Source organism: Brevibacterium salitolerans, assembly GCF_039531405.1.
In the GTDB taxonomy this organism is placed as follows: Bacteria; Actinomycetota; Actinomycetes; order Actinomycetales; family Brevibacteriaceae; genus Brevibacterium; species Brevibacterium salitolerans.
Genome location: NZ_BAAAPZ010000002.1, coordinates 740813 through 795270 on the forward strand (window position 1 = coordinate 740813; position 54458 = coordinate 795270).

The following is a 54458-nucleotide window of genomic DNA, read 5'->3' on the forward strand; positions in this document are numbered from 1 at the left end:
CGCCGAGGAGCTGGGGGCGGGACTGCGCGGCCTCGGCGAGAGGAACGGTGGTCACATGTGCGGGAAGGAGACTCATGTCATCCGAGCGTACAAGCGGTTTCGCCCACGCGGGCGAGGGGTCCGTCAGTCGGTACGGGGCTCAGGTCCACCCTCTCCCGTGCCGCCCCGGGGGATGCGCACCTCACAGGAGCGCTGCGACCCTCCTCGCCGTCGCCTTCGCGGAGCCGGGGTTCTGGCCGGTGACGAGGGTGCCGTCCGTCACCGTGTGGGAGACGAACGGCAGGCGCGCCTTCTCGTAGAGGGCCCCGCGCCTCCGCGCCTCCTCCTCGGCATTGTAGGGAACGAGCTCCGCGACCTTCGCCAGCTCCTCCTCCCGCCAGGAGAAGCCCGTCATCCTGCGTCCGGCGAGCAGGTGGGAGCCGTCGGAGAGGCGGGTGTTGAGCAGGCCGCAGTATCCGTGGCACACCGAGGAGACGATGCCGCCGCGCTCGAAGATCTCCCGCGTGATCCGCTGCAGCCCCTCGCTGTCCGGGAAGTCGTACATGACAGCGTGCCCGCCGGTGAAGAAGATCGCGTCGTAGCGTACGGGATCGATCTCCTCGGGGCTCGCCGTGTGCTCGAGCAGTGCCGTCCTCTCGGAGCTGGCCTGCCAGGCGCGAGTGCTCCTGTCGCAGTTGGGGAGCTTCAGCGAGCGCGGCTCCAGCGGGGAGCGGCCGCCCGCCGGACTCACGAGGTCCTGCGAGAACCCGTGGTCCTCGAACACCTGCCAGGCATGCGTGAGCTCGGAGAGCCAGAGCCCGGTCGGATGGGCGGGGTCGTCGTAATGCCCCACGTTGGTGACGACGTGCAGGACTCGAGTGGACATGTGCGTGGTCTCCTTGCTCTGTGGATCGCCTGCCCGTGAAGTCACTCCGCGAGAGCGCGCAGGGTGGCGAACGACCCGCGTACGCGCGCCTCGACCTGCTCCGCGGTGCCCGCCGGGAGCTTGCCGTCGAGGTGGAGGAACGCGAGCCCGTGCGTGAGCGCCCACAGCGTCGTGGCGAGAGCCTCCGCATCCGCGGCGGGAAAGGCTCCGCGCACCGAGTCCGTGAGCAGTCCGCGCAGCTCCCCGGCCGCGCGGACGCGCTCGTCGTCCTGATCGTCGCACTCCTGCCCGAACATCAGCGTGAACAGTGCGGGACGGTCGAGCGCGAACCGCACGTAGGCGACGGCGAACCCGATGAGCTCCTCCGTCGAGTCCGCCGCGGCGCCGTCCGGCGAGAGGCACCGACGCAGCTCATGGAATCCACGCACCGCGAGCGCCGCCTCGAGCGCCTCGCGGTCCGCGAAGTGCCGGTACGGTGCCGTCTGCGAGACGCCGGCCCGGCGTGCGACGGCCCGCAGGGAGAAGGCCTCCCCGGCCTCGAGCATCGCCGAGGCCGCATCGAGCAGTGCGGACCGGAGGGCACCGTGGTGGTACGTCTCCCGCTTCGTTCCCGTTCCCGACACCTCGTCACCGGCCTTCCCGGCCTCGCTGGGCCCTCTTCGATGTGTTCAGTGTAAACACGGATGCGGCGCAGCGCCACACACGCCTCGCGGCGAGGAGGGTGTCCCTGAGCTGGTATAGTCGTCAGTCGGCCCGCGCGCGATCACACGATCAGGACCTCCATGTCCGCGTGGGCTGAGTGGGAATTCGGGCACTGGCGGGCGGAACGCGTCTCCGCACCAGGCGCCTGAGGAGAATTCACAGCAAAGGACAGAACATGAAGAAGGACATCCACCCGGAGTACGGCCCGGTCGTCTTCAACGACCTGGCGTCCGGCACCAAGTTCCTCACGCGGTCCACCCGCACGAGCGAGAAGACGATCGAGTGGGAGGACGGCAACACGTACCCCGTCATCGACGTCGAGATCTCCTCCGCCTCGCACCCGTTCTACACGGGCAAGCAGCGCATCATGGACTCCGCCGGCCGTGTGGAGCGCTTCAAGGATCGCTACAAGGGCTTCGGCAAGCGCTGATCGTCCTTCCGGACAGCCTTCGCTGAGGGCCCGGCGCTCTGGACTCACCTCCGGAGCACCGGGCCCTCAGTGCATTCAGGCGGGGTGCGCACCCGCTTCTCTCCTAGACACCCGTTTGTTCGCGTGAATACGCGGGTGTATAGGAGAGAAGCGGGTGTCTTCGCGCGGCTGAGCGCCGAGGCCCTCAGCGCACCTCGACGCTGACGGCCACGTCCGGGTGCGGCCGCACGCGGGCGGCGGGGTGGAAGAGCGAGTCCACGCCTATCGCATTGGGCAGCGAGGCCGCGATCGCGTGGGCGACCTTCTCCTTGGCGGTGCGCACGGCCTCGGCCACGGTGAGCCCCGTCGCCAGGCCCGCAGCGATGGAGGAGGCGAAGGAGCACCCGGCCCCGTTGACCAGCTTGTTGTGGGTCTTGCGGGAGGTGAGGACGCTGATCCGCTCGCTGTCGCCCTCCAGCAGCACGTCCACGGCGTCCTCACCGGCCAGGCGCGCGCCGCCCTTGATGACCACGTTCTCCGCGCCCATCGCGTGCAGCCGGCGTGCGGCCTTGATCATGTCCTCGACGGAGGTCAGCGGCTCCATCCCCGTGAGCGTCGCCGCCTCCTCGAGGTTGGGCGTGATGACGGTGGCGAGGGGGACGAGGTTCTCCACGAAGAGGTCCGTGAGGTCCACCATGGTCCCGCTGCCCTTGCACACCAGCACGGGATCGAACACGTAGGGGAGCGGCTCTGCGAGCTCCCGTTGCACGCGCAGGCGCCTGGCGAGCTCCAGCGCGGAGTCCACGGAGCCGAGCATCCCGGACTTGAGCGCGGAGAACTCGTGGATCCGCATCGTCGACTCGAGCTGACGGACGATCTCCTCCGTCTCCAGGAAGCTGACGACGTGGACGAAGTCCGCCTCCGGGTCGAAGGTGACGATGCACGTGACGACGGCCGCGCCGAAGGCCCCGTACTCGTCGAACATCTTGAGGTCCGCCTCCAGGCCGGCGCCGCCGGAGACGTCGGAGCCGGCGATCGTGAGCACGCGCGGGACGGAAGCTGTGGTCATGGGTGTGGGTCCTTTCCTCGGACGGACTGGGAGCGGCGCAGCTCAGCTCCCGCCGGGGTAGCCGTTCTGCCGCCAGGCCTCGTAGACGGCGATGGAGGCGGAGTTGGCGAGGTTGAGCGAGCGCCGCGAGGGGAGCATGGGGATGCGCACCCGCAGGTCCACGTGCGCATCGTCGACGACCTCCGCGGGCAGTCCGGTCGACTCCCGGCCAAACAGCAGCACGTCCCCGGGCCGGTAGGCGACGTCCGCGAAGCTGTCCTCCGTGTGCGTGGTGAAGGCGATGATCCGCCGCTCGCCCAGCTGCGCCCACAGGTGGTCGAGGTCCGGGTGGATCGTCACGTGTGCGAGATCGTGGTAGTCGAGGCCGGCCCGGCGCAGCTTCGCGTCGGACAGGTCGAAGCCCAGCGGCTCGACGAGGTGCAGGTGGGCCCCCGTCACCGCGGCCAGCCGGATGGCGTTGCCGGTGTTGCCGGGGATCTCAGGTGTGTGGAAGACGATGTCGAGGCCGTTCATAGCTGTCCCAGCCTAGCTGTAGCGTGGACGCGGCAGCGACGGGGTCGCAGCGACGACACCGCAGCGGCAGAGCGGCGGCGGAGAGAACGAGAGAGGGAGTGCACATGAGTGGGAGAACGGAGGCCGCCGAGGCCGTCGTCGTGGGCAGCGGGGTGATGGGCGCCTCGATCGCTTTGGCCCTGTCCCGCAGGGGCATGCGCGTGACAGTGGTGGACAAGGCCTCGGGCCCGGCGCAGGGCTCCACGGCGGCGACCAGCGCGATCATCCGCTTCACCTACTCCCTCCGGGACTCCATCGCCCTGGCCTGGGAATCCGCCCACATGTGGACCTCCCTGCGCTCCCACGTGCGCGCACCGGCCGAGGAGCCGGTGGCGGGATTCGTGCGCACCGGCATGGCGGTCCTCGAGGTCCCCGGCCTGCTGCCCCCGGACATCCGCATGGACTTCGACGCTCTCAGCATCCCGTACGAGGACTGGACGACAGCGGACCTGGAGTGGGAGATCCCGGGCATCGTCGCCCGCCGGTTCTTCCCGCCCGTGCGCACGGACGATCCGGCCTTCTTCGCGGACGAGCCGCAGCCGGTGACCGCTCTGCACACCCCGGACGGCGGCTACATCTCCGACCCCGTGCTCGCCACGGAGAACTTCGTCCGGGCCGCACGGCGGGAAGGTGCCCGGTTCCGCTACGGGGCCGAGGTCGTGGGCATCCGCGAGGCCGGCACGCCCCGCTGGGAGCTCGAGCTGGCCGAGGCGGCCGGCGGCGTCTCCGGCGGCACCGGCACCCGGACCACCCTGCGCGCGGACGTGGTGGTGAACGCCGCCGGCCCCTGGTCCTCCCGCATCAACGCCATGGCCGGCGTGGGCGGCGACCACGGCGTGAGCCTCACTCCGCTGCGGCAGGAGGTGCACACGGTGCCTGCGGAGTCCACCGTGCGCCGTCCGGACGGCAGCCCCATCCCCGCCCTCCTGGACGCCGGGATCGGCACCTACATGCGGCCCGAGGCCGGCGGCCAGCTGCTCATCGGCAGCGCGGAGCCGGAGTGCGACCCCCTCGAGTGGCTGGGCTCCCCGGAGGAGGCGGAGATGCGCGTGCGCGGCGCGCAGTTCGAGGCTCAGGTCCTGCGCGCGGCGAAGCGCCTGAGCGGGGTCGCGGTGCCCAACGCCCCGCGCGGCGTGGTGGGCGTCTATGACGTCGCCTCGGACTGGACGCCCGTCTACGACCGCAGCAGCGCGGACGGCTTCTACCAGGCGGTGGGCACCAGCGGCAACCAGTTCAAGAACGCGCCCATGGTGGGCGAGCTCATGGCCTGCCTCATCGAGGCCGTGGAGTCCGGGCACGACCACGACGCGGACCCCGTCCGGGTCCCGCTGCCGCTCACCGGCGGCACGCTCGGCCTGGGCATCTTCTCCCGCCTGCGGACGCCCGCGGCGACGAGCGGCACCGTCATGGGCTGACCTGCGCGCTTGCCGATTTCGAACACGCGTTCGATACTTGAGGCATGTCCGTCGCGCCCGTGCTCCCGCTCCGTCCGGGGGAGAACCCTGCGGCCGGAGAGGCCTCCCCGGCCGGAGCCGGTGCTGCGCTGCGGGACGCGCACGCGCTCACGGCCCGGCTCAGCCGTCAGCTCGGGATCCCCACCGCCACGACGCTGCTGGAGAAGGAGCGGCCCCGGCCCGTGCTCCCCGCGCTCGCCGGCCTCTTCTCCCGGGGCGGCCTGCCCCGCGGTGAGACCGTCGCCCTCACCGGGCACTCCACCCTCTCCCTCGCCCTGGCCGCGTGCGCAGCGGTGACGGCCGAGGGCGGCTGGTGCGCCGGGGTGGGATTGGGGGAGCCGGCCGTGTCCGCGCTCGCGGACCTGGGCGTGGACCTGTCCCGCTTCGTCTGCGCGGACGTCCCGGCGCAGGACTGGCTGCGCGTGGTCTCCGTCCTGGTGGGGTCCTTCGCCGTGCTCATCGCGGCGCCGGGCTTCTCCCCGTCCGCCGCGGAGCGCTCCCGGCTCGAGGCCAGGCTCCGGGAGAGCGGGACGACACTCCTCCTGCTGGAGGAGGAGGGGGCCGGCCGCGGCCGAGGCGAGCGCATCGAGGTGCTCGAGGAGACCTGGGAGGGCCTCGAGCACGGCTTCGGCCACCTCCTGCGGCGGACCCTGCGCCTGCGCAGCGCCCGGACGGGTGAGCACCGCATCGTGCTCCCGGGGGAGCGCGGTCAGGCGGCGGCCGCCGAGCCCGCGACATCCGCGCCGGAGGCAGCCGCACCGGAGGCCGGACTGCGGCTGCTCGCGGGGGACGGCACCGCGTCCTCACCCGCTCCGCGGTCCCGCCCCCTCTCGGTGGGAGGGCGCAGGTGAGCCGCACCCTCGCCCTCGTCGTGCCGGACTGGCTCGCCGTCGCCGCCGCGATCGAGGCCGATCTCCCGCCCACCGCACCCGTCGCCGTGCTGCGCGCCGGGCGCCTCGTCTCCGCGACCGCGCAGGCACGGGCGCTGGGGGTGGAGCGTGGGATGCGCGCCCGGGCGGCCCGCCGCCTCTGTCCGGACCTCTCCCTCTTCCCCGCGGACCCGGAGCGGGAGGCCCGGCACTTCGCCTCCGTGACGGAGGTGCTCACCGGCGCCGTCGCCCGCTTCACCGTGCTGGGGGCGGGTGCGGTGGGAGTGCCCGCGGAGTCGCTGCGGTACGCCCATGCGGACGAGGCCGCGGCGGTGGAGGTGCTGCTGGAGAGCCTCACGCAGGACTCCGGCTGGGAGTTCCTGCCCGGGATCGCGGACACGGTGCCGGCCGCGCTCCTGGCCGCCCAGCGCAGTCACCGGGTGGAGCCGGGCGGCACCCCGGCGTTCCTCGCGGAGCTGCCCGTCAGCGCGCTGGAGGTTCTGCGCGTCCTCGACGAGACCGTCGAGGAGGAAGAGCTCCTCGCACTCATCAGCGTGTTCGTCCGTCTGGGTCTCCGGACGCTGGGGGACCTGGCCGCACTCACGGGAGAGGACGTGAGCACGCGCTTCGGGGAGCTGGGGCTCCGCTGCCGCCGGCTGGCGTGCGGGGAGGAGACGCCCGCTCCGCCCGAACACCTCCGCACCGTCGAGCTGTGCGCCGCGGCCGCACTGGACCCGCCCACCCCGCGCACGGACGTCCTCGCGTTCCGGGCGCGCACGGCCGCGGCGGAGCTCTTCGCCGCGGTCCGCTCCCGCGGCCTCGTCTGCACGCAGGTGACGGTCCGGCTGCAGACGCCGGCGGGGGAGGAGAACACGCGCACCTGGCGGCTCGAGGAGATGGAGGAGGCGCGGATCGCGGACCGCGTGCGCTGGCAGGCGGAGGGATGGCGGGCGAACGTGCGCAGACCGGGGTCGCGGACGCAGGGGCCCGGGGGCAGAGCCGAGGGGGACGGCGTGGACGGGGATGCCGCCGCCGTGGACGAGGGCATCGCGCTCCTCACCCTCATCGCCGCGGAGCTCGCCGCACCGCTGGCCGCGCCGCGGCCGCTGTTCGGCGAGGGATCCGGTGATGACGCGGTGACGCACAGCCTCGAGCGGCTCCAGGGGCTCTTCGGCCCGGACGCGGTGCGCGTGCCCGTGCTGCAGGGCGGACGCGATCCCGAGGAGACGGACCTCTGGACGCCCTGGCAGCAGCGCCCGCAGCCCCTGCGCGATCCGGCCGCGGCCTGGCCGGGAGCCGTCCCCCGTCCGCATCCCACCCGTGTGCTCCGCACGCCCGTGGAGCTGCTCGACGCCCGCGGCCGTGACGTCGTCGCCCGCCCGTCCGGACTGGACAGTGCCCCGGAGCTGCTGCGCATCCCCGGGGTGGGCGCACGGCGGGTGGTGGGCCACTCCGAGGTCTGGGCGGCGGAGATCGCCTGGCCGGAGCCTGTGGAGCGCCGCTACCTCAGCAGGCTGCAGGTGCTCTGCGAGGACGGCAGCGCCTACCTCCTCGCGCGGGAGCACGGCCGGTGGCGGCTGCGGGGGGAATACGCATGAACGGGGGAGAGCACGCATGAACGCACGCACACCCTGGTCCGAGCTCTCGCACGCGCTGGCCTCCTGGGGTGAGGCGGACCGGAGCGAAGCGAACGGCTCGGACGCACCGGCGTTCTCCCGGCCGGACCGCTACGCGGGCAGGGAGCCCGAGGCCGCCGGGGAGTCCGCTCCCGAGGCCTCACCCCCTGCGCGCGGCGGCCTCCTGGGGCTGGGCTCGGTCCCCGGCCTCGCCCGGCTGCGCGCGGCACGAGACGCGGAGGCGGCCGGTGCGGAGCCGGGCGGCGAGGAGACCCGCTCCGCGCGCCCGTCCGCGCCGCGCTCCCATCCCGCACCGTTGCCCGCCCGCGCGCCCTATGCGGAGCTCCACGTCCACTCGGACTTCAGCTTCCTCGACGGCGCCTCGGACCCGGAGGAGCTGGTGGAGACCGCGGCCGCGGCAGGGCTCACCGGCATCGCGCTCACGGACCACAACGGCCTCTACGGGGCACCGCGGTTCGCCGCGGCGGCCGCGGCACACGGCATCGCCACCGTGTTCGGCGCGGAGCTCTCCCTCGGCCTCACCGCGCGCATCCCCGGGCAGGTCGACCCCGCCGCGGAGCACCTGCTCGTCCTCGCCCGCGGGGTGGACGGCTATCGCAGCCTGTCCGCCGCACTCACACGGGCCCACCTCGCGGGGGAGAAGAACCGGCCGGTGTTCGACCGGGAGGCGCTGCTGGCCCATACGCGCGAGTCCGGGCAGTGGCAGCTGCTCACGGGCTGCCGCAAGGGCGCACTGGGCCGGGCGCTGACGGACCCGCACGACCCGGACGGCGGCCTCAGCGTCCTCCGCCGCCTCCGCGACGCGGCGGGCCCGGACAACCTCGTCGTGGAGCTCACCCACGCGGGGCTGCCCGGCGACGACAGGCGCATCCGCCACCTCGAGGAGCTCGCCGCACGTGCGCAGCTGCCGACCGTCGCCACCAACGCGGTGCACTACGCCACCCGCGCGCGGTTCCGGGACGCCGCCGTCCGCGCGGCCGTGCGCGCCCGCCGGCCGCTGGCGGAGATGACCGGCTGGCTCCCGCCCACGGCGGCCGCACGCATCCGCTCCGGCGAGGAGATGCTCGCCCGCTTCCCCCGCATCAGCGTGCAGAACGCCGCCGCGCTCGCCGCCGAGACCGCCTTCAGCCTCCGGCTCGCCGCGCCCGGCCTGCCCCATGCGCCCATCCCCGAGGAGAAGGCGGCCGCGGGCGTGACGGAGGCCCAGCACCTGCGCGACCTCGTGGAGGAGGGCACGCTCCGCCGCTACGGCACGCGCAGTGAGCGCCCGGACGCCTGGGCGCAGATCGAGGAGGAGCTGGACCTCATCGAGCGGATGGGGTTCTGCGGCTACTTCCTCATCGTCCACCACATCACGGAGTTCTGCCGCAGGGAGGACATCTACTGCCAGGGGCGGGGCTCCGCGGCGAACTCCGCCGTGTGCTTCGTCCTGGGGATCACCGCGGTGGACGCGGTGGAGTACACCCTGGTCTTCGAACGCTTCCTCACCCCGGAGCGCGAGGGCTACCCGGACATCGACATCGACATCGAGTCCGGCCGCAGGGAGGAGGTCATCCAGCACGTCTACGAGTTCTACGGCCGCGACCGCGCCGCACAGGTGGCCAATGTCATCACCTACCGCGCCAGGTCCGCCGTGCGGGACGCCGCGGCCGCCCTGGGCTACGAGCCGGGCCAGCAGGACGCCTTCTCCAAGGGGATGGACCGCTGGCGGAGCCTGCCGGAGCCGGAGGAGACGGAGATCCCGCCCACCGTCCTCGAATACGCCCGCGATCTGCTGAACACGCCCCGGCACATGGGCATCCACTCCGGCGGGATGATCCTCGCGGACCGGCCCATCGGGGAGGTGGTGCCCATCGAACCGGCGACCATGCCGGACCGCACCGTCGTCCAGTGGGACAAGGACGACTGCGCGGAGATGGGCCTGGTGAAGTTCGACCTGCTGGGGCTGGGCATGCTCACGGCCCTCCACGAGATGCTCGACCTCGTGGCCGCGCACACGGGCGAGCGCATCGACCGCGCGGAGATCCCGCCGGACGATCCCGCCACCTACGCCATGCTGCGCCGCGGCGACGCCGTGGGCGTCTTCCAGGTGGAGTCCCGCGCGCAGATCGCCACGCTGCCCAGGCTGGGGCCGGAGGAGTTCTACGATCTCGTCGTCCAGGTGGCCCTCATCCGCCCCGGGCCCATCCAGGGCGGCTCCGTCCACCCCTACATCCGCCGCAGGCGGGGTGACGAGACGCCCGTCTACCTCCACCCGCTGCTGGAGAACAGCCTCGAACGGACCCTGGGCGTGCCGCTGTTCCAGGAGCAGCTCATGCAGATGTCGATGGACGTGGGCGGCTTCACCGGCCGGGACGCGGACGAGCTGCGCCGCGCGATGGGCGCCAAGCGCTCCGAGGCGGCGATGGCCCGGCTGGGCGACCGGTTCCTCGCCGGCGCGGCCCAGCGGGGTGTGCCGGCGGACGTCGCGGAGGAGATCTTCCGCAAGATCGCCGCCTTCGCGGACTACGGCTTCCCGGAGTCCCACGCCATGAGCTTCGCCAACCTCGTCTACCACTCCGCCTGGCTCAAGCGGCACCACCACGCCGCCTTCACCGCGGGCCTGCTGCGCGCCCAGCCCATGGGCTTCTACTCGCCGCAGTCCCTGCTGGCCGACGCCCGCCGCCACGGGGTGAGGGTCCTGCCGGTGTGCGTCAACCGGTCCGGGGCGCGGGCGGACCTGGAGCGGGATCCGGATTCCGAGGGCGGTTTCGCGATCCGGCTGGGCCTGGACTCCGTGCGCGGGCTGGGGAAGGAGGCCGCCGAGGCCGTGGTGGAGGTCCGCGGGGAGGATGAGTTCTCCTCCGCCGGGGATCTCGCCCAGCGCACGGGTCTGGGGAAGGCCGCCCTGGAGGGACTCGCGACGGCGGGCGCGCTGAGCTGCTTCGGCCTCGACCGCAGACGGGCGCTGTGGGTGGCGGGCGGGCAGGCCGGGGCCTCACCCGCGACCCTGCCCGGCACCTCGGGCCCGGTCTCCGCACCCGTCCTGCCCGACATGGACGCCTTCGAGGACACCCTCGCCCAGCTCTGGGCCACCGGGGTGACGGTGGACGGCTATCCCACCGAGGTGCTGCGGGAGCAGCTCACCGCCCGCGGCTACGGCTCCACGGCGGACGCGCTCGCCGCCGAGCCCCGCACCCGGGTGACGATCGCCGGGATCGTCACCCACCGCCAGCGCCCGGCCACGGCGGAGGGCCTGACCTTCTTCAACCTCGAGGATGAGGCGGGGATGCTCAACGTGGTGTGCACGGCCGGTCTGCTGCGCCGCTACCGGCGGATCGCACTGACGAAGAACGTCCTCGCCGTCACCGGGATCATTCAGCGTGCGGAGACGGCGGAGAGCACGGACGCCGTCGTGGTGAGCCTCTACGCGGACCGGCTCACGCCCATCCGGACGCAGCTGAACGTCCGCTCCCGTGACTTCCGGTAGCCGCGACGTCCAGCAGCGCACATGACGACAGATGACACCCCGAGCCCGTCCGGTCACGCGGAGGACCACCATGGTGCCATGACAGCCTTCGAGACGCTTCAGATCCACGCGGGCCAGGAGCCGGACGCGCAGACCGGGGCCCGGGCCCTGCCCATCTACCAGACCACCTCCTTCGTCTTCGACAGCCAGAAGACCGCCGCGGACCGCTTCGCGCTCGCAGAGCTGGGTCCCATCTACACGCGTCTCGGCAACCCCACGCATGAGACGGTGGAAGCGCGCCTCGCGGCGCTGGAGGGCGGCGTGGGCGCCGTGCTGCTGGCCTCCGGGCAGTCCGCGGAGTTCCTCGCGATCGCCAACATCGCCGGTGCAGGCGACCACATCGTCGCGAGCGCCAGCCTCTACGGCGGCACCTACAACCTGCTGGACGTGACCCTGCGCAAGCTGGGCATCGAGACGACGTTCGTCACGGACGCCGCGAACCCGCAGGCGTGGAAGGACGCGATCCGGGACAACACGAAGGCGCTGTTCGGCGAGACCATCGCCAACCCGCGCTCGGAGGTCCTCGACATCGCCGCCGTCGCCGCCGTGGCGCACGAGGCCGGTGTCCCGCTCATCGTGGACAACACCATCGCCACCCCCTACCTGCTGCGGCCCATCGAGCACGGCGCGGACGTCGTCATCCACTCGGCCACGAAGTTCCTGGGCGGGCACGGCACCTCCATCGCCGGCGTCGTCGTGGACGCCGGCAGCTTCGACTACGGCCGGTACCCGGAGCGCTTCCCCGGCTTCAACCAGCCGGACGCCTCCTACAACGGCCTCGTCTACGCGCGTGATCTGGGCGCGGACTCGCCGTTCGGCGCCAACGTCTCCTATCACCTCAAGCTGCGCGTGCAGCTGCTGCGCGACCTGGGTCCGGCGGCCTCGCCGTTCAACGCCTTCCTCATCGCCCAGGGCGTCGAGACGCTGAGCCTGCGCATGGAGCGCCACGTGGAGAACACGCAGAAGGTGCTCGCGTTCCTCGACGGGCACCCGCAGGTCGAGTCGATCCAGTACGCCGGGCACCCCTCCAGCCCGTCGTACGCACTCGCGCAGAAGTACACGCCCAAGGGGCCGGGCTCCGTGCTCGGCTTCACGCTCGCCGGCGGCTACGAGGCGGCGGTGAGGTTCGTCGACGCGCTCCGGCTGCACTCCTACGTGGCGAACATCGGCGACGTCCGCTCGCTGGCCATCCACCCGGCCTCGACCACGCACTCCCAGCTCTCCGAGGAGGCACAGCTCGCCGCGGGCGCCGGGCCCGCCTTCGTGCGCCTGGCGGTGGGCCTCGAGGGCATCGACGACATCCTCGCGGACCTGGAGCTCGGCTTCGCCGCGGCGAAGACTGCATGACGGCGATCATGCCTCCCACGGCGGTGGTGGCCGGCCACGCGCAGCACAGCGCAGCGCTGGGCGCGCTGCGGCTGGAGAGCGGCGAGGTCCTGGACGAGGTCACGCTCGCCTACGACACCTACGGCACGCTCGCACCCGGCGGGGACAACGCCGTGCTCGTCGAGCACGCCCTCACGGGGGACTCCCACGCGCACGAGTGGTGGCCGGGGCTCATCGGTCCGGGGCTCCCGCTGGACACCGATCGGTTCTTCGTCGTGTGCGCCAATGTGCTGGGAGGCTGCAGCGGGTCGACCGGCCCCACCAGCCTCGCACCGGACGGCTCGCCCTTCGGCGACCGCTTCCCGCACATCACGATCCGCGACACCGTGGCCGCGGAGCTGCGCCTGGCGGACCGGCTGGGCATCGACCGCTGGTATGCGGTCCTCGGGGGTTCGATGGGCGGGGCCCGGGCGCTCGAGACCGCGCTCATGGCACCGGAGCGGGTGGCGCGCACCGGGGTCGTCGCGGCCCCGGCCCACTCCGAGGCCGACCAGATCGCCTGGGGCCACATCCAGCTCCAGGCGATCCGGGCGGACCCGGTGGCCGGCCTCGGCATCGCGCGCCAGATCGCCCACCTCACGTACCGCGCGGATGCGGAGCTCAACCACAGGTTCGGTGCCCGGCAACAGGCGACCTCGGCGCCGGCGGAGCACGTGGGGGAGCGGTACTACTCCATCCAGAGCTACCTGGACCACCAGGCGGCCAAGCTGCAGCGCCGGTTCGACGCCGGCTCCTACGCGGTGCTCACGCAGGCCCTCATGGACCACGACGTCCGCCGGGGCCGTAGCCAGGATCTGCGCACCGCACTCGCCGGCGCCGGCGGGGAGTTCCTCGTCGCGGCGGTGAGTTCGGACCGTCTCTACACCCCGGAGCACGTGCGGCAGCTGGCCGAGGCCCTGCCCGGGGACGTGCCGTGCCGCATGATCACCAGCTGGGCCGGCCACGACGGCTTCCTCACGGAGGTGGAGCAGATCGGCGCGCTCTTCCGGGAGTTCCTGGCCGAGTAGTTGCGGAGCATGGACCTCGGCTCTTTGCACCGCCCACACCCCGAATCCTTGCAGCCGCCCACGCATAAGTGGGCGGCTGCAGGCATTCGGGGTGTGACGAAGTGGCTCAGCCGCGCTTCTCGGCGCGGCGGCGCAGCTCCTTCTCGTCGACCGGCCAGTCCGCCTGGGCGCGCGCCCGCCGGTAGTACTCCCGGGCCTCGGCCTGCCGGATGCTCTCCGCGTCCTCGGCGATGGGAGCCCGGCGCTGCTGAGGACCGTAGCCGAACGCGGCGACGAGCTCCTGGGCGTCCGCGGCGAGCTTGGCGCACAGCCGGTTGACGGTCTCGTCGATGAGCCGGGCGCGGGCCATCGGCATGCGCCCGTACATGAGGTGCCAGGACAGGTGCCGCTGGATGAGCGTGAGGCCGTAGAGGTCGCGGATGCGGCGCAGGGCCTTCGCCTCCGCCGGAGCGCGCCCTGCGTCCTCGAGCCGGTGCATCTCCGCATTGAGGCTGCGCCACTTCAGCAGCTCCACGTAGGCGATCGCCGCCTCCACGAGTTCGTTCTGGTGGCGGTTGAACAGGGCCGCACCGTCAGCCGTGCTCATCTTCGCCGCCGGACGCAGCGCCTGGGCGAGGCCCGCGACCATCGTCTCCACGCGGTCGGCCAGCAGCGCCTCCTGCACCTTGCCGGAGCGGATCCTCTTCTCCTTCACCGGCGCGGTGACGAGGTCGCCGATGGCCCGGCCCACGTTCGCCAGACCCGTGCGGTAGAGCGTGTGCTCCGCGGCCTGGGCGCCCAGGAAGCGGGCGGCTCCACCGAAGTCGATGTCCTTGAACTCCGCGGCGTAGTCCTGCAGGAGGCGCTTGCCCACCAGCTGCAGGAGGACGGTGTTGTCGCCCTCGAACGTGGCGTAGACGTCGAGGTCCGCGTGCAGCCCCACGAGCCGGTTCTCCGCCATGAAGCCCGCGCCGCCGCAGGCCTCGCGGCACTCCTGGATCGTGTCCAGCGCGGCGCGGGTGCTCAGCGCCTTGAAGCCGGCGGCCTGGGTCTCGAGCACCTGCCGGGCCTCATCGGAGTCGTCCTCGCCGGAGAACACCGCCTCGAAGGAGTGCAGCAGGGTCTCGTGGGCGAGGCCGTGGGCGTACGCCTCCGCCAGCAGAGGCATGAGCCGCCGCTGGTGGCGCTGGTAGTCCAGCAGCCGGGTCTCCTCCACGGGCGAGGCCGAGGCGAACTGGCGGCGCTGGCCGGCATAGCGCACCGCGATGTCGAGGGCGAGCTTCTGTGCCACGACCGCCGCGCCGTCGAGGGAGACGCGCCCTTGGACCAGCGTGCCCAGCATGGTGAAGAAGCGGCGGCCGGGGGACTCGATGGGGGAGGAGTACTCGCCGTCGGCCGCGACCGCGCCGTAGCGGGTGAGCAGGTTCTCGCGCGGCACGCGCACGGCGTCGAAGGCGAGGCGGCCGTTGTCCACGCCCAGCAGTCCGCCCTTCTTGCCGTCGTCCTCGACCGTGACGCCGGGCAGCGGGGTGCCGTCCTCATCGCGGATCGGCACGACGAGGGCATGCACGCCGTGGTTCACGCCGCGGGTGACGAGCTGGGCGAAGACCACGGCGGCGCGGCCGTCACGGGCGGCATTGCCGATGTACTCCTTCGTCGCCGCGCGGAAGGGGGTGTGGAGTGAGAACTCACCGGTCTCCGGCTCGTACGTCGCAGTGGTGCCCAGCTCCGCGACGTCCGAGCCGTGACCGATCTCCGTCATCGCGAAGCAGCCCAGCAGACGGCCGGAGACGGCGTCGTCGAGCCACTTCGCGTGCTGCTCCTCGTTGCCCAGGTGCTGGATGGCGCCGGCGAAGAGCCCGAACTGCACGCCGGCCTTGATCTGCAGGCTGGGCGAGGCGGTGACGAACTCCTCGAACCCGGCGACGTACTCGGCGTGCGTGTTCCGCCCGCCCATCGACTCCGGCAGCGGCAGCCGGGTGAGGCCGGAATCGCTCACCAGGCTCACGGCGGCGGTCGTGGCCGCCCGCAGCTCCTCCAGGGTGCCCTCCGCGGGCAGATGGGCGCGCGGGTCGGCTGCGGTCTCACGGCCTCGGCGGCGGGCGGCGGCCCAGGTGCCGTCGAGCACCGCGCCCAGCACGGCGGGGTCCAGTGCGTTCGTCTCCACTCTGCGTCCTTCCATCGGGGTGTCCTCTCGGGTGTCTGTGGTCAGTCGGGTGTGCGCGGACGTGAGGCCCAGAGCCAGTCGGCGAGCTGCGCCGTGAAGTCCTCCGGGTCCGTGGGGGCGTCCAGCCAGGCGGCCGTGCAGCTGCGGACGAAGCCCACGGCGCCCTGGGCCCACATCCGCCCCTCTGCGTCCGTCAGGCCCATGCGCGCGCAGAGCAGCGACGCCACGTCGGTGTGGAGCGCGCCGCTGCCGGTGTCCGGGGTGAGCGCGGAGTCGCAGAAGCGGTAGACGCCGGGGGAGCGCAGGCCCAGGCCCACGAGCGCGGCGATCATCGATCGCAGGCTGCGATAGGGGTCCGCCTCCGCCTGGCCGGCCTCGTCGATGGAGGTGCGGATGACACCGGTCGCCCAGTCCGCCATCGCACGCGTGAGCCCGTTCCTGTCGCCGAAGTACCGGTAGAACACCGTCTTCGAGGTGCCCGTCGTCTCCGCGAGGGCGTCCATCGAGAGGGACTCGCCGTGCGCGTCGATGGCCTTCCGCACGGAGCGCAGCAGCTCCCGTCTGCGGGTGCGCCGGTGGGCGTCCCACCGGGAGCTGCGCCCGTCGAGGGTGTCCTGTTTCATGTGACTGACGGTATCAGGTACTCTCGGTACCGGTGAAACCGCTCACAGAGTCCACACTCCAGGCCTCCAAGGGAGAGAACATGACGACGACCCAGCCCCAGCACATCCGCCGCGCGGCGATCCTGGGCGGCAACCGCATCCCGTTCGCCCGCGCCCACAAGGAGTACGCGCGGGCCTCGAACCAGGACATGCTCACCAGCGCCCTCGACGGGCTCGTCGCCCGGTTCGGCCTCGCCGGCGAGAGACTGGGCGAGGTCGCCGGCGGTGCGGTGCTCAAGCACTCCAAGGACCTCAACCTCACGCGCGAGGCGGTGCTCGGCTCGGCGCTCGCCCCCACCACGCCGGCCTTCGACCTCGGCCAGGCCTGCGCCACCGGCCTGGAGTCCGTCGTGACGATCGCGCAGAAGATCCGCCTGGGCCAGATCGAGTCCGGGATCGGAGCGGGGGCGGACTCGGCCTCGGACGCCCCCATCGCGGTGAGCGAGGAGCTCCGCCAGGTCCTCCTCGAGATCAACCGGACGAAGACCATCTCCCAGCGCCTCAAGGCGATCGCGCGCCTGCGCCCCTTCGATCTGGCCCCGCAGGCCCCGTCCAACGGCGAGGCGCGCACCGGCAAGTCGATGGGCGAGCACCAGGCGCTCACCACCGCGGAGTGGGGCATCACCCGCGAGGACCAGGACGCGCTCGCGCTCGCCTCCCACCGCAACTTCGCCGCCGCCTGGGACCGCGGCTTCTTCGACGACCTCGTCACCCCGTACCTGGGCGTCACCCGCGACACCAACCTGCGCCCGGACTCCACACCGGAGTCCCTGGCGAAGCTCTCACCGGTGTTCGGACGTGAGCTGCGTGCGGAGCCCACGATGACGGCCGGCAACTCGACCCCGCTCACGGACGGGGCCTCGGCGGTCCTGCTCGCCAGTGAGGACTGGGCGGCAGAGCACGGCCTCACGCCGCTGGCCTACCTCACGGATGCGGAGGCGGCCGCCGTGGACTTCGTGGACGGCGAGGAGGGCCTGCTCATGGCGCCGGCCTACGCGGTGCCGCGGCTGCTGGAGCGCAACGGCCTCACCTTCGCGGACATCGACGTGTTCGAGATCCACGAGGCCTTCGCCTCCACCGTGCTCTGCCACCTCGCGGCCTGGGAGAGCGAGGAGTTCTGCAGGGAGAAGCTGGGCCTGCCGGGCGCACTGGGCCGCATCGACCGTGCGAAGCTCAACCCGAACGGCTCCTCGCTGGCCGCCGGACACCCGTTCGCGGCCACGGGAGGCCGCATCGTCGCCTCCGTCGCCAAGCACCTCCACGAGACGGGCCAGCAGCGCGCCCTCGTCTCCATCTGCGCCGCCGGCGGCCAGGGTCTCACCGCGATCATCGAAGCCTGAGCACGCACACATCCACGTCTGGCACTCATGAAGTCTGGAAGGGAACCCCTCATGGCCGACTCTCACCCCCACGACCGGTACACGGAGCTCGCGAACGGGCCGCTCAAGCTCCTCGTGAAGAAGCTGGGCCTGCCCGCTCCCGTGCCGCTGCGGCGCATGGCCGACGGCGCCTATCTCTCAGAGCCCGTCCTCGTGCTCGGGCCCTCTGCGGCGGCGGACGCCTACGCGCAGCTGCTCCTCGACAACGGCTTCGACGTCCGGCGCACCCCCACCTCGGAGAAGCTGCAGGCGGTGCTCGCCTTCCTCGACGAGGCGGCGGTACCCGGCGACCTCTCCGGCACCGCGCTCGAGGTGGGCGGAGCGCTGCGCAGCCTCACGAGGTGCTCCCGCGTCATCACCTTCTCCCGCATGCCCGGCACCACGGCACACCCCTCGACGGAGATCGACCCCGCACTCGCGGCCGCTCGCAACGGCGTCACGGGCCTCACCCGCTCACTGGCCCACGAGATGCGCGCAGGCGGGACCGCCAACGGCATCGTCGTGGCCGATGGCGTGCCGATGGACGCCCCCAGCGCACGCGCCGCGCTGTGGTTCCTGCTCTCGTCCAAGTCCGCCTACGTCTCCGGTCAGTTCCTCGAGGTGGGCACCGAGGCCGGTGCAGACGTGACCGCGCAGGAGTTCGCGGGCCGCACCCTCGCCGGGCGCACCGCCGTGGTCACCGGGGCCGCGCGGGGGATCGGCGCGGCGATCGCCGCCACCCTGGCCCGCGAGGGCGCGCACGTGCACGGCGTGGACGTCCCGCAGGCCGGTGACGCCCTCGCGAAGACGATGAACGCGGTGGGCGGCCGGGCGCTCCAGCTCGACATCACGGACCCGGAGGCCGGCAGCGCCATCGCCGCCCACGTGGGCGGGCCCGTCGATCTCCTCGTCAACAACGCCGGCATCACCCGCGACAGGATGCTCGCGAACATGGACGCCGGCCGCTGGGACTCCGTGCTCGGCGTCAACATCGAGGCGCAGCTGCGGCTGGGCGCCGGGCTCACCGAGGCGGGCGCCTGGGGGATGACCCCGCACGTCGTCTCGCTGGCCTCGATCTCCGGGATCGCCGGCAACCGCGGGCAGACCAACTACTCCGCATCCAAGGCGGGCGTCATCGGGATGACCGCGGCCTCGGCGGCGCAGTTCGCCCGGCTGGGCGGCTCCGTCAACGCGGTGGCTCCGGGGTTCATCGAGACGGAGATGACGAAGAAGGTCCCCGTGCTCACCCGCGAGCTGGGGCGCCGCATCTCGAGCCTGCAGCAGGGCGGTCTGCCCCAGGACGTCGCGGAGGCCATCGCGTTCCTCGGCTCCGACGCGGCGACCGGCATCAACGGCTCCACGCTGCGCGTGTGCGGCCAGAACATGATGGGGGCCTGATGCTGAAGACCTATGCGAAGGGTGCCGCGCAGAGTGCACGCCTCCGCCTCCGGCCCGCGGCCGGCGGCGATCTCAGCCGTGTGGCCGGTGACGCCTCACCGCGCCGGGTCCGGGAGTTCACCGCGGAGGCGCAGAAGGTGGCGGAGTTCTGCCGTGTGGTGCACGAGCCGGTGGCCGATGCCGTCCCCGTCACCTATCTGCACGCAGAGGCGTTCGAGGAGTCGATGGAGCTCATGAGCGCACGGGAGTTCCCGCTGCCGCTCGTCGGCATGGTCCATCTGGCGAACACCGTCACGCAGCACGAGCCCGTGCGAGTGGGGGAGGCGGTCCGTGCGACCGTCTGGATCGAGGAGATCCGCGCCCACGCCAAGGGGACCGAGGTGGTCGTCGCAACCCGCTTCGAGGTGGCCGGCAGGCTGCGGGTGGAGGAGACCTCGACGATGCTCGCCAAGGGCGTGCACGTGCGCGGGGCCGCCGAGGCCGTGGTGCGCGAGCGCCGGGAGTTCACGCCCGGCACCCCCGTCCTGCAGTGGCGCTTCACCGGCGGCGATGCGTCCGCCTACGCGCGGGTGTCCGGCGACAGGAACCCCATCCACCTCAGCGGGGCGGCCGCCAAGGCTTTCGGCTTCCCCACGCGGATCGCCCACGGCATGTACACCGCCGCCCGTGCGCTCGCCGCGGCGCAGGTCCGCACCCGGCCGTTCACCTGGGAGGTGGAGTTCGCCTCGCCGGTGCTGCTGCCCGCGCGTGTGGACGTGGGAGTGCGCAGGGTGCGGGGCGAGGGCGAGCACGGCGCTGAGGTGCTCGAGACGGAGGTGCTCGAGACCGAGGTGTGGAGCCCGAAGAAGGGGAAGCTGCACATGCGCTCACGCCTGGAGCTGTCCTGAGGGCCCTCCGCGCAGATGCGGGTGAGAGGTCGCTCACAGAGCGGCCGCACCGGCTTTGACCTGCGAGGAAGCGCGTGTAGAGTTCTTTCCGTTGCCTGCGCGGGTGGCGGAATAGGTAGACGCGCTAGCTTGAGGTGCTAGTGTCCAATTTATCGGACGTGGGGGTTCAAGTCCCCCTCCGCGCACAGCTCGCAGAAGCGCCGCAGGGTCGCATGGATCCGGCGGCGCTTCTGCGATTCACGCTCCGCCGTTCCGGGGTGCACGGCAGGCACGCAAGCGGGGGCTCGGCGATTTGCGCTCTGCAGGAGCCGCTGTGTAAGGTTGCGATGTTGCCTGCGCGGGTGGCGGAATAGGTAGACGCGCTAGCTTGAGGTGCTAGTGTCCACATTATCGGACGTGGGGGTTCAAGTCCCCCTTCGCGCACAGACTGCGACATCGCACAGAGACGGTGCCGCACACAGAGAGGCCTTCGGCTCGGGAGACATTCCGGTCCGGAGGCCTTCCTTCATCCCGGCGGCCTCTCTGGGGCATGCCGCTCGTCACCGCAGGAGAGGAAGCCGTGCACTCCGTCCTCGTGGGTTCCGACTCCTCCGGTTCCGTCGTCCTCGTCGACCTCGACGGGGACGGAGTGCCCGGCCGCCGCGATCGGGTCTCCACGGCGGACCTTCCAGAGGCGATCGCCGCACGCGAGCGCACGGTGCGACCCCGCTGGGTGTGGAGCGACACCTCGGTGTGGTACCCACAGCTGCTCGCCGCGGGCGTGCGCGTGGACCGGTGCCACGACCTCCGCCTCTGCCACACGATCCTCTCCCGCACTGCGGCCGTGCGCCACCATGCGCCCCTGCGCGAGGATCCGCGCTGGGAGGCGCCCCCGGCCTCGGCCTCGGCGGCGGAGCCCGGCGACGGGGAGGCCCTCTTCGACTACACCGGCCCCGGCGGCACGGCGCGGGAGGTGCCCCACGATCTCGATTCCGCCCTCGCGGAGCATGCCCGGCACCTCACGGCACTCCGGGAGGCGGAGGCGGACGACCCCGCACGCGCACGTTCGCTGCGTCTCCTCCTCGCCGCGGAGTCCGCCGGCGGGCTCATCGCCGAGGAGCTGCGCGGCGCGGGCGTCCCGTGGGACGTGGATGAGCACGACCGGATCCTCACCGAGGCGCTGGGGCCGCGCCCACAGTTCGATGCGAAGCCCGCGCGCATGCAGGCGGTGGCCGAGGAGGTCCTCCGCGCCCTGGGCGATCCCCGCGCGGAGCTCGACTCGCCGGTGAAGCTCGTGAAGACGCTCCGGCGCGCCGGCATCGCGGTCTCCTCGACCTCGCAGTGGGAGCTCCAGCAACATGAGCACCCCGCCATCGGTCCGCTGCTGCACTACAAGAAGCTGGCGCGCCTCCTCACCGCCAACGGCTGGTCCTGGCTGGCCGCCTGGGTGCACGACGGCCGCTACCGCCCGGTCTACGTGCCCGGCGGCGCGGTGACGGGGAGATGGGCCTCGACCGGCGGGGGAGCGCTGCAGATCCCCCGGCAGCTGCGCCCGGCCCTGCGTGCCGACCCCGGCTGGAAGCTGGTCTCTGCGGACGTCGCGCAGCTGGAGCCGCGCGTCCTCGCGGCGATGGCCGGGGACCGGGCGATGGCCCAGGCCGCCGCGGGCGCGGATCTCTACTCCGGGATCGTGGCGACCGGTGCCGTGTCCTCGCGGGACGAGGCGAAGACCGCGGTTCTGGGCGCCATGTACGGCGGCACCACCGGCGCGAGCGGGGTGCTGGTCCCGCGTCTGCGTGGCGCGTTCCCCGCCGCGATGGGGCTCGTGGACCGCGCCGCGGCGCTGGGGGAGCGCGGTGACGTCGTGAGCACCTGGCTGGGCCGCACCTCGCCGGAGCTGCCGGAACCGGATGCGGAGGCGGACCCGGAGCGCGCCCGGCGCGTCTCCCGCGAGCACGGCCGGTTCACCCGCAACTTCGTCGTACAGGGCACGGCGGCCGAGTGGGCGCTCGCGTGGCTGGCGTTCCTGCGCACGCGACTGGCCGCCCTGCCGGAGGACGTCGAGGCACCGCCGGCCACGGCCTCGGGCCCGGTGTTCGCCCGGCGCGCACACCCCGTGTTCTTCCTCCACGACGAGGTCATCGTCCATGCTCCGGCCTCCCAGGCGGAGGCCGCCGCCGAGGCCGTGCGCGCAAGTGCGGTGGAGGCCGGCCGCCTCCTCTTCGGGAACGCGCCGGTGGACTTCCCCCTCGACCTGCGCATCTCCGAACGCGCGGACAAGGGCGCGGAGAAGGAGAGCCCTCGGGAGGGAGAGGTGTCCGTGTGATCGAGGGCATACTCTCCGAGGTTGTCGCTGCCGCGCCCGGCTGTGTACGCTCATCCGTGTTGCCCGCGCGGGTGGCGGAATAGGTAGACGCGCTAGCTTGAGGTGCTAGTGTCCAATTTATCGGACGTGGGGGTTCAAGTCCCCCTCCGCGCACAAGTCGCAGAAGCGCCGCCGGATCGCATGGATCCTGCGGCGCTTCTGCGATTCACGCTCAGCCGTTCAGGGGTGCACGGCAGGTACGGAAGCGGGGGCCGGCGATTTGCACTCTGCGGGAGCCGCTGTGTACTGTTCTGTCTGTTGCCCGCGCGGGTGGCGGAATAGGTAGACGCGCTAGCTTGAGGTGCTAGTGTCCAATTTATCGGACGTGGGGGTTCAAGTCCCCCTCCGCGCACAAGTCGCAGAAGCGCCGCAGGATCGCACAGATCCGGCGGCGCTTCCGCCATTCACGATTGCCGATGCCGCGGGATACCCGCGCCCGGGGACATGTCAGATCCGCGTTGCTGCCGCAGCCCCCTATTCCGCCCGCGGCATCGGCCTGCCCCACAGGCGCATGTGCCAGCTGGGCGGGCGGCGGTCCGCCCAGTGCCGCTCCACCGCCTCCTCGTAGGCGCCCACGAGCGCCTCGGTGGAGGTCCGCCAGGAGCTGGCCTCGGCCTCCGCGCGTCCTCCTGCGGACAGGCGTGCGGCCAGCTGCGGGTCGTCGAGGACGCGCATCGCCTTCCGCGCCAGGTCGTCCGCGTCGTGCGGCTCGAACAGGAGACCGCCCACGCCGTCGCGCACCGCGAACGGGATCCCGCCCGCCCGAGCGCCCACCACCGGCACGCCCGAGGCCATCGACTCCAGCGCCACGAGCCCCAGGGTCTCCGTGGTGGAGGGGAAGACGAAGAGGTCCGCGCTCGCATACGCCGCCGCGAGCTCCGTTCCGGACATGTAGCCGGTGAAGACCGTCCGCGTGCCGGCGAACTCCTCCTCCAGCTGTGTGCGGAACGGGCCCGAGCCCACGAAGGCCAGCCGCACGTCCTCCGGCATCCGCGCCAGCGCCGCCCGCAGGAGCAGCAGGTCCTTCTCCTTGGACAGGCGGCCCACGTAGACGAGCAGCCGGTCCTGCGGGTGGCCGTCCGTGAGCCGCTCCCGCATCCGGACGCTGGACCGGGCGGGGGAGTAGGCCCGGGTGTCCACCGCCTTGGGCCACAGCTGCACGTTGCGGATGCCGGCCCCCTGCGCCCGCTGCACCATCTGCCGCGAGGTGCACAGATTCACCTGCGCCTCGTTGTGCAGCCGGGTGATCCACCGGGAGGTGGTGTCCGTGATCCACTCGAGCCCCAGCCGGCGGGTGTACGAGGGCACGTCCGTGTGGAAGCTCGCCACCAGCGGGATGTTCCGCCGCCGGGCCGAGAGCGCGCCGTAGGCGGCCAGCCACACGGGGTTGACCGCGTGGACCACGTGCGGGTGGAAGCGCTCCATCACCGCGGCGATCGACGGCGTCGGCAGTCCCACCTCGAGCTCCGGGTACCAGGGACGGAACGGCACGGACCGCACCGGCACCACCTCGAAGCCGGCGAAGGACTCCGGCGGATGCCCGGGAGCGAACACCACGACCTCGTGCCCCAGCTCCGCCAACTGCTCGAGTGACCGCGTGATGCGGGTGACGACCCCGTCGATCTTGGGGAGGAAGACCTCGGTGAAGAGCGCGATCCTCACGGAGACACGGACTTCGGCACGCCCGGACGGGTCCGGTCGTTCCACAGGCTGGTGGCGGGGATCTTCTCCAGGTCCGCCCGGTGGGCCCACCGCCGGGCGGTCTCCTCCACCTCCGTGAGCAGACCCGCGGACAGCGTGGTCGGCTCCAGGCCCAGGTCCAGGAAGGTCTCGTTCGCCGCGAACAGGTCGTTCTCTGCCGACTCCTGGCGGGGGTTGGGGACGGTCTCCACCCGGGCGCCGGAGATCTCCGCGACGAGTGCCGCGAGATCGCGCACCCGGTGCGTCTCCGTGAGCTGGTTGAAGATCTTCACCCGGTCCCCGGCCGCGGGCGGGTTGTCGATCGCGATCCGGATGCAGCGGACCATGTCCCGGATGTGGATGAACGCCCGCGTCTGCCCGCCCGTGCCGTGGACCGTGAGCGGGTAGCCCACCGCCGCCTGCATGAGGAAGCGGTTGAGGACCGTGCCGTAGTCGCCGTCGTAGTCGAAGCGGTTGACGAGGCGCTCGTCCAGCTCCGTCTCCTGCGTGTGCGTGCCCCAGATGATGCCCTGGTGCAGATCCGTGATCCGCAGCCGGTCGTTCTTCGCGTAGAAGGCGAAGAGGTGCTGGTCGAGCACCTTGGTCATGTGGTAGACGCTGCCGGGGTTGGAGGGGTACAGGATCGTCTGGTCGATGAGCTCACCGGTGCGGGTGCCGTCCGCGTCCTCCGCGTGGGCCTTCACGTCCAGGTAGCCCTCCGGGATCCGCATCCCGGCCGTGCCGTAGCCGTAGACGCCCATCGTGCCCAGGTGCACCACGTGGACGTCGAGGCCGGACTCCACGATCGCCGCGAGCACGTTGTGCGTGGCGTTCACGTTGTTGTCCACGGTGTAGCGTTTGTGGGCGGGGGACTTCATCGAGTACGGCGCGGCCCGCTGCTCCGCGAAGTGGACGAGGGCGTCCGGACGCAGCTCCCGCAGCAGGGCGAGGAAGCCCTCGTAGTCCTGGGCGAGATCGAGGTCCCGGAACCCGAGAGCGCGCCCCGTGACCTCCTGCCAGGCGGCGATCCTCTCCTGAGGAGTGCGGATGGGCGTAAGCGATTCCGTGCCCAGCTCCTCGTCGATGCGGCGCCGCGAGAGGTTGTCGACGATGACCACCTCGTGGCCCGCCTGTGAGAGATGCAGGGCGGCGGGCCAGCCGCAGAAGCCGTCTCCGCCGAGGACGAGGATCCGCACGTGGGTCTCCTTGCTGTTGTCGTGGTGCAGGGGTCGCGATCGAGCTCTCCCCAGCCTACTCGGCGCGTAGACTCGCGGGTGACGCGCGGGTGAACAGGAACGCGCGTGACCGCTCCCGCGAAAGGAACCCATGTCCGATCACACCCCCGGCGACCGCTTCGACGGCGCCGTCGCAGAGACCCTCGGGATCGCCCAGTCGCTCATCCGCTTCGACACCCAGAACTGGGGCGAGGGGAAGGCGAACCCCGAGCGCGAGGCCACGGAGTGGATCGCGGAGCAGCTGCGCGAGGTGGGCCTCGACTCGGTCATCCACGACTCCGAGCCGGGCCGCGCCAACCTCGTCGCCCGGATTCCCGGCACGGACCCGGAGGCCGGCGCGCTCGTCGTCCACGGTCACACGGACGTCGTGCCCGCGGACGCCTCGGAGTGGTCCGTGGACCCGTTCGAGGGCGTCGTGCGCGACGGTCTGCTCTGGGGCCGCGGTGCGGTGGACATGAAGGACATGGACGCGATGATCATCGCGAGCGTGCGCGACATGCTGCGCCGCGGTCTCCGTCCCCGCCGCGACCTCATCGTCGCCTTCTTCGCGGACGAGGAGGCCGGCAGCGTCTACGGCTCCCACTACATGGTCGACAACCACCCGGAGCTGTTCGCCGGTGCCACGGAGGCGATCAGCGAGGTGGGCGGCTACTCGACGGACATCCGCGGGCAGCGGGTCTACCTCGTGCAGACGGCGGAGAAGGGCATCGCCTGGCTGCGCCTCGTGGCCCACGGCACCGCCGGCCACGGCTCCATGGAGAACCGCGACAACCCCATCACCCGGCTGTCCGCCGCACTCGCGCGGATCGGGACGCACGAATGGCCGGAGGCGATGCCCGCGGCGACCCGCGAGCTCCTGGAGGGCGTCGCCGAGCTCACCGGCGTGGAGTTCACCGCGGAGACCACGGGTGAACTCATCGCGGAGCTGGGGTCCATCGCGAAGTTCGTGGGGCCCACACTGCGCAACACCTCCAACCCGACCGTGATCCAGGGCGGGTACAAGCACAACGTCATTCCCTCGACCGCACAGGCGCTCGTGGACTGCCGCGTGCTCCCCGGCCAGTTCGAGGACGTCATGCTCACGATCAAGGAGCTCGCCGGCGAGGGGATCGACGTCGAGACCGTCACGACGGGCGACGCGCTCGAGGCCGAGTTCTCCGGCCGCCTCGTCGACACCATGCAGGCATGCCTGCTGGGCGAGGACCCGGACGCGCTCATCCTCCCGCACGCCATGAGCGGCGGCACGGACAACAAGGCGCTGAGCAAGCTGGACATCACCGGCTACGGCTTCGCACCGCTGCGGCTCACCGGCGACCTCGACTTCGCCGCGATGTTCCACGGCAAGGACGAGCGGGTGCCGGTCTCCGCGCTCGAGTTCGGCACCCGCGTGCTCAGCCGCTTCCTGCTCGAGGCCTGAGGCCGCTCCCGGCCGGGCTACTCCGCACCCTTCGGCCAGGACGCCAGCGTCACCCCCGCCAGCACGATCGCCATGCCCACGAGCGTGCCGGGGGTGACGGGCGGACTGCCGGGGAACACGAGGTCGAGGACGAGCGAACCGAGGAGGTTGCCGAACAGCGAGGTGAGCGAGAGCAGGAGCACGCCCAGGCGCTGCACCGTCGTGGTGGTGATGCCGATGAAGAGCACGCCCACCAGACCGCCCACCAGCATCCAGGACTCGCCCGGCAGTGCGGGGAACTCGGCAGGCGGCGCACCTGCGGCCCAGGCGAGTGCCGAGCAGGCGAGGAGGAACGTCCCTCCCACCGCGAAGTTCACGGTGGTGGCGGTCACGGCCGAGGCCGTCGTGCGCTTGACCCGGCCGTTGAGCGCCTGCTGGACGGTGGTGAGCGCGCCGGAGGCGAAGGGCACGAGCGGCGCCCAGAGCGGGAAGGCGCCCGCGGTCCCGCCCCAGCTCGCCACCACCACCCCGGTCATGACGACGAGGGTGCCGAGCAGCCGCGCGGGAGTGGCGGGTGTCCTGCCTCCGGGTGGGAGCTCGGTCGAGTCCACGACCAGCGCACCGGCGAGCTGTCCGGCCACGAACGCCATCGTGAAGACGGAGACGCCGATGAGCGGGACGGTGAATGCCTGTGCGACGACGACGCTCACGCCGCCCAGGCCGCCGGTGAGCATCCACCAGCGCAGCTCGCCGGAGCGCAGCGCCGCTGCCAGGGCCCGGAAGCCCCTGCGGCCGGCGGGGACGAGCGCGAGGGCGATCACCATGACGACCATGCCGCCGGCGAAGGACAGGGTCGCCGCGTGGATGCCGGTGCCCACGACCTCGGCGAGCGTGCCGTTGGCCCGGGACTGGAAGGCCATGAAGAGCCCCGCGAGCGCAGTGGCCGCGAGGGCGAGTCCGGTGGAGAGGTCTGTGCGCACCCGGGCAGGCTACCAGCAGGCGGGCTGTACCCCTCCGCCGCCCGCTACAGTGGGGTGATGGAGATCATCCTCGTCCGCCACGGCGAGTCCACCGCCAACGTCGCCGGTGTCCTCGCAGGCCGCAGCAACGATGTCGCCCTCACGGAGCGGGGGAGGGAGCAGGTCGCCGGTGCCCGCGTGCTCGTCCCCGAGCTGGGCGTCCCCGAGGTCCCCGTCCTCACCTCTCCCATCGCCCGCTGCGTCGCCACGGCGCGCATCCTCCTCGAGGCCGAGGGCCGCGAGGCACGGGAGCCGGACGTCCTCGACGCGCTCGCGGAGGTCGACTACGGGGAGTGGACGGGACGCGGCATCGCGGAGCTGCTGCGCGAGGAGCTGTGGCAGACGGTGCGCACCTCGCCCAGCCGGGCCCGGTTCCCGGGCGGGGAGTCCCTGCCCGAGGTCGCGGAGAGGACCCGCGCCGCCCTCGCCGCCGCCGTGCGCCGCGGGGAGGAGGCGCAGGCGGAGACCGTCGTGCTGGTCTCGCACGGGGACGTCATCAAGCTCGCGCTGGCCCACGCGCTCGGTGTGGAGCTCGACCGCTTCCAGCGGATCGCGGTGGCACCGGCTTCGGTCTCGCGCATCCGCGTGGACGCCGGTGACGGGCACGGACCGCCCATGACCGTCACCATGCTCGGTGCCACCGCCGCCGGCCGCCGCGCCGAGGCCGCGGTGCCCGGCGGCGGCAGATGATCAGCTCGCGCTCAGCACGCCGGTGAGCAGCAGCGCGTAGATCACGAGGCCGAGGACCACGCGGTACCAGACGAAGATCGCGAACGACCGGGTCTGGACGTACTTGAGGAAGCCGACGATCACGACGTAGCCGAGGACGAACGACACGGCGGTGGCCAGGAGGGTGGGGCCCCAGCCGAGCACCATCTCCTCGCCGGCGGCGACCTCGGTGAGCGACTTGTAGACGCCGTACGCGCCGGAAGCCATGACCGCGGGGATCGCGAGCAGGAACGAGTAGCGGGCGGCCTCGGGGCGGGTGAAGCCCATGAACCGGCCGGCCATGATCGTGCCGCCGGAGCGGGAGACGCCCGGGATGAGCGCGAGCGCCTGGGCGCAGCCGAACGCGAGGCCCTGCTTCCAGTTCATGGACTCGAGGGTGAGCTCCCGGCGCCCCACCCGGTCGGCCACCCCAATCACCAGGCCGAACACGATGAGCATGGTGGCCGTGATCCACAGGCTGCGCAGTACGGAGTCGATCTGCGACTCGAAGAGGAGGCCGAGCACGCCTATCGGGATCGAGCCGAGGATGATGAGCCAGCCCAGGCGGACGTGCGGATTGCTCCGGTCCTCGCGGCCCACCAGCGAACGGCACCATGCGCCGATCACCGTGACGATGTCCCGCCAGAAGTAGACGAGCACGGCCGCCTCCGTGCCGATCTGGATGATCGCCGTGAAGAAGGCCCCCGGATCCTGGCCCGGGAGCATGAGCTCACCGGCGATGCGGACGTGCGCGGACGAGGAGATGGGCAGGAACTCGGTGAGCGCCTGGACGATGCCGAGCACGGCGGCGATGAGCCAGTCCATGGAGACGCGGGGTCCTTTCGGTGGGCGGCGGGGGAGCGGGTCAAGGGTACTACCTGCGTCCGGTAGCCTTCTGAAGCATGCGCCAGAATCAGATGGGTCGGACCGGTCTCCACGTGTCAGAACTCGCACTCGGCACCTTCGAGTGGGGACGGAGGGTCGACGCCGCGACGGCGCAGGAGCTGCTCGACGCCTACGCCTCCGCGGGCGGCACCCTGGTGGAGCTGCCCGCGTTCGACGCTCCCGCTGTGCATCTGCTGGGAGAGCTGCGCCGGCCCAGCCGGGTGGCGCTGGCCGCACGTGTGGGTGTGAGCAGCCCCGGCGGCACCGGCCGCCGCTATCGCACCGGCCGGGTCGATCTGCTCGCCGATGTCCGCACGCTGCTGAGCGGTCTGGGCCGGGAACACCTCGAGGTGCTCGTGCTCGACGCCTTTGACCCCTCCGTGCCGCTCGAGGAGACCGCCTCCGCGCTCACGGTGCTCGCCCAGCGCGGGGACGTGGGCTACGTGGTCGCCTCACACCACACCGCCTGGCAGCTGGCCCTGCTGAGCGGGTTCTCCGGCGTGCCGCTGGCCGGCGCCGTCGCGGAGTACTCCCTGCTCCGGCGGGACGCCGAGGCGGACCTCCAGCCGGCGCTGGACCACATGGGCCTGGGACTCATCGCGGGCGCCGGGCTGGGGCGCGGGGTGCTCACGGGGCAGTACCTCAAGCGGATGCCGCGGGGCAGCCGCGCCGGTGGCGACTTCTCCGCCTACGTGGGGGAGCTGCTCGACGAGGACTCGACCGGGATCGTGCAGGGCGCAGTCAAGGCCGCGACCGCACTCGGCGTCTCGCCGGTGGACATCGCGCTGGCCTGGAACCGGCAGTCGGCCGCAGCCAGCACCCTCGTCTCCCCGCGCACCCGGGCCCACCTCGACGAGCTGCTGGCCTCCCACCTCACCCTCGCGCCGGAGATCCGCGACGTGCTCGAGCAGATCTCCGATCCCCTGCGGTGAATGGGGCTCCGCCGCCGTGAGCCGCGCCTGAATGCGCAGGAGCCCGGCACGTGCCGGGCTCCTGCGGTCCGCGTCACCGCGGTGGGGAGGGGTGCTCAGCGCGAGGAGTCGTCCTCGGAGTCGTCGAGGTAGTCGTCGTCCTCGTCGTAGTCGTCGGCATCCTCGTCATCGGTGTCCTCGTCGTCCTCCTCGGAGTCGTCCGCGTCGTCGTCGCGCTCGTCCTCGACGTCGTCGAAGAGCTCGAACGGGGTCACCTCCCCGTACTCCTTGTAGAGGGCGTCCTCATAGAGCTCGAAGGCGTCGGCGAGCGCCATGTAAGCGGCCTCCACGCGGGCGTCGGTGTCCGAGGTGCGGTGGGCGGAAGCCGCGAAGTGCTCGCGGACGGCGGCAAGGAAATCCTCGAGGGCTGCGCTCGGATCAGTGCTCATGGTCACAAGGGTACCCCGTTCGTATAGCCTGTGTGCATGCCCGCTCATGTCTACGACCACCAGTCCCCGGAGCGCTTCGTCGTGGGCACCGTGGGGCTGCCCGGCGAACGCACGTTCTTCCTCCAGGCCACCTCGGCCGGGCGGGTGGACAGCTTCGTCCTGGAGAAGGAGCAGGTCGAGGTCCTCGCCGAGCGGATCGACGAGCTGCTCGACCTCGTGCGGGCCCGGTCCACCGGTGAGCACGGCGTGCCGCCGCAGCCGCTGCCGGAGCTCGAGGACAACGGCGGGCTCGTCACGCCCGTGGACCCGGAGTTCCGCATCGGCACGATGAGCATGGGCTGGGACACGGAGAACCACCGCCTCCTCCTGGAGTGCTTCGAGCTCACGCGCGCGGACGCGGAGTCCGGCTCCAGCTCGGAACCCGGCGACGACGGCCAGGAGCGTTCGGTGCTGCGGGCGATGCTCCCCGGTCCGCAGGCCCGCGAGTTCGCCCGCCGCGCCCTGCAGGTCGTCTCCGCCGGGCGCGGCGAGTGCCCGCTGTGCCACCAGCCCCTCGACGCCGCCGGGCACGTCTGCCCGCGTCTCAACGGGGTGCCCCGCTGACCGCCTCGACGCAGGAGGTGCTGGGGCTGCTGTCCGCCGGCACCGTGTACGTCCTGGGCCGCATGCCCGGGGCAAGCAACGAGACCCACCTGTGCGCGGTGGCCGGGAGCCCGGCGCAGGGGGCGGCGGGACCGGTCGTCCGCGCCGTGCTCAAGACCCGGGCGGGGGAGCGCGCGCTGCCGGACTTCCCCGCGGGGACGCTCTCGCACCGCGAGGTCGCGGCCTTCGAGGTCTCCCACGCCCTGGGCCTCGACGTGGTCCCTCCCACCGTCTGGCGGTCCGACCTCGGCGGTTCGCTCCAGATCTTCGTGGAGACGGACCCGGCGGCCGATCCCGCCGTGGTCCTCGCACCCCCGGGCGGGCTTCCCCGCGACCTCGCTCCCGTGCTCCGCGCGGAGCTCGCCGGCGGCGGCGAGGTGGTCCTCGCCCATGCGCTCACCCCGGCCGTGCGCCGGATCGCCTTCTTCGACGTCCTCATCGACAACGCGGACCGCAAGGGCGGCCATCTGCTCACGGGAGCCTGGCTCGCCGGCGACGGGCCCCACGAGGTCCGCGTCCACGGGATCGACAACGGCCTCGCGTTCAACACCGTGCCCACGCTGCGCACCGTGCTCTGGGGATACGCCGGCGAGCCGCTCACGGACGAGGAGCGGCACTGGGCCTCGCGGACGGCGCACGGGGAGCTCGACGCCGTGCTCGCCCCGCACCTCGGCGCGGAGGAGCGGCGCGTGCTCGCGCTCCGCGCCGCGGGGCTGCTGCAGCGCGGTCGCATGCCCGAACCTCCGCGGAACCGCCGCGCGGTCCCCTGGCCGCCGCTGTGAGCGAGCCCGCCGCTGTGACGGGGCGAACGGGCGGGGAAGTTCGCGTACTGCCTGAGAAAGTGCCATGCTGGTCCGGTGAAATCGTGGTCAGCACCTGAGATCCCCAGCCTGCCGAACCGTGGGAAGCGTCCCACCGTGTTCTGCTCCTCGCATCGCGGGCCGGCCGGGACATGCCGCAAGAAGAAGGAAGCGCGCCTGTACGTCTGCGGGATCACCCCCTACGACGCCACCCACCTGGGGCACGCCGCCACCTACGTCGCCTTCGACGTCCTCCAGCGCCTCTGGCTCGACGCGGGGATCGAGGTCACCTACGTCCAGAACACCACGGACGTGGACGATCCGCTGCTCGAGCGCGCAGCCGCCACCGGGGTGGACTGGCGCGAGCTCGCCACCAGTCAGATCGACCTGTTCCGCTCGGACATGGAGCACCTGCGCGTGCTCCCGCCCGCCCACTACATCGGCGCGGTCGAGTCGATCCCGGAGGTCGTCGAGGCCGTCACCGCGCTCGTGGACTCCGGCTGCGCGTACACCCTGGACAACGGGGACGTCTACTACCGGGTGAGCTCCGAGGTGGAGCCGCCCTTCGGCTCCGTCTCCCACCTCACCCGCGCGGAGATGCTGCCCGTCTTCGCCGAACGCGGCGGAGACCCGGAGACCCCCGGCAAGGAGGACCCGCTCGACCCCCTGCTGTGGCGCGCGGCCCGGCCGGGTGAGCCGGAGTGGGACGGCGGCCGCCTCGGGCCGGGCCGGCCCGGCTGGCACATCGAGTGCGCCGTCATCGCCCAGCGCTACGCGGGCCTGCCGCTCACGGTGCAGGGCGGCGGCTCCGACCTCGCCTTCCCGCACCACGAGATGGGCGCCGCCCACGCGGAGTCGCTGACGGGCAGGCCGTTCGCCGAGGCCTACATGCACGTGGGCATGGTGGGCTACGAGGGCGAGAAGATGTCCAAGTCCAAGGGCAACCTCGTGATCGTCTCCCGGCTGGTGGAGCAGGGCGCCGATCCCATGGCGATCCGCGCCGTCCTCCTCTCGCACCACTACCGCAGCGACTGGATGTACGTCGACGGGCTGCTCGAGGACGCCACCGCCCGGCTCGAGGCGTGGCGGGCCGCGGCCCACGCGGGCACGGACAAGGAGGAGGCCGAGGAGCTCGTCGCCGAGCTGCGAGCCGTCCTCGCCGACGACCTCGACACCCCCGCCGCCCTCGACCTCCTGGACAACTGGGCGGACGAGTCCGACGACGGGGACTCCGACCCGGAGGGCACGCGCCTCGTCATCGACGCCGTCGACGCACTGCTGGGCATCGACCTGCGCTGAGCCGCGCAGGCCGGGCACCGCCTCTCAGCCCTCGTCGCGGCGCAGGTAGCGCTCGAACTCGCGGGCGATCGCATCGCCGCTGGCCTCGGGGAGGTCCGCGGCGTCCGTCATGGACTCGAGTCGCCGGACGAAGTCAGCGAGGTCCTCGTCGGCCTCCACGGCGGCCTCGGCGTGGACCTCCCACTCGCGTGAGCGCTCCACGAGGTCCCCCTGGTCCAGCACGAGGCCGGTGAGGTCCTCGAACGCGGTCATGAGCGAGAGCTGCGCCTTGGGGGAGTGGCCCCCGCCGGCGTAGCCGGGCACGGCGGCCCACAGCGAGACGCCCGCGTGCCCCTGTGCGGCGAGCTCGCACTCGATCACCCCGATCATCCCCGTGGGCCCCTCGTACTCGCTGCGCATCGCATCCGCGGCGGGCACGTCCTCCGGGCGCTCGCTCGTCACGGTCACGGGGATGGGCCGCGTGTGGACCGTGTCCGCCAGCAGGGCGCCCACCAGCACCACGGCGTCGCCGGGCTCCACGCGCTCGGCCACGAGTGCGGCGAACCGGCGCCACAGGAAGGCCGGCTCCTGGCCCACGATCACCTCGACGGGGATCGCGGTGCCGGGCACCGTGCCGGTGTGGATCTCCGCGCACGGCCATTCGATGCGGGCCTCGCCGCCGGCTCCGCGGCGCAGCGAGGGGCGGTGGGTCTGGTAGTCGTAGAACTCCTCGCCGCCGAGGAGGCCGGACGCGGTCAGCTCCATCTGCGCGATGAGCTCGCGGGCGAAGGAGGACGCGGCCTCCGCCGCGTCGTTCCATCCCTCGAAGGCGATCACGATGAGCTTCGATCCGGACTGAGGCAGGTACTCCATGCTCCACAGACTACGCTGGCACCCATGAGCTCCACCGCACCCGTCACGTCCTCGCCACCGCCTGCCACGCCCCCGCTGCCCTTCACGGCCGCCCTCTGGGACATGGACGGCACCCTCGTGGACACGGAGCCGTACTGGATGCGGGCGGAGACGGAGCTCATGGCCGCGCACGGCCTCCACTGGGACGAGGAGCTGGGCGAGCTCATGGTGGGCAACCCCCTGCTCACGAGCGCAGAGATCCTCCGCGCCCACGGCCTGCCGCTGCCGGCGGAGGTCGTCGTCGAGAAGCTGCTGGAGCGGGTCGTCGCGCAGGTCCGCGCACACGTCCCGTTCCGTCCCGGCGCGGCCGAGCTGCTGGCGGACCTGCGCGCGCACGGCATCCCCTGCGCGCTCGTGACGATGTCCTACCGGAGCCTCGCCGAGGCGGTGGTGGACGCCTGCCCCGCCGGCACCTTCGCCTCCCTCGTGACGGGCGACGAGGTCACGCACGGCAAGCCGCATCCGGAGCCGTACCTCACGGGAGCCGCCGCGCTGGGCGCGGCACCGCAGGAATGCGTCGCGTTCGAGGACTCGCCGCCCGGCCTCCGCTCGGCCGTCGCCGCCGGCACGCAGGCGGTGGCGATCCCGCACATCGTCGATCTGCCGGAGGTGCCCGAGGCCCGGGTCGTGTCCACGCTCAGCGGCCTCACCGTCACCGGGCTCGCGGAGCTGCTGCGGTCCTGAGTCCCGCCGACGCGCTCAGCGTCCGGCGATCGCGGTGATCTCCGGCGTGGGCGGCGGAGTGCCGCCCCACGCGGGGCAGATCGGCTTGAAGTGGCACCAGCCGCACAGCGGGGACCTGCGCGGGCGCCAGCGATCGGTCTCCGCGGCGCGGGCGATCTCGTCCCACAGCGAGAGGATCTCGTGCTCGGTGCGCTCCACGTCCGCCGCAGTGGGCCGTTTCGCGACCGTCGTGCGGCTGCCGAGGTAGAAGAGCTGCAGGGTGTGCACGAGCTCCCTGTCGCTGAGCCAGTGGACGAGCGCGTAGAAGCGCATCTGGAAGTCGGCCTCGCGCCCGTACTGCGGCTTGGGCTGCTTGCCGGTCTTGTAGTCCACCAGACGCACCTGGCCGCCCGGTGCCCTGTCCGTCCGGTCGACGAAGCCGCGCAGCTTCAGCCCCATGTCCAGCCGGGCCTGCACGAACTGCTCGCGGGCGGCAGGCTCCACCTTGTCCGGCAGCTCGAGGGAGAAGTACCCCTCCAGCAGCACCCGGGCCTGCTGCTGCAGGCGCTGGACGTGGTGGGGTTCCGGGAACAGCTCGGCCACCGTCTCCCCGTCCTTCTCCCGCAGCGCCTCCAGTGCGGGGGAGATGCCGGCCACCGCCTGCTCGAGGGTGCGTTCGGGCGCCGGCACGTCGAAGAGGCGTTCGAGCACGGCGTGCACGAGGGTGCCGCGGAACGCGGCCTCCGACGGGGGCTCCGGCAGCCGGTCGACGGTGCGGAGGCGGAACTTCAGCGGGCACTGCACGAAGTCGTTCGCGCGGGAGGGGGAGAGGGCGAGGAGTTCGGCCATGCGCCCACCGTACCCGTAGGATGGTCCGCGTGCCTGAACAGACCAGCTCCGAACCGGCCCCCGCCGCCACCCCCGGCGCCTCGCAGGGACTGCGCCTGGGCAGCGTGCTCGGCGCCCCCGTCCTCCTGGCCTGGTCGTGGTTCATCGCCGCCGGCGTCATCGCCGTGCTCGTCAGCCCGTGGGTGGCCCGGGTCCGCCCGGACCTCGGCTGGCTCAGCTGGGTGGTGGGCCTCCTCTTCTCCGTCGTGCTGTTCGGCTCCGTCTTCCTCCACGAGCTCGCCCACGGCGTGACCGGGCGGCTCTTCGGCTACCGTGTCGCGGCGATCGAGCTCAACGTCTGGGGAGGCTTCACGCGGTTCGAGCCCCGCACGGAGCCGGATTCCCCCCGTGCGGCCTGGGTGAGCTTCACCATCTCCGTGATCGGACCGGTGGTCAACCTGGTCCTCGGCGGCCTGGGCTGGCTCGTGCTCGACGCGCTCCCGCAGGGCTCGGTGCCCTGGCTGCTGCTGTTCGGCTTCACCTTCGCCAACCTCATCCTCGGCGCCATCAACCTCCTGCCGGGGATCCCGCTGGACGGCGGCTGGGCCCTGCAGGCCGTGTTCTGGCGCTTCACCGGCAGCCCCTACGCCGGGACCATCGCCGCAGCCTGGTTCGGCCGTCTCATCGCGGTGGGCTTCGTTGTCGTCGCGCTGCTCGCCCCGCTCGTGCAGGGGCAGCGGCCGGACCTCGTCACGGTGGGCTGGACGGCCGCGATCGCGGCGATGGTCTGGTTCTCCGCCTCGGACGCCGCCAAGCACGCCACGCAGGCCCGGCGCGTCGAGACCTACGACATGCGGCGGGTGATCCAGCCGGCGATCGCGGCGTCCTGGGACGCACCCCTGGACTCCGCCCTCACCTACACGGACCCGCACACCGGCCGGCAGCCGCTCATCGTCGTCCTCGACGAACAGGGGCTGCCCAACGGCCTCGTCAACCGCCAGGCCGCCGCCGGCCACGCGGGCACCGGCCGCCAGGTCCATGAGTTCACCCGCCCGCTGGGGCCGTGGATCGGAGCACCGGCGGACATCACCGCCCCGCACCTGCTCGAATCGCTCACCCACCGCCCCAAGGCGGCGTTCTGCCTCATCATGCAGGGGGAGGCCCTCGTGGGCTTCGTCGACCTCCAGGAGTTCTTCGACGAGCTGCTCGCGCATTAGAGCCGCTGTGCCTGCGCCCAGTAGAGTGGGCCGAATGGATGAGACAGCTATCGGCGCGGATCTGCGCCGCGGACCCTTCCGACCCGGCGACAAGGTCCAGCTGACGGACCCCCGGGGACGCCTCAACACGATCGTGCTGAAGCCCGGAGACCAGTTCCACACCCACCGGGGCTGGATCGAGCACGACGACCTCATCGGCGCTCCGCCCGCCTGCGTCGTCGCGAGCACGAGCGGCGTGGAGCACCAGGCGATGCGGCCCAGCTACGAGGACTTCGTCCTCTCCATGCCCCGCGGCGCCGCCGTCGTCTACCCCAAGGACTCGGCCCTCATCACCACGCTGGGCGACGTCTTCCCCGGCGCCCGCGTGGTGGAGGCCGGCGTGGGCTCCGGCGCACTCACGCTCGCCCTCCTGCGCGCGGTGGGCGACACCGGCTCCGTCCACTCCTTCGAACGCCGCGAGGAGTTCGCCACGATCGCCGCGGGCAACATCGCGGACTTCTTCGGTCAGGAGCACCCGGCCTGGCAGTGCACGGTGGGCGACCTCGTGGAGGAGCTGCCCGCCGCGGTGGAGGCCGGCAGCGTGGACCGCGTGGTCCTCGACATGCTCGCGCCGTGGGAGTGCGTGGAGGCCGCCGCGACGGCGCTCACCGCCGGCGGCATGCTCGTCTGCTACGTCGCGACCGCCTCGCAGCTGTCCCGGACCGCCGAGGCCGTGCGCGCCTCGGGCCTCTTCGCCGAGCCCCGCGCGCTGGAGTCGATGGTCCGCGACTGGCACCTCGAGGGCCTGGCCGTGCGGCCCGAGCACCGGATGATCGGACACACCGGGTTCCTCCTCTTCGCCCGCCGGATGGCGCCGGAGGCCGCCCCGCTCGAGCGCACGCGCCGGCCGCAGGGCACCGAGCCCACGGAGGCCGACCGGAGCGCGTGGTTCGACCCCGAGGTCACGGAGCACGCGATCGGCCAGCGCACGGCCACCCCCAAGAAGCTCCGCCGTCTCATACGGCAGACGGGCACGCGCGCGCGGATCGAAGCGGAGCAGGCTGGTGAGAGCCCAGAGCCCGCAGGAGGGGACGAGGAATGACGCAGGAGACGGTGGACGAGGCGGTCAGGCTCCGCCGCGAGAACGCGATGATGCGGCAGCAGCTGGTCGCCGCCGGCAAGCGCAACGAGACGCTCACGAAGACGCTGCGCGGCGCGCGCGAGGAGCTCACCCGCATCAAGGAGGAGGTGGCGGCCCTCTCGGAGCCGCCCAACACCTTCGGCACGGTGCTGTCGGCACCGCGCGGCAGCGGCGAGGCGCGCACTGTCGAGGTGCTCGCCTCCGGCCGGCGCATGCGCCTGGCCGCCGCTCCCGAGGTCGAGTCCTCCGCGCTCGTGCCCGGAGCCGAGGTGCGCCTGTCCGAGGGCCTCGTCGTCATCGACGCCGCCTCGGGCCGCGGCGTGGGCGACGTGGCGCCGGTGCGCGAACTGCTTCCCGACGGCGAGCGGGTGCTGGTGGGCGGACCCAACGACGAGGAGCTCGTCTACCGCCTCACGGACGCCCTGCGCACGCGCGGCGTGCGGGTGGGCGACGCCGTCCTCGTGGACCGCCGCACGCAGTTCGCCTTCGAGGTGGTGGACAAGCCGGAGGTGCAGACGCTGCTGCTCGAGGAGATCCCCTCGATCTCCTACGCGGACATCGGCGGACTCGCCGCGCAGATCGGGCAGATCAAGGACGCCGTGGAGATGCCCTTCGAGCACCCGGAGCTCTTCACGGAGCACGGCCTCAAGCCGCCCAAGGGCATCCTGCTCTACGGTCCCCCCGGCTGCGGCAAGACGCTCATCGCCAAGGCCGTGGCGCATTCGCTGTCCTCGCGCAGGAAGGACCCCCACGCCAAGAGCTACTTCATCAACGTCAAGGGTCCGGAGCTGCTGGACAAGTACGTGGGGGAGACGGAGCGCCAGCTGCGCATCATCTTCGCCCGGGCGCGGGAGAAGGCCACGGCGGGCAGCCCCGTGGTGGTCTTCTTCGACGAGATGGAGTCGCTGTTCCGCACGCGCGGCACGGGCAAGTCCTCGGACGTGGAGACCACGATCGTGCCGCAGCTGCTGGCGGAGATCGACGGCGTGGAGAAGCTGGAGAACGTCATCGTGATCGGCGCCTCCAACCGCGAGGACCTCATCGACCCCGCGATCCTGCGGCCGGGACGGCTCGACGTGAAGATCCGCATCGAGCGCCCGGATCCGGAGGGCGCGAAGGACATCTTCTCGAAGTACGTGACGGAGGCGCTGCCCTACCGCGAGGAGCTGCGGGACCTCGGCATCCCCGGCCTCATCGAGAGGATCGTGGAGCGGATGTTCGCTCGGACGCCGGAGAACGAGTTCGTCCGGGTCACCTATGCGGACGGCACCCGGGAGGTGCTCCACTACGCGGACTTCGCCTCGGGCGCGATGGTGTCCAACATCGTCGACCGCGCCAAGAAGCACGCGATCAAGGACCTGCTCGCCACCGGCGTGCGCGGGCTGGGCTGGGAGCACTTCGACCGTGCGGTCGCGGAGGAGTTCGCGGAGCACGAGGACCTGCCCAACACCTCCAACCCGGACGAGTGGGCGCGGATCTCCGGCCGCAAGGGCGCACGCATCGTGGAGCTGGAGACGGTGCAGCACGACTGAGCGCGCCGCTCCGGCGGGGAAGGCTACTTCCGGCCGCCCTTCCCGGACCCGCCCACCGCGATGCTCGCGATCGTGCGCCAGCCCACGAGGGTGACGAAATTCAGCGCGGTCGCGACGACGAGGAACGGCTCCGCCACGCTGGCGCCGGTGCCCAGGAACCGGATCACCATGCCGAGCAGGACGGTGATCGCCCAGACCCCGGCACCCGTGGCCAGCGGGGCGAGAGGGCGGTCCCACACCCGGGTGAGCAGCCAGGCGACGGCGAGGGCGGCGAGGAAGGGCCAGGCGGTCTGGACGAGCGCGGCGGGGTCGAAGCTGCGATAGTGCTGATAGTGCCCCACCACGACGAAGGCCGCGACGAGCACGAGGTCGAGGACGAGGGCGAGGACGAGATGCGAGGGTTTCTTGGAGGCCACACCATGATTGTAGAGACCGCACCCCTGCGGGTGGCCCGTGCCATGGGCACGGAGTCCGAGTTCGGCATCAGCCAGCCGGGCCGGCCGCACGCCAACCCGATGCGCGACTCCGCGCGTGTCGTGGACGCCTACGCCGCCCCGCTGGGGCTGAAGTCCGCGCAGGCCTTCTGGGACTTCTCCGGCGAGTCGCCGCTCGCGGACGCACGCGGCTTCCTCATGAGCGAGGCGCACGCGGACCTCACCCAGCTCACGCATCTGCCGGAGGCGCAGCCGGACGCCCAGTACCTCGCGAACGTGGTGCTGCCCAACGGCGCCCGCTACTACGTGGACCACGCCCACCCCGAGTACTCCTCGCCGGAGGTCATGACCCCGCGCGAGGCCGTCCTCTTCGACCGCGCCGGCGACCGGATCGCGGAGGCGAGCGTGCGGGCGCTGGCCGGCACCCGCGAACCCGTGACGCTCTACAAGAACAACACGGACTCCAAGGGCTCCTCCTACGGCACCCACGAGAACTACATCGTCACCCGGGAGACGGACTTCGAGGACCTGGTCGCCGGGCTGCTGCCGTTCTTCGTCACCCGGCAGGTGCTCTGCGGCGCCGGCCGCGTGGGACTGGGCCGGAACGCGGAGGAGCCCGGCTTCCAGATCTCCTCCCGCGCGGACTTCTTCGAGGAGCAGGTGGGGCTGGAGACCACCCTGCGGCGGCCCATCGTCAACACCCGGGACGAGCCGCACGCGGACGCCCACCGCTGGCGCCGGCTCCACGTCATCATCGGCGACGCGACCCTGGCGGAGCCGGCGATGCTCGTGAAGATGGGCACCACCTCGCTCGTCCTCGGCCTCATCGAGTCCGGGCGCTGTCCGCAGCTCACGCTCGCGGACCCGGTGACCGCCCTGCAGACGGTCAGCCGCGACCTCGGCCTCGGCGCGCGCCTGCCGCTGGCCGACGGCAGCACGCTTTCTACCCTGGAGATCCAGCGGCTCTACCTCGACGCCGCGCGCGCCGCCGCGGGGGAGAGCCCGGACGCGGACACCGCCGAGGTGCTGGCCGAGTGGGACCGCTTCCTCACCGGCCTGGAGACGGATCCGCTGAGCCTGTCCGCGGACATCGACTGGGTCGCCAAGCTCGCGCTGCTGGAGGGCTACCGCGCCCGCGGCCTGCGCTGGGACGATCCCAAGATGCAGCTCGTGGACGTGCAGTACTCGGACGTGCGGCCGGAGAAGGGCCTCTTCTACCGCCTCGAGGCCGCCGGCAGGATCCGCCGTCTCACGACGGACGCGGAGGTCGCCGCGGCCGTGGCCCGGGCGCCGGAGTCCACCCGCGCCCATGTGCGCGGCGGTGCCGCGCGGCGCTTCCCGCGGCAGGTCGTCGCGGCGTCCTGGGAGTCGCTGGTGCTCGAGCGCAGCGACGGGCAGATGACGCGGATCAGCCTGGGCGGTCCGGAGGAGAGCACGCGGGCGGCGGTGGGCGACGTGGTGGACTCAGCGGCCACGGTCGACGAGCTCGCGGACGCGCTCACCGGCGCACGGGCGCGGGACTAGACTTCCGTGAGAGCAGCTTCCCCGAGAGCAGTACGAGCCGAGAGCGAAGGTAAGAGATGAGCAGCAGCAGCGAACAGGCCCACAAGGACCGCAGCGAGCGGCCGGACCTCCCGGAGGACTCAGGCCCGCTCGCCCCGCAGGCCCAGACCCAGGTGGAGACCTCCGCCGTGGACTCGATCCTCGACGACATCGACTCCGTGCTGGAGTCCAATGCGGAGGAGTTCGTCCGCAACTTCGTGCAGAAGGGCGGCCAGTGAGCGGATTCGAACCCGCTTTCCTCTCCGCGACCTCCTCGTCGTTCTTCGATCTGGTCTCCCGGCTGCGGCCCGAGGCCCTGCCGCTGCCCGGGCAGCACGCGACCGCGGTGCCGGAGGGCACGACGGTCCTCGCGCTGCGCACCGCCGAGGGCGTGCTCATGGCCGGTGACCGCCGCGCCACCGCGGGGAACCAGATCGCCCACCGCAGGATCGAGAAGGTCCACCGGGCGGACGCGGAATCGGTGATCGGCATCGCCGGGACGGCCGGGCTGGCGCTCGAACTCATCCGGCTGTTCCAGCTGGAGCTCGAGCACTACGAGAAGATCGAGGGCGCCCCGCTGTCGCTGGAGGGCAGGGCCAACCGCCTCGCCGCCATGCTCCGTTCGCAGCTGGGCCTCGCCCTGCAGGGCCTTGCTGTCCTCCCGCTGTTCGCAGGGGTGGAGAAGGCCGCGGCGGACGGGGACGCCGCGACGGGACGCATCTTCAGCTTCGATGTGACGGGCGGCAAGTACGAGGAGGTCAGCTGGCATGCGATCGGCTCCGGTGCCGGTCCCGCCCGCTCCGCCCTGCGCCGCCTCTGGCAGCCCGGTCTCACGACCGCGGAAGCGGTCGAGGCCGCGCTCGAGGCGCTGGCGGACGCCGCGGAGGACGACGCCGCCACCGGCGGCGCAGACCTGGTGCGCGGGATCGCACCCGTGATCCGCATGGTCGACGCGGCGGGCGAGCGGCGCATCCCGGAGGCCGACGTGCTGGCGCAGGCGGCGGCCGTCGCCCGCCGGCGCCGTGAGGAGGCGGAGGAACGATGAGCGTCCCCTTCTACGTCCCGCCCGAACAGCTCATGAAGGACCGGGCCGAGTTCGCCCGCAAGGGGATCGCCCGCGGCCGCTCCGTGCTCGTGCTCAGCTGTGCGGACGGCATCCTGCTGCTCGCGGAGAACGCCTCGCCCAGCCTGCGCAAGATCGCGGAGATCTACGACCGGATCGGCTTCGCCGCCGTGGGCAAGTACAACGAGTTCGAGGGGCTGCGGCAGGCGGGTGTGCGCTACGCGGACCTGCGCGGCTACTCCTACGAGCGCTCCGACGTCACCGCGCGGGGGCTGGCGAACGCCTATGCGCAGACGCTCGCCGGCGTCTTCACCAATGCGCAGAAGCCCTACGAGGTGGAGCTCGTCGTCGCGGAGCTGGGGGAGACCCCGGCCGAGGACGGCCTGTTCCGCATCTCCTACGACGGCTCGATCGCCGACGCCCACGGCCGGGTCGCCCTCGGCGGGGGCGCGGAGTCCATCACGGCCCGGCTCGAGGCCGCCGGCGCGGATCTCTCCGGCCTGGGCCTCGCGGACGCTCTGGAGGCGGGCCGGGCCGCCATGCTCCCGGACGCCTCGCAGGGGTCCGGGTCCGGGCGGCTCGAGGCCGCGCTGCTGGACCGGCACGCGAGCGGCCACCGCACGTTCCGCAGGCTGTCCGCCGTCGGACAGAAGCGAACCGGACAGAAGTGAGAGGACAGCGCCCATGAAGCGGATCTTCGGCCTGGAGACCGAGTACGGGATCGCCTACACGGCGGGGACCACCCGCCGGCTGGGGCCGGAGGAGGTGGCGCGCTACCTCTTCCGGCCGGTGGTGGAGTGGGGACGCTCGTCCAACGTGTTCCTGCCCAACGGCGCCCGGCTCTACCTGGACGTCGGCTCCCATCCGGAGTATGCGAGCGCCGAGTGCGACGCGCTCACCGATCTCGTCGCGCAGGACGCGGCGGGCAACCGGATCCTCGCCGATCTGCTTGCGCGGGCGCAGCGCGCGCTGACCGCCGACGGCCATGACGGCACGGCCCACCTGGTGAAGAACAACACGGACTCCGCGGGCAACTCCTACGGCAGCCACGAGAACTTCCTCATCCGCAGGTCGATGGACTTCAGCAGGCTCACCACCACGCTGCTGCCCTTCCTCGTCACCCGCCAGCTGATCGTGGGGGCGGGAGCCCTCATCCCGGCCGCGCCCAGCCTCTCACCGCAGGACCAGGGCGCCGGCGGCACGGTGTTCGGGCTCTCCGCGCGCTCGGACGTGATGTGGGAGGGCGTGTCGTCGGCGACCACGCGCTCGCGCCCCATCATCAACGCGCGCGACGAACCGCACGCGGACGCGGAGCAGTACCGCCGCCTCCACGTGATCGTCGGCGACTCCTCCATGCTCCAGCCCACCACGGAGCTCAAGGTCGGCTCCGCCGGCCTCGTCCTCGACCTCATCGAGACGGGTGTGCCGATGGGGGACCTCTCGCTGCGCCATCCCATCCGCGACATCCGCCTGCTCGCCCGCGACCTCAGCGGGTCCACCGTGCTGGAGAGCGCGGCGGGAGGAACGCGCACCGCCCTGCAGCTGCAGCGGACCTACCTCGAACACGCCCGGGCGCTCGTGGAGCGCGGGGACCACTCCCTCGGGGACGACGCCGTGGCCGCCCGGGTCCTCGACCGCTGGACCCGTATGCTCACGGCCCTCGAGTCCGGGGACGTCTCGTCCATGGCCGGCGAGATCGACTGGGTGGCGAAGAAGGCGCTCATGGACCGCTACCTCGAGCGCTCCGGCGCGGACTTCTCGGATCCCCGCCTCGCGCGCCTGGACGTCGCCTACCACGACATCACGCCGGGCGCGGGGCTGCTGAGCTCGCTCGAAGCCTCCGGCCGGGTGCAGACGGTCGTGGGCCCGGCCGCCGTCGACGCCGCCGTGGAGACCCCGCCCGCCACCACCCGTGCCCGTCTGCGCGGGCGGTTCGTCTCCGCCGCGCACGCGGCCAGACGCGACTTCACGGTGGACTGGGTCCACCTGCGCGTCAACGACCAGGCCGGCCGGGCCGTGGTCCTCAAGGACCCGTTCGCGCACGAGAGCGAGCGGGCGGAGGCGCTCATCGCCGCACTCTCAGCAGATGCTGATCCGGATGCCCGTATGAGACCCTGAGGGGTCGAGACCACCAGACACGCAGATCCTGACAACGACCCGGAAGGGACACCCCCTGTGAGAAAGACGGCAGTACTGTGAAGAGAACCGTGCTCAGCGCCGCTGCGGCCGCGGTGCTCGTCCTCTCCGCGTGCAGCGCGGACGAATCGACACCGGCGGAGTCACCCGCCGCGACGGAGGTGGACCCCAAGTCCACGTCCCTGGACGACGTGACCGTGAGCGGGGACGCGGGCAGCGAGCCCACGGTCGAGTTCGAGGCCCCGCTGGCCGTCGAGGAGACCGCCTCCACCGTCGTCGAGGAAGGCGACGGCGAGGAGGTCGAGGAGGGGATGCAGGTGACCGCGCACATGACGCTGGTCTCCGGCACCTCGGGCGAGGTCGTGGAGTCCTCGTACGATTCCGAGCAGGCCTCCGGCTTCCCCACGGACAGGGAGCAGATCAACCAGGGGCTGTTCGACGCCGTGGTGGGGGAGAAGGTGGGCTCCCGCGTGCTGCTCGCCCTCAACGGCCCCGCGCAGTCCGGTGCGGCGCCCGAGACCCTCCTCTACGTCATCGACATCGACGGGGTGGACGACATCCCGGAGCCGCTCGAGCGTGCCGAGGGAGAGGAGAGGGACCTGCCCGAGGGGTTCCCGGCCGTCACTCGCGGCGAGGACGGCGCACCGTCCATCGAACAGCCCAGCGGCGAGGCCCCCACGGAGCTCGAGACCGCCTACGCGATCGAGGGCGAGGGGCCGGAGGTGGAGGCCGGACAGAACGTCACGGTCCACTACACCGGCTGGCTGTGGGACGACGCGGCGGAGCCCTTCGACTCCTCGTGGGAGCGCGGTGAGCCGTTCTCCGTGCAGAACGTGGGCCAGGGACAGGTCATCGCCGGCTGGAACGAGGGCCTCGTGGGCCAGAAGGTCGGCTCGCAGGTGGTCCTCGTCGTGCCGCCGGACAAGGGCTACGGCGAGAACGGCAGCCCGCCCAGCATCCCCGGCGGCGCGACGCTCGTCTTCGTCGTCGACATCCTCAGTGCGGTCGGCTGAGCCCGCACGCACTGACACCACTCATCCCGGACCACACCCCTGAGGCAAGGAGCCCCCATGAGCAAGCAGAAGCCCGTCATCGACTTCCCCGGCGAGACCGCACCCACGGAGCTGGAGATCGTCGAGGAGGTCGAGGGGACCGGAGCCGAGGCGAAGCCCGGTGACACCGTCGCCGTCCACTACGTGGGCGTGGCCTTCTCCACCGGCGAGGAGTTCGACGCCTCCTACAACCGCGGCGCACCGCTCCAGTTCAAGCTGGGCGTGGGCATGGTCATCCCCGGCTGGGACCAGGGAGTCACCGGCATGAAGGTGGGCGGGCGCCGCACGCTGCGGATCCCGCCCCACCTCGCCTACGGTCCCGGCGGCGTGCCCGGCGCGATCGGCCCGAACGAGAGCCTGATCTTCGTCTGCGACCTCGAGCAGGTCGGCTGAGCGGAGCTCGCAGCGCTGCGCACCCGAGCGCTCAGATCCTCGCCGCGGCGGCTCGTCCCGCGGCCGCTGCGGCGAGGAACGCCACGAGGTCTCGATCCAGCCCCCGTCCCATCGTGGACATGCGGGCGGGCGAGGCCTCGAGCGCATTCAGCAGACCCGCCAGGTCCACGTCCTCACGGACGTGACCGGCCGCGGTGAGCTGTGCCGTCTGCTCCTCCATGCGGGCGGGGAGGACGGCCTCGGGTGCGGTCCACGCCTGCTCCTGACCCCAGTCGCGGGCGCGCGCGGCCTCCGCACCGGTGAGCGTGTCCAGCCGCGGCACGGGCACCACGGCGCCGGGACGCGCGACCTCGCCCACGGCGGTGAGCGTGTGGTGGGAGATCCCCAGGTGGCGCTCACGCGCATCCGCCTGCGACATCCGCAGTGCGGCGAGCGGCGTGCCGCCCAGCAGCCCCACGGCGTTGAGGTGGTCGCCCACCACCAGTCCGGAGAAGCCGTAGGGCGTGCCGGTGCCGAGGTTGCCCGGGCCCTGGGCGACGATGACGGCGTCCGCCCCGGCCACGTGCACGGCCGCCAGCAGCCCCGTGTGCACGGTGACCGCATCGTGATCGCCGCCGTGGGCCTGTCCGACCGTCACGGTGGAGGCGATCACGCCGGCCTCCTGCAGCACCTGGACCGCCTGTGAGAACTGCAGGGGGAGTGCCGCGCCGTCCGTCATCACGTAGGCGATGCGGGCCTGCGGGCGGTCGGCGAGGATGCCCGCCGCGATCGCGGGGACGGCGGAGTGGAGATCCGCGACGACGACGGGGACGCCGCCCAGCGAACTCGCGGACTTCAGCGTCTCGTGGTGCTCCGACTCCTGGTCGTCCACTCCCAGCACCATCGTCTGCAGCGGCGAGTAGCGGTCCTTCACGAGGTGGCCGGGGCCCGGGGGAGGATCGGCCGGCAGCCTCTCCGGCAGGGCGGCCACGAGGGCGAAGCCGCCCGTGCCCAGCCCTCGCGCCAGCGCGGAGACGTTGAGGAGGACGGCATCCCCGGGCTCCGGCACGCCCACGAGGTCCGTGTATGCCAGCGCGCGGACCTCGCCCGCGCCGTCCTCGGCAGTCTCTTCCCGCCCCGGCAGCGGCTCGGTAAGCGCGGCTGTCACCTCCCTCACGCCGGAGCGGTCGGAGAGCACTGTGCGGACTGTCGCGCGACGCCAATGGATCATGATGAGTACTGTAGGGGACGTGTCCCGAGTGCGTCGTCAGACAGAGCGGCTGCTGAACCTGCTCATCGCCCTCCGCGCGTCCCGCGGCTGGGTGGGCCGTGAGCGCATCCGCACCGCCATCCCCGACTACCGCGAGCTCGACGAGCAGGCGTTCGACCGCCAGTTCAGCCGCGACAAGCAGGCGCTCACGGATCTGGGCATCCGCATCCGCACCGCGGACTGGAGCGATTCGCCCGGTGGTGAGTCCGCCTACGGCTATCGGATCGAGGACGCGGACTACGCCCTCACACAGATCGACTTCACCCCGGAGGAGGCCGCGCTGCTCGCGGTGAGCCGGACGCTGCTGGAGGGGACCGCCTTCTCCGCGGATGCGGACGCCGCGCTCAACAAGCTCCGGGGGCTGGGTGCGGACTTCGCCGGAGGTCGGCCCGAGGTCGCCGCCCGGCTGCCGGGCGCCCTGGCCGGGAGCGTCTTCGCCGATCTCGTCCGGGCGCTCGAGGCGCGGCGGGCCGTGTCCTTCGACTACCGCAGGCCCGGCGGCACCGCCGCGCGGCGCCGGCTGGAGCCGTATGCGCTCCTCACCCGCGGCGCGCGCTCCTACGTCATGGGCCGCGACCTCGACCGGGACGCGATCCGCGCGTTCCGGCTCAGCAGGATCTCCGGCCGCGTCACGCGTGTGCCGCGCCGACGCGACGGCGACTACGCGATCCCGGCGGACTTCTCCGCCGCGGAGCACTTCCTCCGCGAGGGCCTGGATGCGGCGCCGCCCGCCGAGGCCGCACGCGCCCTGCTCGCCCTCGCCCCGGAGCGCGCGCTGCCCCTGCGGGAAGCGGGCACCCCGCATGCCCTGCCGGCCGAATCCTCCGCTCCGGCCGGCTGGGAGGGGTGGGAGCTCGCCGTCGACGACCCCGCACGCTTCGCCGAACGGCTGCTCGAATTCACCCCGTCCGTCCTCGTCGTCGCGCCGGCGGAGCTCCGCGAGCGGCACCGCCGGCTGCTGGCGGACACCGCCGCCGCACTGCAGGGAGCGATGCATGCCTGAGCGCGCCTCCGACCGGCTCTCCCGGCTCCTGGGCCTCGTCCCGTTCCTCACCCGTCGTCCGGGCACCACGCTGGAGGAGCTCGCGGCACGCTTCCAGGTGAGCGAGGAGCAGATCGTCGACGACCTCGAACTGCTCTTCGTCACCGGCCGCCCCGGGCACCTGCCGGACGACCTCATCGAGGCCGAATGGTCCGACGGCCGCGTCTACGTGGACAACGCGGACGAGGTCTCCGTCCCGGTGCGCCTGAGCCCGCACGAGGCCACGAGCCTGCGCCTGGCGCTCGAGCACCTGGCCCCGGGCACCGCGGCGGCACCGGAGACCGTCGCAGCCGTCCGTGACAAGCTCACGCGGGCAGCGGTCTCCGCCGCGGGTGATCCCGGTGCCGGTGGGTTCCTCGACCTCGCGCCGCCCACCATCGAGCCCCGGCTCGGCGCCGTCCTCAGCGCGGCGCTGCGCGACGGCACGGCCCTGCGCCTGCAGTACTACGTGCCCAGCCGGGACGAGCTGACCGTGAGAACCGTCACACCCCACCGGCTGCGCCTGGGCCGCACCTGGTACCTCGACGCCCACTGCCACTCCTCCGGCGGCGAGCGGTCCTTCGCCGTCGAGCGGATCCGCTCGGCGGACCCCGTGCCCGCCCCGCCGGACGCCGAGGCTCCCGACCAGGGCCCGCAGCAGGTCCGTTCCGAGGGCCGGAAGGCGCATCTGCGTCTGGTGCTCCGCCCGGAGGCGGCCTGGCTCGCGGACGAGCTCGCGGCCTCGGCTCCGGACTGCGGCCTCACCCACGACGCGGCCGGGCCCGGCACGGTCGCGGTGGACCTCCCCGGTGCCGGCTGGGACTGGGCCCGCCGTCTGCTCACCGCCTACGGGCGGGGGGTGATGAGGGCCGAGCCCCCGGAGCTCGCGGCCGAGGCCGCCGCCGCCGCGGAGGAGGCGCTGCGGCTCTACGGCGGATGACGCGCCTCCGTGCAGGACCCCGCACCGGAACGCAGTCGAGTACGTCCGCCTTCCCACTGCCCACTAGACTGTCGCCGAGCAGATCCATACAAGGAGAGTCGAATGCGACCACAGCCCGTTCACTTCATCATCCTCCTCATCGTGATCCTCCTGATCTTCGGTGCGCCCAAGCTGCCGAGCATCGCGAAGAGCATCGGCAAGTCCCTCAAGGTCTTCAAGTCCGAGGTGGACGACCTGCGCGGCGACAGCAAGGGCGATGAGGACGACGAGGACGACGACCGGCCCGCGAAGCCCCTCAACCGCACCTCCTCGGCCCCGACCGTCGACGACGTCACCCGCGGCTCGGAGACGAGCTCGGAGCCCGCGCGCGACGACGAGCGCCGCCGGGACCAGTGAGTCCGAGCGAAGACTGACAGGTGGTGAAGAAGGAGAAGGCGGGCGGCAGGCGCGCGAACCCGGAGAAGCGCATGTCCCTGGGCGGGCACCTCATCGAGCTGCGGAATCGTCTCTTCGCGGCCGCGATCGTGGTGATCCTCGCAGCGGTGGCGGGCTGGTTCCTCTACGATCCCGTGCTCAGCATCCTGCAGTCGCCGGTCGAGCAGATCGCCGCACAGGAGGGCAGGGTCGCCGAGCTGAACTACGCGGGCATCGCCTCGCCGTTCGACATGAAGATCAAGGTGTCGCTGTTCATCGGCATCATGCTCGCGGCGCCGTTCTGGCTCTACCAGATCTGGGCCTTCATCATGCCCGGGCTCACGAAGAAGGAGAAGTGGTACAGCCTCGGCTTCATGGCGGCGGCGATCCCGCTGTTCATCGTGGGCGCGTCACTGGCCTTCTTCGCGATGCCCAACGCCGTCAAGGCGCTGTCGTCGTTCACGCCCAGCGGGGCGACCAACATCATCCCGGCGCAGGACTACCTCACCTTCGTCATGATCATCACCGTGGTGTTCGGCTGCGCGTTCGTGCTGCCGGTGCTCATGGTGGGGCTGAACATGGTGGGCATCCTGAGCGCGGACCGCATCCGGAAGTCCTGGCGGATCGTCGTGCTCATCGTCTTCGTCTTCGCCGCGATCGCCACGCCCGCTCCGGACGCCATGTCCATGTTCTTCCTCGCGATCCCCATGCTCCTGCTGTTCTTCGCCGCCTGGCTGGTCTGCCTCGTGGGCGACCGGCGGCGGAAGAGGAAGCTCATCGCGGAGGGCCTGTGGGTCGACGAGGACGAGGACGACGAGGAGTGAACGCATGAGCGCACTGACGGACTTCCAGACGACGCTGGGATTCGAGCTGGACGAGTTCCAGCAGGAGGCCTGCAGGAGTCTGGAGGCCGGTCGCTCCACCCTCGTGTGTGCGCCCACCGGGGCCGGCAAGACGGTGGTGGCCGAGTTCGCCGTGGCGCTGGCCATGCGCCGCGATGTCAGGGTCTTCTACACGGCCCCGATCAAGGCGCTGAGCAACCAGAAGTTCCAGGAGCTGTCCACCCGGTACGGCGCGGCGGCGGTGGGTCTGCTCACCGGCGACACCTCGATCAACCGTGAGGCCCCGATCGTCGTCATGACGACCGAGGTCCTGCGCAACATGCTCTATTCCGGCGAGCCGCTGAAGGACCTCGGCTTCGTCGTGCTGGACGAGGTGCACTATCTGGGCGACCGCTTCCGGGGGCCGGTGTGGGAGGAGGTCATCATCCACCTCCCCGCGCACGTGCGCATCGTGGGCCTGTCCGCCACGGTGTCCAATGCGGAGGAGTTCGGCGCCTGGCTCCGCGAGGTCCGCGGGCGGCTCGACGTGGTCGTCACGGAGCACCGGCCCGTCCCGCTCCACAGCCACATGATGGTCGACGGCGACATCCATCGGCTGTTCCGGGCGGACGGCTCCGGCAGCGTGGACCCGGACCTCGTGCGCGCCATCCGGCAGCTGGAGCGCGCTGCCGGGGGAGGCGGACGCCGAGGTCGGGGCAGAGGCGGTGCACCCGCCCGCCTGCGGCTGCGCCGCACCTCACGGCTGGACATCCTGCGGGAGCTGCACCAGAACTCCCTGCTGCCGGCGATCTTCTTCATCTTCTCCCGCAACGGCTGCGACGAAGCGGTCGAGCAGATGCTCACGGCCGGAGTCGATCTCACCTCCGCGGAGGAGAAGCAGCGCATCCATGCCCGGCTCGACGCCCTGCTGGACGAGATGCCGCGGGAGGACCTGGGCGTGCTGGGCTACGGCAGCTTCTCCACGGGCCTGCTGCACGGCTTCGCCGCACACCACGCCGGGATGATCCCGCAGTTCAAGGAGGTCGTCGAGGACCTCTTCGCAGAGGGCTGCCTCCGCGCCGTCTTCGCCACGGAGACGCTGGCGCTGGGCGTGAACATGCCGGCGCGCACCGTGGTGCTGGAGAAGCTCGTGAAGTTCAACGGTGAGGCGCACGTGCAGATCACGCCGGGGGAGTACACGCAGCTCACCGGACGCGCCGGACGGCGGGGCATCGACACGGAGGGGCATGCGCTGGTCGTCTGGCACCCCAGCGTCGACGTGGCGGACATCGCGGCGCTGGCGTCCAAGCGCACCTATGCCCTGCGGAGCCGGTTCACCCCCACCTACAACATGGCCGCGAACCTGCTGGCGCGGATGAGCCGGGAGGACGCGGGCCGGGTGCTGGAGACCTCGTTCGCCCAGTTCCAGGCGGACACCGGCGTGGTGGGCCTGGCGCGGAAGCTGCGGAAGAACGAGACCGCGATCGCCGGCTACCGGGAGTCCATGCAGTGCGACCGGGGCGACTTCGCGGAGTACCACGCGCTCCGCAGGGCGGTGACGGTCGAGGAGAAGAAGGCCAAGCGCACGCGCTCCCGCCTCAAGCAGCGGGAGGTCATCGAGTCGCTGGGCCTGCTCCGTGTGGGCGACGTGATCGTGCTGCCGTCCAAGCGTTCGCTGGGGGCCGGGGTGGTCATCGCGCCCATGCAGAGCCGGGATGCGGAGACGCGTCTGCCCAGCATCCTCACGGAGTCCGGTCGCGTCTGGCACCTGCGTCCGCACGAGGTGACGGAGCCGGCGGTGAAGCTGGGCCGCATCCGCTTCCCCAAGAAGTTCAATCACCGTGTGGTGGCGCAGCGGCGGCAACTGGGCGAGGTGCTCATCGAGGCGATCGAGAACGGGCGCCTCGAGGATCCGACCACGGCCCTGGCGCGCGCGAAGAGCGCGGGCAAGGGGCCCCGACAGGACAGCGGGCGGATCGATGCGCTCCATGAGCAGATCCGCGCACATCCGTGTCATTCGTGTCCGGACCGTGAGCATCACGCGCGCTGGGCGGAGCGGGCGGACAAGCTCGAGGCGGAGACCGCTGCGCTGCGTGCGAAGATCGAGGGCAGGACCGCGTCGATCGCGAGTGTGTTCGGGCGGGTCTGCGATGTGCTCACCTCGTTGGGGTTCCTGCCGGACAGCAGGGTGCTGCGGCGGATCTACGGTGAGCGCGATCTCGTCACGGCACTCGCCGTGCGCGGGGAGGTCTTCGACGGGCTGCGCGAGCCTGAGCTCGCCGCCCTGGCCTCCGGGCTCGTGTACTCGGCACGGCAGGAGGGGACGTTCGGGCTGCCGCGGATGCCCACTGCCGCGCTGGACGCCGCCGTGCTGGAGGTCCACGGCCTGTGGCGGACGGTCACGGAGCTCGAGGCGAATGCGCGGCTGACGGAGACCCCGGAGCCGGACTTCGGGATCGCCCGGTGCATCTATGCATGGACCGAGGGCGCCTCGCTGAACACCGCGCTGCGGGGCTCCGGGATCGCCGCGGGGGACTTCGTGCGCTGGGCGAAGCAGACGCTGGACATCCTCGGCCAGATCGCGGACGTGGCATCGCCGGACACGGCGAAGCGGGTGCGCAGGGCGGCGGAGGCCATCCGCAGAGGAGTCGTCGCGGACTGAACGTCCGCGACAGCGCGGGCTCCCTTCTGTGCTGTGCTGAGTGCGGGCTCGGGGCGGTATGACGGAAACAGTACCACCGGTTCGACCCCGCTCAGCGGGGGCGCTTCCGTGGCAGATGAACTCGCCAAACTCGCTGAGCTCCATCGCACCGGTGTCCTCTCCCAGACGGAATTCGAGGAGCAGAAGCGCCGGCTGCTGCAGTGAGCTGCTGCGGCGATGGAGTCACGCACCTTCGCCGCGCGGTCCGGTGGACCCCGTCAGAACGGGGGTGCTTCGTCCTGTCTCCAGATTGCAGGCCGGGTGCTGGCACTCTGCGCACCGGTGTCGTCGGTGCGGTGCGACTCGGCACCGCTCCCACCCATTGTTGCATGCACTACGGCTACTCCCGGATTCCCGGGGCTCGGTTCGGTGATCCCGACTAGCCCAGTGCCCGCAGCCACACCAGCAGCCGCACCAGCAGCCGTGGTCGTACCCGCCTCGTTTGCCTCGACTGACGGACTGCTCTTTCGCGCTGACGTGCTCTCGTCCGCAGCGCCGCTGTCATGTGCCTTCTCGTGGAGCAGGTTCCGAAGCTGTACCGCTGCCTGCACCTCATAAGGACTGGGCGGGGCAAGAGTCACGGATTCCCGTCCCAAGGGTCCCGACCACCGACTCACACCCCCAGTGTCCTTCTTCACAGTGAGGAGGCCCTGGGTCTTGAGCTGATGACACGGCTGACACAACGGCTGCAGATTCCCCGGCACCGTGAGCCCACCCTGAGCGGGCAGGAGATGGTTGAACGGCAGAATGTGATCAGCCTGGCAACGCAGCGCGGTCCGTGTGCAGCCCGGTGCTGCGCACTGCTTGTGCTTCGCCGTCACTGTCCGGCGGACGTTAGCCGGGATCGTGTAGGTGTGTGCGGTCTCGTCCAGGACGGTGCCGGTGATCGGGTCGGTGAGGATCCGGTAGAGCACCGACTGCGTCGAGACGATCTGACGGGCAACATCGGCAGGAAGGGGAGTGAGACCAGTGAGCTCGGCCGGAACCTCCCCAGTCGGGGCGTCGCCCGGTGAAGCGTCTCCTGTGGAGACCTCGCCCTGCGAAATGTCTCCCGTGGTGAGGTCGTGCTGCGGGACTTCGTGTGCCGCGGTGGTGTGTCGGGTGAGGAGGTGGAGGACGGGCACGGTGACCATGACAGTGGCCTGCTGGGAAAGCCACTCACCC

At 72.0% G+C, this 54458-nt stretch carries 51 protein-coding genes and 4 tRNA genes (1 of these 55 cut by a window edge); 38 read left to right on the forward strand and 17 right to left on the reverse strand.

Annotated elements, in window-relative coordinates:
• From ABD240_RS04415 to ABD240_RS04425, 3 genes are all read right to left on the reverse strand, one after another.
• Positions 1–76 carry the beginning of a YbaK/EbsC family protein gene (locus ABD240_RS04415; protein WP_291794260.1) on the reverse strand. The gene continues 488 nt to the left of window position 1, outside the view, so only the first 76 of its 564 coding nucleotides appear in the window; the start codon lies at positions 74–76; its stop codon lies beyond the left edge, outside the window.
• A 105-nt stretch (positions 77–181) separates the two neighbouring features.
• Positions 182–865 (reverse strand): type 1 glutamine amidotransferase domain-containing protein, encoded by a 684-nt coding sequence (locus ABD240_RS04420; RefSeq protein WP_344335481.1) that lies wholly within the window; start codon positions 863–865, stop codon positions 182–184.
• Between the two features lie 41 nt (positions 866–906).
• Entirely contained in the window at positions 907–1488 is a 582-nt protein-coding gene (locus ABD240_RS04425) for a TetR/AcrR family transcriptional regulator (RefSeq protein WP_344335484.1), read from the reverse strand.
• 254 nt (positions 1489–1742) lie between these two features.
• Here ABD240_RS04425 and ABD240_RS04430 point away from each other — a divergent pair, with 254 nt between their 5' ends.
• Positions 1743–1997: a type B 50S ribosomal protein L31 gene (locus ABD240_RS04430; RefSeq protein ID WP_291794253.1), complete on the forward strand. Its 255-nt coding sequence runs from the start codon at positions 1743–1745 to the stop codon at positions 1995–1997.
• Positions 1998–2181: 184 nt separating this feature from the next.
• Here the strand turns inward: ABD240_RS04430 and ABD240_RS04435 are convergent, their stop codons facing one another.
• Positions 2182–3045 (reverse strand): PfkB family carbohydrate kinase, encoded by an 864-nt coding sequence (locus tag ABD240_RS04435; RefSeq protein WP_344335488.1) that lies wholly within the window; start codon positions 3043–3045, stop codon positions 2182–2184.
• Positions 3046–3087: 42 nt separating this feature from the next.
• A complete protein-coding gene (locus tag ABD240_RS04440) occupies positions 3088–3558 on the reverse strand; it encodes a tRNA (cytidine(34)-2'-O)-methyltransferase (RefSeq protein WP_291794249.1) in 471 nt (156 codons plus the stop codon).
• A gap of 104 nt (positions 3559–3662) precedes the next feature.
• Between ABD240_RS04440 and ABD240_RS04445 the strand changes: the two genes are divergently transcribed.
• The 6 genes from ABD240_RS04445 (at position 3663) to metX (ending at position 13458) form a co-directional block, all read left to right on the forward strand.
• Positions 3663–5012 carry an NAD(P)/FAD-dependent oxidoreductase gene (locus tag ABD240_RS04445; protein WP_344335491.1) on the forward strand — a complete coding sequence of 450 codons (1350 nt, stop codon included), beginning with the start codon at positions 3663–3665 and terminating at the stop codon, positions 5010–5012.
• Positions 5013–5056: 44 nt separating this feature from the next.
• On the forward strand, positions 5057–5902 hold the full coding sequence (locus ABD240_RS04450; protein WP_344335494.1) for a porin: 846 nt from the start codon (positions 5057–5059) through the stop codon (positions 5900–5902).
• Positions 5899–7518: a DNA polymerase Y family protein gene (locus ABD240_RS04455; RefSeq protein WP_344335497.1), complete on the forward strand. Its 1620-nt coding sequence runs from the start codon at positions 5899–5901 to the stop codon at positions 7516–7518. Before ABD240_RS04450 ends, ABD240_RS04455 begins: the two co-directional genes overlap by 4 nt.
• A 16-nt stretch (positions 7519–7534) precedes the next feature.
• Positions 7535–11026, forward strand: coding sequence for an error-prone DNA polymerase (locus ABD240_RS04460; protein ID WP_344335500.1), 3492 nt, complete (start codon positions 7535–7537; stop codon positions 11024–11026).
• Between the two features lie 78 nt (positions 11027–11104).
• A complete protein-coding gene (locus tag ABD240_RS04465) occupies positions 11105–12412 on the forward strand; it encodes an O-acetylhomoserine aminocarboxypropyltransferase/cysteine synthase family protein (RefSeq protein WP_291795189.1) in 1308 nt (435 codons plus the stop codon).
• Positions 12409–13458 (forward strand): homoserine O-acetyltransferase MetX, encoded by a 1050-nt coding sequence (gene metX / locus ABD240_RS04470; RefSeq protein ID WP_344335504.1) that lies wholly within the window; start codon positions 12409–12411, stop codon positions 13456–13458. The genes ABD240_RS04465 and metX overlap by 4 nt, the downstream gene beginning before the upstream one ends.
• Positions 13459–13564: 106 nt before the next feature.
• On the opposite strand, the gene ABD240_RS04475 is transcribed toward metX, so the two are convergent.
• Positions 13565–15619, reverse strand: coding sequence for an acyl-CoA dehydrogenase family protein (locus ABD240_RS04475; protein ID WP_344335507.1), 2055 nt, complete (start codon positions 15617–15619; stop codon positions 13565–13567).
• Positions 15620–15645: 26 nt separating this feature from the next.
• Positions 15646–16227: a TetR/AcrR family transcriptional regulator gene (locus ABD240_RS04480; protein WP_291795195.1), complete on the reverse strand. Its 582-nt coding sequence runs from the start codon at positions 16225–16227 to the stop codon at positions 15646–15648.
• Positions 16228–16307: 80 nt separating this feature from the next.
• On the opposite strand from ABD240_RS04480, the gene ABD240_RS04485 reads away from it, so the two are divergent.
• The 8 genes from ABD240_RS04485 (at position 16308) to ABD240_RS04520 (ending at position 22605) form a co-directional block, all read left to right on the forward strand.
• The gene (locus ABD240_RS04485; protein ID WP_291795196.1) at positions 16308–17606 is read left to right on the forward strand and encodes an acetyl-CoA C-acetyltransferase; all 1299 of its coding nucleotides are present in this window, start codon (positions 16308–16310) and stop codon (positions 17604–17606) included.
• A gap of 51 nt (positions 17607–17657) precedes the next feature.
• A complete protein-coding gene (locus tag ABD240_RS04490; protein WP_344335511.1) occupies positions 17658–19022 on the forward strand; it encodes a 3-oxoacyl-ACP reductase in 1365 nt (454 codons plus the stop codon).
• A complete protein-coding gene (locus tag ABD240_RS04495; RefSeq protein WP_291795200.1) occupies positions 19022–19909 on the forward strand; it encodes a MaoC/PaaZ C-terminal domain-containing protein in 888 nt (295 codons plus the stop codon). The genes ABD240_RS04490 and ABD240_RS04495 overlap by 1 nt, the downstream gene beginning before the upstream one ends.
• Positions 19910–20006: 97 nt before the next feature.
• Positions 20007–20094 (forward strand) — tRNA-Leu (locus tag ABD240_RS04500).
• A 150-nt stretch (positions 20095–20244) separates the two neighbouring features.
• Positions 20245–20332: transfer RNA gene (locus ABD240_RS04505), tRNA-Leu, on the forward strand.
• Between the two features lie 106 nt (positions 20333–20438).
• Complete coding sequence (locus ABD240_RS04510) at positions 20439–22214, forward strand: bifunctional 3'-5' exonuclease/DNA polymerase (protein ID WP_344335514.1); 1776 nt, start codon at positions 20439–20441, stop codon at positions 22212–22214.
• A gap of 65 nt (positions 22215–22279) precedes the next feature.
• Positions 22280–22367 (forward strand) — tRNA-Leu (locus tag ABD240_RS04515).
• 150 nt (positions 22368–22517) lie between these two features.
• A tRNA-Leu gene (locus ABD240_RS04520) sits at positions 22518–22605 on the forward strand.
• Positions 22606–22727: 122 nt separating this feature from the next.
• Here ABD240_RS04520 and ABD240_RS04525 read toward each other — a convergent pair.
• Entirely contained in the window at positions 22728–23915 is a 1188-nt protein-coding gene (locus ABD240_RS04525) for a glycosyltransferase (protein ID WP_344335517.1), read from the reverse strand.
• Positions 23912–25129 carry an NAD-dependent epimerase/dehydratase family protein gene (locus ABD240_RS04530; RefSeq protein ID WP_291798576.1) on the reverse strand — a complete coding sequence of 406 codons (1218 nt, stop codon included), beginning with the start codon at positions 25127–25129 and terminating at the stop codon, positions 23912–23914. Before ABD240_RS04530 ends, ABD240_RS04525 begins: the two co-directional genes overlap by 4 nt.
• Before the next feature lie 130 nt (positions 25130–25259).
• On the opposite strand from ABD240_RS04530, the gene ABD240_RS04535 reads away from it, so the two are divergent.
• The gene (locus ABD240_RS04535; protein WP_291798578.1) at positions 25260–26585 is read left to right on the forward strand and encodes a M20/M25/M40 family metallo-hydrolase; all 1326 of its coding nucleotides are present in this window, start codon (positions 25260–25262) and stop codon (positions 26583–26585) included.
• 17 nt (positions 26586–26602) lie between these two features.
• On the opposite strand, the gene ABD240_RS04540 is transcribed toward ABD240_RS04535, so the two are convergent.
• Positions 26603–27544 carry a DMT family transporter gene (locus tag ABD240_RS04540; protein ID WP_291798581.1) on the reverse strand — a complete coding sequence of 314 codons (942 nt, stop codon included), beginning with the start codon at positions 27542–27544 and terminating at the stop codon, positions 26603–26605.
• Between the two features lie 57 nt (positions 27545–27601).
• Between ABD240_RS04540 and ABD240_RS04545 the strand changes: the two genes are divergently transcribed.
• Positions 27602–28273, forward strand: a complete 672-nt coding sequence (locus tag ABD240_RS04545; RefSeq protein WP_291798584.1) for a histidine phosphatase family protein — start codon at positions 27602–27604, stop codon at positions 28271–28273.
• On the opposite strand, the gene ABD240_RS04550 is transcribed toward ABD240_RS04545, so the two are convergent.
• On the reverse strand, positions 28274–29116 hold the full coding sequence (locus tag ABD240_RS04550) for an undecaprenyl-diphosphate phosphatase (protein WP_344335523.1): 843 nt from the start codon (positions 29114–29116) through the stop codon (positions 28274–28276).
• A 77-nt stretch (positions 29117–29193) separates the two neighbouring features.
• On the opposite strand from ABD240_RS04550, the gene ABD240_RS04555 reads away from it, so the two are divergent.
• Complete coding sequence (locus ABD240_RS04555) at positions 29194–30108, forward strand: aldo/keto reductase (protein WP_344335526.1); 915 nt, start codon at positions 29194–29196, stop codon at positions 30106–30108.
• A 95-nt stretch (positions 30109–30203) separates the two neighbouring features.
• On the opposite strand, the gene ABD240_RS04560 is transcribed toward ABD240_RS04555, so the two are convergent.
• Positions 30204–30536 (reverse strand): hypothetical protein, encoded by a 333-nt coding sequence (locus ABD240_RS04560; RefSeq protein ID WP_344335528.1) that lies wholly within the window; start codon positions 30534–30536, stop codon positions 30204–30206.
• Positions 30537–30572: 36 nt separating this feature from the next.
• On the opposite strand from ABD240_RS04560, the gene ABD240_RS04565 reads away from it, so the two are divergent.
• The 3 genes from ABD240_RS04565 (at position 30573) to mshC (ending at position 33277) form a co-directional block, all read left to right on the forward strand.
• Positions 30573–31139 (forward strand): DUF3090 domain-containing protein, encoded by a 567-nt coding sequence (locus ABD240_RS04565; protein ID WP_291798596.1) that lies wholly within the window; start codon positions 30573–30575, stop codon positions 31137–31139.
• Between the two features lie 17 nt (positions 31140–31156).
• Complete coding sequence (locus ABD240_RS04570) at positions 31157–31960, forward strand: SCO1664 family protein (protein ID WP_291798600.1); 804 nt, start codon at positions 31157–31159, stop codon at positions 31958–31960.
• A gap of 75 nt (positions 31961–32035) precedes the next feature.
• Complete coding sequence (mshC, locus tag ABD240_RS04575) at positions 32036–33277, forward strand: cysteine--1-D-myo-inosityl 2-amino-2-deoxy-alpha-D-glucopyranoside ligase (RefSeq protein ID WP_344335533.1); 1242 nt, start codon at positions 32036–32038, stop codon at positions 33275–33277.
• A 24-nt stretch (positions 33278–33301) separates the two neighbouring features.
• On the opposite strand, the gene ABD240_RS04580 is transcribed toward mshC, so the two are convergent.
• Entirely contained in the window at positions 33302–34129 is an 828-nt protein-coding gene (locus tag ABD240_RS04580) for a PAC2 family protein (protein WP_291798605.1), read from the reverse strand.
• A gap of 24 nt (positions 34130–34153) precedes the next feature.
• Between ABD240_RS04580 and ABD240_RS04585 the strand changes: the two genes are divergently transcribed.
• A complete protein-coding gene (locus ABD240_RS04585; protein WP_344335536.1) occupies positions 34154–34852 on the forward strand; it encodes an HAD family hydrolase in 699 nt (232 codons plus the stop codon).
• Between the two features lie 15 nt (positions 34853–34867).
• On the opposite strand, the gene ABD240_RS04590 is transcribed toward ABD240_RS04585, so the two are convergent.
• Positions 34868–35680, reverse strand: a complete 813-nt coding sequence (locus tag ABD240_RS04590) for a RecB family exonuclease (RefSeq protein ID WP_344335538.1) — start codon at positions 35678–35680, stop codon at positions 34868–34870.
• A 20-nt stretch (positions 35681–35700) separates the two neighbouring features.
• Between ABD240_RS04590 and ABD240_RS04595 the strand changes: the two genes are divergently transcribed.
• From ABD240_RS04595 to arc, 3 genes are read left to right on the forward strand one after another with little or no spacing between them, the layout of a single operon-like run.
• The gene (locus ABD240_RS04595) at positions 35701–36876 is read left to right on the forward strand and encodes a site-2 protease family protein (RefSeq protein WP_344335541.1); all 1176 of its coding nucleotides are present in this window, start codon (positions 35701–35703) and stop codon (positions 36874–36876) included.
• Positions 36877–36910: 34 nt separating this feature from the next.
• Positions 36911–37957 (forward strand): tRNA (adenine-N1)-methyltransferase, encoded by a 1047-nt coding sequence (locus ABD240_RS04600; protein WP_291797304.1) that lies wholly within the window; start codon positions 36911–36913, stop codon positions 37955–37957.
• Positions 37954–39528, forward strand: coding sequence for a proteasome ATPase (gene arc / locus ABD240_RS04605; RefSeq protein WP_291797306.1), 1575 nt, complete (start codon positions 37954–37956; stop codon positions 39526–39528). Before ABD240_RS04600 ends, arc begins: the two co-directional genes overlap by 4 nt.
• A 23-nt stretch (positions 39529–39551) precedes the next feature.
• On the opposite strand, the gene ABD240_RS04610 is transcribed toward arc, so the two are convergent.
• Positions 39552–39944 carry a DUF3054 domain-containing protein gene (locus ABD240_RS04610; RefSeq protein WP_344335545.1) on the reverse strand — a complete coding sequence of 131 codons (393 nt, stop codon included), beginning with the start codon at positions 39942–39944 and terminating at the stop codon, positions 39552–39554.
• A 3-nt stretch (positions 39945–39947) separates the two neighbouring features.
• On the opposite strand from ABD240_RS04610, the gene dop reads away from it, so the two are divergent.
• From dop to ABD240_RS04645, 7 genes are all read left to right on the forward strand, one after another.
• On the forward strand, positions 39948–41486 hold the full coding sequence (dop, locus tag ABD240_RS04615; RefSeq protein WP_344335548.1) for a depupylase/deamidase Dop: 1539 nt from the start codon (positions 39948–39950) through the stop codon (positions 41484–41486).
• A gap of 56 nt (positions 41487–41542) precedes the next feature.
• Positions 41543–41743: a ubiquitin-like protein Pup gene (locus ABD240_RS04620; protein WP_291797317.1), complete on the forward strand. Its 201-nt coding sequence runs from the start codon at positions 41543–41545 to the stop codon at positions 41741–41743.
• Positions 41740–42549, forward strand: a complete 810-nt coding sequence (prcB, locus tag ABD240_RS04625; RefSeq protein WP_291797320.1) for a proteasome subunit beta — start codon at positions 41740–41742, stop codon at positions 42547–42549. Before ABD240_RS04620 ends, prcB begins: the two co-directional genes overlap by 4 nt.
• Positions 42546–43238: a proteasome subunit alpha gene (gene prcA / locus ABD240_RS04630; RefSeq protein WP_344335550.1), complete on the forward strand. Its 693-nt coding sequence runs from the start codon at positions 42546–42548 to the stop codon at positions 43236–43238. The genes prcB and prcA overlap by 4 nt, the downstream gene beginning before the upstream one ends.
• 13 nt (positions 43239–43251) lie before the next feature.
• Complete coding sequence (pafA, locus tag ABD240_RS04635) at positions 43252–44685, forward strand: Pup--protein ligase (RefSeq protein ID WP_344335553.1); 1434 nt, start codon at positions 43252–43254, stop codon at positions 44683–44685.
• Positions 44686–44762: 77 nt separating this feature from the next.
• Complete coding sequence (locus ABD240_RS04640; protein WP_344335555.1) at positions 44763–45716, forward strand: FKBP-type peptidyl-prolyl cis-trans isomerase; 954 nt, start codon at positions 44763–44765, stop codon at positions 45714–45716.
• Between the two features lie 57 nt (positions 45717–45773).
• Entirely contained in the window at positions 45774–46148 is a 375-nt protein-coding gene (locus ABD240_RS04645; protein ID WP_344335558.1) for an FKBP-type peptidyl-prolyl cis-trans isomerase, read from the forward strand.
• Between the two features lie 31 nt (positions 46149–46179).
• Here ABD240_RS04645 and ABD240_RS04650 read toward each other — a convergent pair whose 3' ends face one another.
• Positions 46180–47358, reverse strand: a complete 1179-nt coding sequence (locus ABD240_RS04650; RefSeq protein WP_344335560.1) for a DUF3866 family protein — start codon at positions 47356–47358, stop codon at positions 46180–46182.
• A gap of 19 nt (positions 47359–47377) precedes the next feature.
• Between ABD240_RS04650 and ABD240_RS04655 the strand changes: the two genes are divergently transcribed.
• From ABD240_RS04655 to ABD240_RS04680, 6 genes are all read left to right on the forward strand, one after another.
• Positions 47378–48400, forward strand: a complete 1023-nt coding sequence (locus ABD240_RS04655) for a helix-turn-helix transcriptional regulator (RefSeq protein ID WP_344335563.1) — start codon at positions 47378–47380, stop codon at positions 48398–48400.
• Positions 48393–49358, forward strand: a complete 966-nt coding sequence (locus tag ABD240_RS04660; RefSeq protein ID WP_344335565.1) for a helix-turn-helix transcriptional regulator — start codon at positions 48393–48395, stop codon at positions 49356–49358. The genes ABD240_RS04655 and ABD240_RS04660 overlap by 8 nt, the downstream gene beginning before the upstream one ends.
• 102 nt (positions 49359–49460) lie before the next feature.
• On the forward strand, positions 49461–49754 hold the full coding sequence (locus tag ABD240_RS04665; protein WP_344335568.1) for a twin-arginine translocase TatA/TatE family subunit: 294 nt from the start codon (positions 49461–49463) through the stop codon (positions 49752–49754).
• A gap of 23 nt (positions 49755–49777) precedes the next feature.
• The gene (gene tatC, locus ABD240_RS04670; protein WP_344335571.1) at positions 49778–50596 is read left to right on the forward strand and encodes a twin-arginine translocase subunit TatC; all 819 of its coding nucleotides are present in this window, start codon (positions 49778–49780) and stop codon (positions 50594–50596) included.
• A gap of 4 nt (positions 50597–50600) precedes the next feature.
• Positions 50601–53255: a DEAD/DEAH box helicase gene (locus ABD240_RS04675; RefSeq protein WP_344335574.1), complete on the forward strand. Its 2655-nt coding sequence runs from the start codon at positions 50601–50603 to the stop codon at positions 53253–53255.
• A gap of 108 nt (positions 53256–53363) precedes the next feature.
• The gene (locus tag ABD240_RS04680; protein ID WP_344335577.1) at positions 53364–53459 is read left to right on the forward strand and encodes an SHOCT domain-containing protein; all 96 of its coding nucleotides are present in this window, start codon (positions 53364–53366) and stop codon (positions 53457–53459) included.
• A 53-nt stretch (positions 53460–53512) separates the two neighbouring features.
• Here ABD240_RS04680 and ABD240_RS04685 read toward each other — a convergent pair.
• Positions 53513–54458 (reverse strand): HNH endonuclease signature motif containing protein (locus ABD240_RS04685; protein WP_344335579.1); only part of this gene is annotated, 946 nt, incomplete at its 5' end.

Coding starts and splice junctions, on each gene's coding strand:
- ABD240_RS04420 (WP_344335481.1), bottom strand. CDS start 865: ATGTCCACTCGAGTCCTGCACGTCGTCACCAACGTGGGGCATTACGAC.
- ABD240_RS04430 (WP_291794253.1), top strand. CDS start 1,743: ATGAAGAAGGACATCCACCCGGAGTACGGCCCGGTCGTCTTCAACGAC.
- ABD240_RS04435 (WP_344335488.1), bottom strand. CDS start 3,045: ATGACCACAGCTTCCGTCCCGCGCGTGCTCACGATCGCCGGCTCCGAC.
- ABD240_RS04440 (WP_291794249.1), bottom strand. CDS start 3,558: ATGAACGGCCTCGACATCGTCTTCCACACACCTGAGATCCCCGGCAAC.
- ABD240_RS04445 (WP_344335491.1), top strand. CDS start 3,663: ATGAGTGGGAGAACGGAGGCCGCCGAGGCCGTCGTCGTGGGCAGCGGG.
- ABD240_RS04450 (WP_344335494.1), top strand. CDS start 5,057: ATGTCCGTCGCGCCCGTGCTCCCGCTCCGTCCGGGGGAGAACCCTGCG.
- ABD240_RS04460 (WP_344335500.1), top strand. CDS start 7,535: ATGAACGCACGCACACCCTGGTCCGAGCTCTCGCACGCGCTGGCCTCC.
- ABD240_RS04465 (WP_291795189.1), top strand. CDS start 11,105: ATGACAGCCTTCGAGACGCTTCAGATCCACGCGGGCCAGGAGCCGGAC.
- metX (WP_344335504.1), top strand. CDS start 12,409: ATGACGGCGATCATGCCTCCCACGGCGGTGGTGGCCGGCCACGCGCAG.
- ABD240_RS04475 (WP_344335507.1), bottom strand. CDS start 15,619: ATGGAAGGACGCAGAGTGGAGACGAACGCACTGGACCCCGCCGTGCTG.
- ABD240_RS04480 (WP_291795195.1), bottom strand. CDS start 16,227: ATGAAACAGGACACCCTCGACGGGCGCAGCTCCCGGTGGGACGCCCAC.
- ABD240_RS04485 (WP_291795196.1), top strand. CDS start 16,308: ATGACGACGACCCAGCCCCAGCACATCCGCCGCGCGGCGATCCTGGGC.
- ABD240_RS04490 (WP_344335511.1), top strand. CDS start 17,658: ATGGCCGACTCTCACCCCCACGACCGGTACACGGAGCTCGCGAACGGG.
- ABD240_RS04495 (WP_291795200.1), top strand. CDS start 19,022: ATGCTGAAGACCTATGCGAAGGGTGCCGCGCAGAGTGCACGCCTCCGC.
- ABD240_RS04510 (WP_344335514.1), top strand. CDS start 20,439: ATGCCGCTCGTCACCGCAGGAGAGGAAGCCGTGCACTCCGTCCTCGTG.
- ABD240_RS04535 (WP_291798578.1), top strand. CDS start 25,260: ATGTCCGATCACACCCCCGGCGACCGCTTCGACGGCGCCGTCGCAGAG.
- ABD240_RS04545 (WP_291798584.1), top strand. CDS start 27,602: ATGGAGATCATCCTCGTCCGCCACGGCGAGTCCACCGCCAACGTCGCC.
- ABD240_RS04550 (WP_344335523.1), bottom strand. CDS start 29,116: ATGGACTGGCTCATCGCCGCCGTGCTCGGCATCGTCCAGGCGCTCACC.
- ABD240_RS04555 (WP_344335526.1), top strand. CDS start 29,194: ATGCGCCAGAATCAGATGGGTCGGACCGGTCTCCACGTGTCAGAACTC.
- ABD240_RS04560 (WP_344335528.1), bottom strand. CDS start 30,536: ATGAGCACTGATCCGAGCGCAGCCCTCGAGGATTTCCTTGCCGCCGTC.
- ABD240_RS04565 (WP_291798596.1), top strand. CDS start 30,573: ATGCCCGCTCATGTCTACGACCACCAGTCCCCGGAGCGCTTCGTCGTG.
- ABD240_RS04580 (WP_291798605.1), bottom strand. CDS start 34,129: ATGGAGTACCTGCCTCAGTCCGGATCGAAGCTCATCGTGATCGCCTTC.
- ABD240_RS04585 (WP_344335536.1), top strand. CDS start 34,154: ATGAGCTCCACCGCACCCGTCACGTCCTCGCCACCGCCTGCCACGCCC.
- ABD240_RS04590 (WP_344335538.1), bottom strand. CDS start 35,680: ATGGCCGAACTCCTCGCCCTCTCCCCCTCCCGCGCGAACGACTTCGTG.
- ABD240_RS04595 (WP_344335541.1), top strand. CDS start 35,701: ATGGTCCGCGTGCCTGAACAGACCAGCTCCGAACCGGCCCCCGCCGCC.
- ABD240_RS04600 (WP_291797304.1), top strand. CDS start 36,911: ATGGATGAGACAGCTATCGGCGCGGATCTGCGCCGCGGACCCTTCCGA.
- arc (WP_291797306.1), top strand. CDS start 37,954: ATGACGCAGGAGACGGTGGACGAGGCGGTCAGGCTCCGCCGCGAGAAC.
- dop (WP_344335548.1), top strand. CDS start 39,948: ATGATTGTAGAGACCGCACCCCTGCGGGTGGCCCGTGCCATGGGCACG.
- ABD240_RS04620 (WP_291797317.1), top strand. CDS start 41,543: ATGAGCAGCAGCAGCGAACAGGCCCACAAGGACCGCAGCGAGCGGCCG.
- prcA (WP_344335550.1), top strand. CDS start 42,546: ATGAGCGTCCCCTTCTACGTCCCGCCCGAACAGCTCATGAAGGACCGG.
- pafA (WP_344335553.1), top strand. CDS start 43,252: ATGAAGCGGATCTTCGGCCTGGAGACCGAGTACGGGATCGCCTACACG.
- ABD240_RS04645 (WP_344335558.1), top strand. CDS start 45,774: ATGAGCAAGCAGAAGCCCGTCATCGACTTCCCCGGCGAGACCGCACCC.
- ABD240_RS04650 (WP_344335560.1), bottom strand. CDS start 47,358: ATGATCCATTGGCGTCGCGCGACAGTCCGCACAGTGCTCTCCGACCGC.
- ABD240_RS04660 (WP_344335565.1), top strand. CDS start 48,393: ATGCCTGAGCGCGCCTCCGACCGGCTCTCCCGGCTCCTGGGCCTCGTC.
- ABD240_RS04665 (WP_344335568.1), top strand. CDS start 49,461: ATGCGACCACAGCCCGTTCACTTCATCATCCTCCTCATCGTGATCCTC.
- ABD240_RS04675 (WP_344335574.1), top strand. CDS start 50,601: ATGAGCGCACTGACGGACTTCCAGACGACGCTGGGATTCGAGCTGGAC.